Origin of the sequence: Paenibacillus sp. FSL R5-0701 (assembly GCF_037973995.1) — a bacterium.
Classification (GTDB): domain Bacteria; phylum Bacillota; class Bacilli; order Paenibacillales; family Paenibacillaceae; genus Paenibacillus.
The window spans coordinates 6110949-6168619 of record NZ_CP150230.1; the positions used below are offsets into that span (position 1 = coordinate 6110949).

33 protein-coding genes and 1 riboswitch (2 of these 34 cut by a window edge) are annotated in these 57671 nt (G+C 49.6%); of the genes, 12 read left to right on the forward strand and 21 right to left on the reverse strand.

Going from position 1 to position 57671, the window contains the following annotated elements; translation table 11 throughout:
- The 4 genes from loaP to MKZ13_RS27020 all read right to left on the reverse strand — a co-directional run.
- Positions 1 to 356: the 5' portion of an antiterminator LoaP gene (gene loaP / locus MKZ13_RS27005; RefSeq protein ID WP_221820635.1), read on the reverse strand. Its footprint begins 163 nt before the window's first position; only the first 356 of its 519 coding nucleotides appear in the window; the start codon lies at positions 354 to 356; the stop codon falls past the left edge of the window.
- 300 nt (positions 357 to 656) lie between these two features.
- A complete protein-coding gene (locus MKZ13_RS27010) occupies positions 657 to 1106 on the reverse strand; it encodes a nuclear transport factor 2 family protein (RefSeq protein WP_074096526.1) in 450 nt (149 codons plus the stop codon).
- Between the two features lie 213 nt (positions 1107 to 1319).
- Entirely contained in the window at positions 1320 to 1727 is a 408-nt protein-coding gene (locus MKZ13_RS27015) for an Rrf2 family transcriptional regulator (RefSeq protein WP_339179612.1), read from the reverse strand.
- Between the two features lie 106 nt (positions 1728 to 1833).
- Positions 1834 to 2673 (reverse strand): helix-turn-helix domain-containing protein, encoded by an 840-nt coding sequence (locus MKZ13_RS27020; RefSeq protein ID WP_339179614.1) that lies wholly within the window; start codon positions 2671 to 2673, stop codon positions 1834 to 1836.
- A 118-nt stretch (positions 2674 to 2791) separates the two neighbouring features.
- On the opposite strand from MKZ13_RS27020, the gene MKZ13_RS27025 reads away from it, so the two are divergent.
- Positions 2792 to 3796, forward strand: a complete 1005-nt coding sequence (locus tag MKZ13_RS27025; protein ID WP_339179616.1) for a Gfo/Idh/MocA family oxidoreductase — start codon at positions 2792 to 2794, stop codon at positions 3794 to 3796.
- Positions 3797 to 3816: 20 nt separating this feature from the next.
- The gene (locus tag MKZ13_RS27030; RefSeq protein ID WP_339179618.1) at positions 3817 to 4764 is read left to right on the forward strand and encodes an aldo/keto reductase; all 948 of its coding nucleotides are present in this window, start codon (positions 3817 to 3819) and stop codon (positions 4762 to 4764) included.
- A gap of 126 nt (positions 4765 to 4890) precedes the next feature.
- Here MKZ13_RS27030 and MKZ13_RS27035 read toward each other — a convergent pair whose 3' ends face one another.
- Positions 4891 to 5910 carry a Gfo/Idh/MocA family oxidoreductase gene (locus tag MKZ13_RS27035; RefSeq protein ID WP_062836369.1) on the reverse strand — a complete coding sequence of 340 codons (1020 nt, stop codon included), beginning with the start codon at positions 5908 to 5910 and terminating at the stop codon, positions 4891 to 4893.
- A gap of 55 nt (positions 5911 to 5965) precedes the next feature.
- Positions 5966 to 6742 carry a sugar phosphate isomerase/epimerase gene (locus MKZ13_RS27040; RefSeq protein ID WP_036606781.1) on the reverse strand — a complete coding sequence of 259 codons (777 nt, stop codon included), beginning with the start codon at positions 6740 to 6742 and terminating at the stop codon, positions 5966 to 5968.
- Positions 6743 to 6940: 198 nt separating this feature from the next.
- On the opposite strand from MKZ13_RS27040, the gene MKZ13_RS27045 reads away from it, so the two are divergent.
- The 5 genes from MKZ13_RS27045 (at position 6941) to MKZ13_RS27065 (ending at position 13439) form a co-directional block, all read left to right on the forward strand.
- The gene (locus MKZ13_RS27045) at positions 6941 to 7771 is read left to right on the forward strand and encodes an AraC family transcriptional regulator (protein ID WP_221820625.1); all 831 of its coding nucleotides are present in this window, start codon (positions 6941 to 6943) and stop codon (positions 7769 to 7771) included.
- Positions 7772 to 8007: 236 nt separating this feature from the next.
- Positions 8008 to 8709 (forward strand): response regulator transcription factor, encoded by a 702-nt coding sequence (locus MKZ13_RS27050; RefSeq protein ID WP_339179622.1) that lies wholly within the window; start codon positions 8008 to 8010, stop codon positions 8707 to 8709.
- A gap of 20 nt (positions 8710 to 8729) precedes the next feature.
- Positions 8730 to 10172: an ATP-binding protein gene (locus tag MKZ13_RS27055; protein WP_339179625.1), complete on the forward strand. Its 1443-nt coding sequence runs from the start codon at positions 8730 to 8732 to the stop codon at positions 10170 to 10172.
- Positions 10173 to 10275: 103 nt separating this feature from the next.
- Positions 10276 to 11034: an ABC transporter ATP-binding protein gene (locus tag MKZ13_RS27060; RefSeq protein WP_339179627.1), complete on the forward strand. Its 759-nt coding sequence runs from the start codon at positions 10276 to 10278 to the stop codon at positions 11032 to 11034.
- A 2-nt stretch (positions 11035 to 11036) separates the two neighbouring features.
- Positions 11037 to 13439 carry an FtsX-like permease family protein gene (locus MKZ13_RS27065; protein ID WP_339179630.1) on the forward strand — a complete coding sequence of 801 codons (2403 nt, stop codon included), beginning with the start codon at positions 11037 to 11039 and terminating at the stop codon, positions 13437 to 13439.
- An 83-nt stretch (positions 13440 to 13522) separates the two neighbouring features.
- Here MKZ13_RS27065 and mmuM read toward each other — a convergent pair whose 3' ends face one another.
- From mmuM to MKZ13_RS27105, 8 genes are all read right to left on the reverse strand, one after another.
- The gene (mmuM, locus tag MKZ13_RS27070; protein ID WP_221820616.1) at positions 13523 to 14590 is read right to left on the reverse strand and encodes a homocysteine S-methyltransferase; all 1068 of its coding nucleotides are present in this window, start codon (positions 14588 to 14590) and stop codon (positions 13523 to 13525) included.
- Entirely contained in the window at positions 14568 to 15980 is a 1413-nt protein-coding gene (gene mmuP, locus MKZ13_RS27075; protein ID WP_339179634.1) for an S-methylmethionine permease, read from the reverse strand. Before mmuP ends, mmuM begins: the two co-directional genes overlap by 23 nt.
- A 92-nt stretch (positions 15981 to 16072) precedes the next feature.
- A riboswitch (SAM riboswitch) is annotated at positions 16073 to 16174 on the reverse strand.
- A gap of 70 nt (positions 16175 to 16244) precedes the next feature.
- On the reverse strand, positions 16245 to 17453 hold the full coding sequence (locus MKZ13_RS27080) for a Ger(x)C family spore germination protein (RefSeq protein WP_221820611.1): 1209 nt from the start codon (positions 17451 to 17453) through the stop codon (positions 16245 to 16247).
- The gene (locus MKZ13_RS27085) at positions 17450 to 18550 is read right to left on the reverse strand and encodes a GerAB/ArcD/ProY family transporter (RefSeq protein ID WP_339179636.1); all 1101 of its coding nucleotides are present in this window, start codon (positions 18548 to 18550) and stop codon (positions 17450 to 17452) included. Before MKZ13_RS27085 ends, MKZ13_RS27080 begins: the two co-directional genes overlap by 4 nt.
- Positions 18551 to 18584: 34 nt before the next feature.
- Entirely contained in the window at positions 18585 to 20297 is a 1713-nt protein-coding gene (locus tag MKZ13_RS27090; protein WP_221820608.1) for a spore germination protein, read from the reverse strand.
- 149 nt (positions 20298 to 20446) lie between these two features.
- Complete coding sequence (locus MKZ13_RS27095; protein ID WP_339179638.1) at positions 20447 to 21352, reverse strand: PAS domain-containing methyl-accepting chemotaxis protein; 906 nt, start codon at positions 21350 to 21352, stop codon at positions 20447 to 20449.
- A gap of 92 nt (positions 21353 to 21444) precedes the next feature.
- The gene (locus MKZ13_RS27100; RefSeq protein ID WP_221820602.1) at positions 21445 to 21669 is read right to left on the reverse strand and encodes a hypothetical protein; all 225 of its coding nucleotides are present in this window, start codon (positions 21667 to 21669) and stop codon (positions 21445 to 21447) included.
- A gap of 403 nt (positions 21670 to 22072) precedes the next feature.
- The gene (locus MKZ13_RS27105; RefSeq protein ID WP_339179641.1) at positions 22073 to 22516 is read right to left on the reverse strand and encodes a VOC family protein; all 444 of its coding nucleotides are present in this window, start codon (positions 22514 to 22516) and stop codon (positions 22073 to 22075) included.
- Between the two features lie 86 nt (positions 22517 to 22602).
- Between MKZ13_RS27105 and MKZ13_RS27110 the strand changes: the two genes are divergently transcribed.
- The gene (locus tag MKZ13_RS27110; protein WP_339179642.1) at positions 22603 to 23571 is read left to right on the forward strand and encodes a YafY family protein; all 969 of its coding nucleotides are present in this window, start codon (positions 22603 to 22605) and stop codon (positions 23569 to 23571) included.
- A 37-nt stretch (positions 23572 to 23608) separates the two neighbouring features.
- Here the strand turns inward: MKZ13_RS27110 and MKZ13_RS27115 are convergent, their stop codons facing one another.
- Positions 23609 to 24790 carry an MFS transporter gene (locus tag MKZ13_RS27115; RefSeq protein ID WP_339179644.1) on the reverse strand — a complete coding sequence of 394 codons (1182 nt, stop codon included), beginning with the start codon at positions 24788 to 24790 and terminating at the stop codon, positions 23609 to 23611.
- 169 nt (positions 24791 to 24959) lie between these two features.
- On the opposite strand from MKZ13_RS27115, the gene MKZ13_RS27120 reads away from it, so the two are divergent.
- The 3 genes from MKZ13_RS27120 to MKZ13_RS27130 all read left to right on the forward strand — a co-directional run bounded on the left by MKZ13_RS27120 (position 24960) and on the right by MKZ13_RS27130 (position 26536).
- On the forward strand, positions 24960 to 25841 hold the full coding sequence (locus MKZ13_RS27120; RefSeq protein WP_083684888.1) for a LysR family transcriptional regulator: 882 nt from the start codon (positions 24960 to 24962) through the stop codon (positions 25839 to 25841).
- A 21-nt stretch (positions 25842 to 25862) separates the two neighbouring features.
- Positions 25863 to 26042, forward strand: coding sequence for a hypothetical protein (locus MKZ13_RS27125; RefSeq protein WP_339179648.1), 180 nt, complete (start codon positions 25863 to 25865; stop codon positions 26040 to 26042).
- A gap of 65 nt (positions 26043 to 26107) precedes the next feature.
- Positions 26108 to 26536 (forward strand): hypothetical protein, encoded by a 429-nt coding sequence (locus MKZ13_RS27130; RefSeq protein WP_339179651.1) that lies wholly within the window; start codon positions 26108 to 26110, stop codon positions 26534 to 26536.
- A 43-nt stretch (positions 26537 to 26579) separates the two neighbouring features.
- Here the strand turns inward: MKZ13_RS27130 and MKZ13_RS27135 are convergent, their stop codons facing one another.
- Positions 26580 to 26945, reverse strand: a complete 366-nt coding sequence (locus MKZ13_RS27135; RefSeq protein WP_221820591.1) for a MerR family transcriptional regulator — start codon at positions 26943 to 26945, stop codon at positions 26580 to 26582.
- A gap of 129 nt (positions 26946 to 27074) precedes the next feature.
- On the opposite strand from MKZ13_RS27135, the gene MKZ13_RS27140 reads away from it, so the two are divergent.
- On the forward strand, positions 27075 to 27725 hold the full coding sequence (locus MKZ13_RS27140) for a nitroreductase family protein (protein WP_221820590.1): 651 nt from the start codon (positions 27075 to 27077) through the stop codon (positions 27723 to 27725).
- Positions 27726 to 28122: 397 nt separating this feature from the next.
- On the opposite strand, the gene MKZ13_RS27145 is transcribed toward MKZ13_RS27140, so the two are convergent.
- The 5 genes from MKZ13_RS27145 to MKZ13_RS27165 all read right to left on the reverse strand — a co-directional run.
- Positions 28123 to 47103 (reverse strand): non-ribosomal peptide synthase/polyketide synthase, encoded by an 18981-nt coding sequence (locus MKZ13_RS27145; RefSeq protein ID WP_339179658.1) that lies wholly within the window; start codon positions 47101 to 47103, stop codon positions 28123 to 28125.
- Positions 47104 to 47188: 85 nt separating this feature from the next.
- Positions 47189 to 48922 (reverse strand): ABC transporter ATP-binding protein, encoded by a 1734-nt coding sequence (locus tag MKZ13_RS27150; RefSeq protein ID WP_339179661.1) that lies wholly within the window; start codon positions 48920 to 48922, stop codon positions 47189 to 47191.
- Entirely contained in the window at positions 48919 to 50745 is a 1827-nt protein-coding gene (locus MKZ13_RS27155; RefSeq protein ID WP_339179663.1) for an ABC transporter ATP-binding protein, read from the reverse strand. The genes MKZ13_RS27150 and MKZ13_RS27155 overlap by 4 nt, the downstream gene beginning before the upstream one ends.
- Entirely contained in the window at positions 50735 to 54043 is a 3309-nt protein-coding gene (locus MKZ13_RS27160) for an amino acid adenylation domain-containing protein (RefSeq protein ID WP_339179665.1), read from the reverse strand. The genes MKZ13_RS27155 and MKZ13_RS27160 overlap by 11 nt, the downstream gene beginning before the upstream one ends.
- Positions 54044 to 54209: 166 nt before the next feature.
- Positions 54210 to 57671 carry the 3' portion of an amino acid adenylation domain-containing protein gene (locus MKZ13_RS27165; protein ID WP_339179668.1) on the reverse strand. The gene runs 11598 nt beyond the window's last position, so the window shows 3462 of its 15060 coding nt (coding positions 11599–15060); the start codon falls outside the window, past its right edge; the stop codon is at positions 54210 to 54212.

Genomic DNA, 57671 nt, shown 5'->3' on the forward strand with positions numbered 1-57671 from the left:
TTGGTATTTTCCATATATACGGTTGAATAATCGATAATATCTTCCGGATTGATGAGGTTAAGCAATGTGGTCATTTCATGATCCGGGATTGGCGTGCAGCTTGCATTAGTTCCCAGCATTTTAATGATATGAGGAATAGAACAGATTAAGTGGTATGTTTCGGCGGACATGTTGACTTGAATTAATACATAACCAGGAAAGAGTTTTTTGGTACAGGCTTCAAAAATACCTGATTTCTTCTCCGGAACTTTTCTCTTGGGGATTAAAACTCGGATGGAGGTTCCTAGATACATATGTAGGTATTTCCTAATGACTTCTTCGCTTCCTGTATGTACAAACAATGCGTACCAGTTCATGGCATCATCCTCTGATTAACAAATTAGCCAAGCGGAAATATACATAAAATATGAGAGAATTAAATCCCTAAGTTTCAATTTGTGTAATAAAATGTAATTGTTTTGTTGTGAATATCTTAACCCATGACTTTTGGAACGTCAATGCTATTAATTCAATTTTATGTAAAATAATCTTACAATTCACATAAAGCACTCACATTTTGTCTGATATCGAATTTCGGAACAATACTCGTTTCCATGGTAACCAAAAAATCACTTACAGCACCGAACCTCTGTAAGTGATCTTTATCCATCCTTATCCTATTCAAACAGGTCCAAACGAAGACGTTTCAGACTTGTATGTTTGATGTACCACTGGCCGTCGATTTTGACAAAAGTTTCGTGGTAATGCCCAAATCCGTGGAAGGATTTGTTCTCATTGCCCTCCGGGAAAGTGACCCAATCTTCCATTGGGGAGATGACCTTTGCTTCGTTCTCGGATACAAATTCAACCTCAGCGCTATGTACATGATGCACGGTTACGGCAACATCCACCAGATCACGGAAGACTTGTACGATCGTATCTCGGCCTGTTAATACCGGAATTGGATTGCCTTCTGTGCTGAAATCGGCCACAGCATCCGGAGCGAATACGTCACCCAAGGTATCCCACTGCTTCGTATCAATATAGCGGCAATAACGCGCCTTGGTATTCCGAATGTTTTCAAGCGCGAGCAATTGTTCCAGTCCTGTGATCGTTGATTGGCTCATGTGTTGTCCCTCCAGAGATGTAAAATGTGATGTAAGATTTGGATCATGTATGTATGCATACTATACCTTCCTTATTGTACCATTCGGCTTCTAATAGGTACAACGATACAAAAAAATCTTTCCTTACCTCTCGCGAGGTTGGGGAAAGACCTGGATATACCTATGTGCCACAAGAGTTAACCGCGTCCATCGAAATTTCACTTCTAGTGCAAGTTACAGGGAATGTGCACCCTGCATCTGGGAAGCCAGTTCTGACATTTTTTTATTGTTCAAAAAACTTTCCATCTCTTCTTCCGCCTGCACCATCACCTGCTGGATCAAACAGCCTGCGTTATGATTCTGGGAACATTCGAACAGGGACGCCTGACCTTCAATCGCATGAATGATCTCCAGAAAAGAAGGATCAGGATTTTTACGACTAAGCCGGTAGCCACCATTAGCGCCAGAAGTCGATTCGATCATGCCCGCCTTAACCAATTTGGTCAAAATTTTGGACAGATACGTTGGTGATACCTTCTGCAATTCTGCAAGTTGGTGTACACTAACCAGCTGCTCAGGAGCAGTACTTACAAGATGCAGCATCGTATGCAAAGCATAATTTGTCGCTTTTGAATATTTCATGAGGGCACCTCATTATATACGGATTTAATTTATCCATAATAGACTTGATTGAGCTCTCTGTCAAACCACTATGCCTCAAGCGCTGGCAACAACGAAAGGATACGGGTTAATTGTGATACAATCCGCGGTAATCCGTAGGTGTCATCCCCTCATGGGCCATGAACTGGCGGTTAAAATAACTGGCATTGGGATACCCCGCTTCCTCCGCGATTTGTCCAATGTTGGCCGTAGGCCGTTCGAGTAACCATTGCTTCGCCATCTGTAGCCGTGAACGAGTGATAAACTCCATGGGTGTCATCTCCACAGCACTCTTGAACATTTTGCAAAAGTAATACGAACTCACACCTGCGAGATCCGCCCAGTCCTGTAACAGGAAAGGTTGGCAGGCCTCCTGCTGCATCTGTGGAAGCAGCGCAAGAACCCGACTCTCCGTCTTGCTGGTAGTGCGTGTGCTCTTTAAAGGTACCGCATGCTGCACGAACTCGGCGAGTACGGCATAAGTCAGTGTGGATAGCTGAGCCGGACGCAGCATCGTGTTCTGTTCCGCCTCAGTGAGCAAGGCCAGATGAGCCTCTTCCCAAGAGCTGCGTTGCCGCAGTGTCCACAATAGATTGCGATGTAACCCCCGCTCGATCATATAATCATGCAGACGTTCACCGTAAAAATGAAGCCATCGTACATCCCAGGGATCATCTTCACTACTATAATAATGCTGCCGCTGCTGCGGGAAATAGAGAACCGCCTGACCTGCACGAAGCTCATGCACCACCCCGTCCACTTCAACATATCCCTTGCCCGAAGCAACGTAGTGAATATTAAAGTTGTTCAGTGCGCCAGCCTCACGCAACACGGAATGCTGGACGTGGTCCATATAATGTCCAACGGACTCGGGATAACAAAAATATGGAATATCCTGTAGGGTAAGCAATACGGATTGTCTCATCATAGCCGGTTCTCCTTAATCAACAATATTGTGTTAACTAACTTCAATATATTATCATTTTAATTCATTGGTCTATTCTTTATAATCACAATATACATTCATACACAGGAGGATACAACAAATGAATTCAGTTCAAAAATTGCGTTGGGGCATTCTTGGTAGCGCTAGCATTGCTGTGGAATCCGTCATTCCAGGCCTGCAGCAATCCGAGTTGAATGAAGTAACCGCGATTGCCAGTCGGGACGAAGATAAAGCCAAACAGACTGCCGAACAACTTGGGATCGACAAGGCTTATGGCAGTTATGAAGCTTTGCTCGCGGATGATTCCATTGATGCCGTATATATCCCATTGCCGAATCATCTGCATCGCGATTGGACGATCCGTGCTGCTGAAGCAGGCAAACATATTTTGTGCGAAAAACCACTGGCTCTGACAGAACAGGAAGCTCAGGAGATGGTTCAAGCTTGTGCAGATGCAGGTGTGCAGCTGGCTGAAGCATTCATGTACCGCCATCATCCAAGATATGAGCAGATCCGGGATATCATTGCCAGCGGTGAGATTGGTGAGATTCGTGGTATGCACAGCACATTTTCATTTAATAACTCCAATGCATCCGGCAATGTCCGCTTTCGGCGGGATTGGGGCGGAGGTGCACTGTATGATATCGGATGTTATTCCATCAGCGTAGCACGTCTGTTGCTTGGTCAAGAACCAAGCGCAGTTACCGTTATTGGCATGTTCTCTCCACAGCATGATCAAGTCGATATGATGGCTTCCGGACTGCTGGAATTCGATAATCACGTTGGCGTGACGTTTGACAGCAGCATGTGGGCAGCCTTCCGCAACACGCTGGAGGTATTGGGATCCGACGGGATTATTGAAGTACCTTCCGCATTTATCAGCGGACAGGACCGCAGTTCCAACTTCTATGTAACGACTGGTGGTGAACGCAGAGAGATTGAAGTTCCGCAAGTGAACCACTACTCTCTGCAGGGAGATGATATGGCACGTGCTGTACTTCAGAGCAAGGATCTGCGCTTCGCCCCTTCCGATGCAGTAGCTAATATGAAAGTACTGGAAGCTTGCCTTCGTTCAGCGGAAGAACGTACACGAATTACACTATAATTGAGAGGATGAACTGACTTATGGAATATATCGAAATTGCTGGTGCAGGTAAACGTGTCTCCAGATTGATTAAAGGAACCGATTATTTCGTGCATGATGCCTACGATAAAGCAGCTACGAACATGGATGCTTTTCTGTCGATTGGTGGTAACACTGTAGATACAGCACATATCTATTGTGGTGGACAGAGTGAAGAAGTCCTTGGTCGTTACATGAAGGAACGTGGTAACCGCGACCAGATCGTCATTCTCACCAAAGGCGCGCATCATGACCAGAATGGACCACGTGTGAACGCTGATGCCATCCGCAGTGACTTGATGGAAAGTCTGGAGCGTCTGCAGACAGATCACGTAGAGATGTATGCCTTGCACCGGGATGATCCCAATACCCCTGTCAGTGTTATTCTTGAAGCACTGAACGAACATATTGAATCCGGTAAAGTCGGCGCAATTGGCGCCTCCAACTGGACCTGGCAGCGGCTCGAGGAAGCCAATGCATACGCTGCGGCAAATGGCCTGAAGGGCTTCACATTCAGCAGCCCAAATCTCAGTCTCGCCAAAGCAAACGAACCTTTCTGGGAAGGCTGTGTGTCAGCAGATGCAGAGACACTGGCATGGCATGAGCAATCCAAGTTGCCCTTGCTATCCTGGTCCTCCCAAGCACGTGGTTTCTTCACTGGAAGATTCACACCTGAAGTTCGGGATAACGAAGATCTGGTGCGTGTATTTTACAGTGATGGCAACTGGGAACGGTTGCGCCGGGCTGAACAATTGGCGAATTCGAAGAAAACAACACCGATCCAGATTGCACTCGCTTATGTATTGAATCAGACGTTCCCAACTTGTGCCCTGATCGGAGCCCAGAATCAGGCGGAGCTGCTGTCCTGTGACGAAGGTTCCCGCATCACGCTGACTCCTGCTGAAATAACATGGCTGGACCTAGGCAGTGAAGTGCCGGCCGGCATCTAAAGAAAGTTAATTATTCATCAACAAATACAGAAGGACTTACCCCAGAGCACATCTCTGAAGGTAAGTCCTTTATGTCATAGATTAAGCCATATAGAATGTTAGAAATTGCACTGTTATTCAGTTGAATTACAGCTTAATGATCTGACCTGTTTTCTCGGATTCGAATGCTGCCAGGATCACTTGCAGGGAACGTAATCCCTCTTCTCCGGAAATCGCTGGAGGTGTTTGGGTTACAATCGACTCTACAAATGCGTCAATTACACCACTCGGCACTTGTTTCTCATTGGTAGCCATGGCACCAACTTTGTACGTCTCAACTGTACCATTGGTCAGTTCAACGATAACTTCATCGCCTTCCACTGTTCCGATCTTCATAACGCCATTCTCGCACCACAGCACTGTACTGTTGTCTCCAGCTCTGTATTGTGTCCAGCTTGCTACGAGCGTTCCGATCGCTCCGCTCTTCATACGCAGCAAACAAGTTGCGTTATCGTCAACTTTAGTGCCTTCCTTGTGCAGTGTGCTGATGAAACCAGCCACTTCAGATACTTCATCATTTAGCAAATAACGGATGAAGTCTGATTTGTGTACGCCCAGGTCGCCCATCGCGCCCATAATCGCTTCTTCTTTACGGAAGAACCAGCTTTCCGCTCCGTCCACACTCCATGCTTCCGGACCCGGGTGACCGAAGGATGTACGGAAATTCAGGACTTTACCGAGTTTGCCGGAGTCGAGAATTTCTTTTGCTTTTACGTGAGGAGGCATCAAACGCTGGTTGTGTCCAACCATCAAGTACACGCCATTTTTCTTGGCAGCTTCGATCATTTGCTCGCCTTCCTCAGTGGATACTGCCATTGGTTTCTCAACCAATACATGCTTGCCCGCATTTGCAGCAGCAATCGCCATTGGCGCATGCAGATAGTTTGGTGTACACACACTAACGGCATCCACCGTTTCGTTTGCAAGCAATTCTTCGTAACTGGAATACGCTTTACCGCCGTAAGTCTCGGCCATCTTCTCCGCACGCTCCACAATCGGATCGGCAAAAGCGACAAGTTCTACGTTCTCATTGGCAGCGTACTCTGGAATATGTCTGCGCTCGGCAATGGCTCCACAGCCGAATACAGCAACTTTAATTTTACTCATGTACATAAGTCTCCTTTGACAAATAGATTCACATTTTTCATGGTTCGATGGTCCATTAGAATTGATTCAGGTAGTTTTCTTTCAACCAGTTGTAGCTGTTGGATACGCTCTCAAGCGGAGGGTTCTGACATACGTCTTGTTCCACGATCAGCCATTCCACACCTGCATTCGTAGCGCCTTCAATAACAGCCGGCAGGTCAACTGAACCTTGTCCCAATTCCAGTGTTTTCATCTGGCCCTGTTCGTCTTTGCTGAAGTCCTTCAGATGAAGCAGCGGCAAGCGACCCGCATATTTATTAATATACTCGATCGGATTTTGTCCCGCAAATTGTACCCAACATACATCCATTTCCACTTTTACCGCTTCCGGTGATGTTTGAGCAAACATGGCATCAAAGGCATTGGCATCGCCAACCTGACCGTGGAATTCAAAGTCATGATTATGGTATCCGAAGATCAATCCTTGTTTCGCTGCTTCAGCTCCATATTGTTGTAACTCAGCGAATAGCTTGGTCCAACCTTCTGCATTCTCAGGACGATCTTCTGGCATCAGGTAAGGGCAAATGATATATTGTGCACCAATTGTTTTCAAGTAATCGATTTGTTTCTGCAAGTCTTCGCGCATCGCATGTAATGAAACGTGGCTGCTGAATCCTTTCAGTCCAAGTTCATCTAGTAGCGCTTTCATTTCCTCAGCTGGAATATCGCCATATCCGGCAAACTCCACACCTTCATATCCAAGGGCCGCTACCTTACGCAACGTACCACGAAAATCTGCTGCAGTTTCATCACGGAGTGTAAACAATTGCAAACCAATATTAAGTTTTTTCATGTAGGATACACCTCTGTTCTCAAATTTGCTTTCATTGCTCTATCTGGTATCATCCTAACGCAAAACAGGCTAGAATGAACATATACAATATAGTCAGAACATGAACTATCTGATCAAATTTTATTTCCATCATTTTGCATCTATTAAATGGAGCACATTTGAATGCATGCAGGATGTACATATTGGGGGATTTTATCTTTGGATACGTTAGAGACATCTGTACTGATCTGTGACTACTCATACCACTATAAGGCGTTCACTCATAATATGAAGGGCGAGCTGCAAACCTACCTGTTCCGTCTGCAGACCGAAGGCTCATGCAAAGTATATGTACAGGATGAGGAATTCAGGATGACGAGCGGGGACTTGCTGCTCTTAAAGCCTGGTGACGACTATCATCTCGTTGTAGATGAACCGCATAAGGAAGGACGTTTGTCCAGCGGAGATTATTATCTGTTCTGCGAGGGCAGCTGGATCGAGAACTGGTGGAAACGGCAGCATCGATCTACCGTGAGCCGAATTGGACTTGATGACAAGCTCATCAGCCTTTGGAGAAATATGTTACTTGAGAAACGTCGCGGACCTCTTGAGGAGAATGCGGAGCTAAAGGATGCGTTACTGCGCGGATTATGTCTGTATATTGACCGGGCAATTAAAGAGAATATTCAGACTGATCGGGCAGTGTCCTCTGCGCTGAAGTTAAAACGTTTTATTGAGGAGCATGCCACGGTTACGTTCAAGCTTGAGGAAGCGGCTCGTTATGCGGGGCTCAGTCTGTCACGTGCAGTCCGTTTATTCAAGGAGCACTACAATCAGACCATGATTCAATATGCGATTGAGATCCGTCTGAATGCAGCGCTGGAACGAATGAAATACAGTGAAATGACACTGGAGCATATTGCGGAATCCTGCGGTTTTGCAAGCTACTCCTATTTCCACCGGGTATTCCGGGCGCACTTCGGTGTGTCTCCGGCGGAGTATCTCAAATCCAAGCAGCATGAGCCTATCGATGATCTGGAGCATGTATGATGTTAAGTATCAGAAACCCATGACCTTAAAGAGGTTCATGGGTTATTTTAATACATTGAACTATGATCAACTCTCAGTACGACTGGAAGTCAGAACGTTTTATATAAGAATGAAGTACACTTCAATATTTTTTCATGTGACTCCAAGAGAACAAGACTGTACAATTATAAAGACTGTCACCTTACCTAATTCATATATCTCATTGAATTCCCATCTATCATACTGGAGCGATACATATGCTAACCCACCAGCGCAAAGTCCTCATCATCGAGGATGAATCAGATATTTCGCGCATTCTGCGAGATTATTTAACCAAAAATCAATATGAAGCCGCCGTGGCAGCCACTGGACAAGACGGGCTTCAGATCATGGATCTTATTCAACCAGACTACATCATTCTGGATATTATGCTTCCGGACATGGACGGGATCGAGGTCTGTCGAGAGATCAGAAGGCGCAACAATATCCCCATCCTCATTCTAAGTGCCAGAGGCAGTGATACCGATAAGGTACTTGGTCTTGGCTTTGGAGCAGACGACTATATGACCAAGCCCTTCTCGCTGAGCGAACTGTTAGCACGGATTAATGCCCACTTCAGGCGTTATGACAGCATGACATCCGTTGGAGACAGAACAGATCTGCTGCATCTTGGAAACCTGGTGATTGATAAAAAAGCCTATAAAGTTACATTAAACGGATCGGAAGTTTCTCTGTCTGCCAAGGAATTCGAATTACTTCATTATCTGGCAAGCCATAAGAATCAGGTATTCTCCAAAGCCCAGTTGCTCGATGCCATCTGGGGATATGCAACCTACGGCGATGAAAATACCGTAACCGTATACATTCGCAGACTGCGTGAAAAAATTGAGGCAGATGCCTCGCATCCGACCGTTCTGAAGACTGTATGGGGTGTCGGTTACAAATTCAATTACGAATAAGTGAGATTGGAGGCTCCCACATGTCATTGAACAGCTGGTCCAAACGCTGGTTGTTAACAACACTTGGGCTTCTCATGATTATCGTTTTAAGTATTCTTGCACTGTCGATGATGCTGTTACAAGATCAAAATTCAGGCGAATCCAATCTGTCCCTGAATCAGGTTCGACTCAAGGTCAATCCGATCTTACTCGCTTTGGAGCAAAATCATCAGTATCTTAATGAACAAAATATTCGTAAAGACATACGTTCCACCGCCAGAGAGACCAGAGTTCTGCTTACCTATCTAAACTTGGATGGAAAAGTCATTCTGTCCTCCGACCCCACCTCTGAAGGAACGCAAGTTAATCTGCGTACAACTCTTCATTATGATCTGCATCATGCCACGCAGGCGGCGGGCGGTAACGATTTGCTTGATATTGCTTTTCCCGTGATGGATGGACCGATGGGAAGTCAGATCGGCAATGCCATCTTTTCCATCCCCCAAGCTATGGTTACGGTTCAGCAACCGATGACTTTTCCGGTTATATTGATTAGCGCACTCATGCTCCTGTCCCTGATTCTGAGCTTATTTCTATTTTGGATGAAACGAAAACTGGACAAACATCTGCTCTCTCCCATCCATCAATTGAAGCAACATGCGGAATCCATGCTTAAAGGCAATTATGAAGAAAAAATCCAGTACAACCGGAACGATGAATTGCTCGAAGTATATGCCATGTTTGATCTAATGCGCACGGAGATTAAACATATGAGCGAGCAGCGTATTCAGCAGGAACAAGCACAAAAAGAACTCATCACCAATATATCTCATGACATTAAAACACCAATTACCACGATAAAAGCATACATAGAAGCTATTGAGGAAGGACTATGCAACGATCAGGAGACGCTGATGGAATATATGGGAGTCATGCGGACCCATACGGATAAGACAGCCCGCCTTGTGGAGGATCTGCTGGTTCATGCACTTCAGGAATTGGGGCAAATTTCGGTGGAAACCCGTGAAATGTACAGTGGGCCTATACTGGAGACGATGTTGAAACCTATTGAACATGTTGTCCTAACAAAGGGGCTTATCTATAAAGGGCCCAACTACATCCCCAATGTGTTAATCGCTATCGATCCCACTCGAATTGAACAGGTGATCTCCAATCTTGCCGCCAATGCCCTCAAGCATACAGCTCCAGGAGACACGATCCGTATTGATATGGAACTGGAATCCGGGCACTTGAAAGTGACGATTGCCGATTCGGGTCAGGGAATACGTGTACAGGACATGCCGTTTGTTTTTCAGCGTTACTTCAGAGGCCAGGCGAGTCATGCAGAACAACGTGTTCAGGAAGGTACAGGGCTGGGCCTTTCCATCTGCCAAAGCATTATTGAAGCACATGGAGGCCATATTTCCTTTACTAGTAAAGAAGGACAAGGCACAACTTTCCGGTTCTATCTGCCGATCTGCTGAGCCTACACTCAACAGCTGTAATACTTTATTCATAATTTGATAAGGCTTCCTCAACATCCCTCCTCTAGAATGAATCCTATACTGCACTCGGGAGTGATTCGACTTGTCCAAAAAAGTGATTATCCGTGCACAGAATCTGTGCAAAACGTACAACAGCGGAAGTGAACAATATCATGCCATCCGTAATGTTGATCTCGACATCTATGAAGGAGAATTCACGGTCATCATGGGTAACTCTGGCTCTGGCAAATCAACTCTCCTATATATGCTAAGCGGACTAGATCAGATCACAGCAGGTGAGGTCTATTTTCGCAACCAACGGATTGACGTTTATAGTGAACGGGAAATGTCCGACTTCCGCACCCGCCGGATTGGTTATATCTATCAGAGCATCAATCTGGTCCCAGACCTTTCCATCAAAGAGAACATTGCTTTACCGGGATATATCGCTGGAAACAAAACGAAGGACATCCAATCCCGCGCTGCTGAGCTGATGAATGCCATGGATATTGATGGACAGCGTGACCGCCTCCCCTCCCAGACATCTGGAGGACAACAGCAGCGAGCTGCCATTGCACGGGCTTTGATCAATTCACCGGATATCATTTTTGCGGATGAACCGACCGGAAGCCTGAATATGGAACACGGCACAGCTGTTCTCAATATCCTTACAGACCTCAACCGAAAAGGACAGTCTGTTGTTATGGTGACGCATGATATCAAGGCCGCCTGTCGGGCAGATCGCCTGATCTACATTTTGGACGGCAAGATTGGCGGAATCCTTGAGTTTGACACCTATGACGAACATCAAATTCAGGATCGTGAAGCGATTATCTTCGCTTTGGTTACGGGGAAGGAATAACGATGGCTGTCATGTTTAAACTTAGCTTGTCGTATCTGAACAGGAACAAAATACAAAATGCGCTGATTGCGCTGCTCCTGCTACTCTCGACACTTCTTGTATCTACAGCTATTGTCATTCTGGCGAACACAGGCAATCAGTTTTATGAAATGCATACCCGAACCCATGGATCTCATCAGATCCTGACGTTTGAAAAAGGGCTCAATGACCCTGACGCTGTGCACAACTGGTGGGCTTCTCAGGATGGAGCTCAGGTGTCCCCTTTGCTAACGTATCGTACATTGTCAGGCATCATTTTGAATGAAACTCACATCCCTAACATCTACCTGTACATGTTTAATACGCCTCCACCGCCCTGGGGTGTGGATGAACTAATTTTCTCAAGTGGAACGCCCGACACAGTGCCCGAACAAGGCTCCGTCTGGATTCCAACGTCCATGGCAAATACCTATCATATTTCGGTAGGTGATACCATTGGCTTCAAAACCGGCTCAAGCACACTCGAATTGAATGTATCGGGTATTGTGATCGATGTACCATACGGGGCACCCTTCTCCAATACAGCACGGGTCTGGATGAATCCTACCGATTATCAACATGATCTCGCTACACTTACTGGCAACGAGAATCGTATGATGGGCATCCATTTTAACGATTACAGCATGAATTCGGTGTATTGGGAACGATACAATCGTGAGACAGGTATTCCGTTTCTGGAATCCAAAATGGAGTTCGAGGCGATTGCCTCTTTCTATCTGATCATCAATCAGGTTATTGGATTCATCATGATATTCATGGGTGTTGTCATGCTCTCCATCGCTTTGATGACCATCGGGTTTACGATTGCAGATGCCATCCTGGCCAATTACAGAACGATAGGAATCCTCAAATCACTAGGTCTGACTTCCCGAAAAACGATAGGCACCTATGTTATTCAATATGCAATGTTATCCATCGTAGCCATTATCCCAGGACTTGCACTCAGTATATGGATATCCAAATGGATCATTAATATTTCTGTATCCTCTCTTCGAGTGGGGAATCAGAACATTCCAGTCCATGGATTGGATGCGGCCATACTGTCCGGCGCACTACTATTTGCTCTAGTGATTCTGTTCACTGTGTTATATGCCAAAAAGGCACGCAGCATACAGCCCGTGCAAGCTATTCGTTATGGTATGTCGGAGATAGATCACGGCCGGATGGCTGGCAAAATGAATTCGCCATTGGCCCACTGGATCGGCTTCACACGACTGCCTGTGACCGCCGTGCTTGGATTCCGACATGTGTTCAAAAACACCAAAAGCTCTGTTCTAACACTCCTGCTAACCACCATGGCTTCTTCCGTACTTGTTCTGGGTTATGTTCTGCTGACCAGTATAACCGGAATTGAACAGACCGCAGCTAAATGGGGGTATGACAATGCCAATATCGCAGCAGTGGTCGTGAACAAAAGTAACGTTCCAAAGACTGAATTAAAACAAACGTTAGAAGAGGATTCAAGGATTAGCAATGCAGGCTGGCAAGGGAACACAACGGGTGTAATTAGCCCGGAGTCTTCGGCAACAGTCAAGGGCCAATCCATCAGCATCAACTTGAATGTACTGGACGGGAGTTATCAAGAACTTGGATTCGAAACGTTAAAAGGGGTTAACCCACAACATGCGAATGAAATTGCCCTTGGTGTAAGTGTAGCCAACACATCAAATAAAGATCTCGGTGATCTTATCGATATCTATATTGAAGGAGAAAAGCGTACATTCCTCATTACAGGAATCTATCAGGCAATCGCCAACATGTCTGTTTCAGGCAGAATCACCATTGATGCTATGAGAAGTGTGAACCCCAGTTATAGTGAATTTGATGTTATCTTCATCAATGTGAACGATATGGCACAAGCGGATAAGGTTGCCTCGGAATTAAATGAGCAATTTAAAGATTTCGCTTCGGTAGTTACTCAGAAGACATTGCTTGATTCCGTTTACGTGGAAGCTGCTAACATCCTGATCTATCCGATGAGCCTCATTGGATTGTTGTTTATTACTGTGACGTTCATCATTATTTTCAGTACCTGTAGAATCAATATTCGTAAAGAAAGCAGAACGTACGGGATATACAAATCGCTGGGAATGACATCCCGCCAAATCAGGTTATCGCTCACCATGGGAATGTTCATACTGTCCTCCGTGGGAGCCATACTGGGTATTTTCGTCGGCGTATATCTGCTACCTCTTCTACTCGAAATGGTCCTTTCCGGTTATGGTATCGTACAACTTCCACTGATCCTGCATTGGGGTGGCATGGTACTGTTCACCTGTCTAACCATCATTGCAGCCAGTCTTGGCTCATGGTTCTCTTCAAGAATCATTCGGGAAGCATCGCCACGTATGCTGGTTATCGAATAATGTAATAAGGATGCCTTAACACAATAAAACAAGCCCTTCCATACCTCTATAGGATGTGGAAGGGCTTGTTATTATGATAAGAACTATTTCCGCCACTTCTTCGCAAGTTCACCAATCTGATGTGGGGTAGTGCGGCAACAACCACCAATAATTTGCGCGCCCGCCGCAACCCACTGCTCAGAAGCATCACTCATACTGCCACATGTACCCTGTCCGCTCCACGTCTTCGTTGCCGCATCGTATACTTCTCCTGAGTTCGGATACACAATAACAGGTTTATCGCTGGTACGGCTCAAAATACCCACTGCTTCCCTCACCACTTCCATCGGAGCACAGTTCAGGCCAATCGCCGCAATCTGCGGCTCAGAGCCAAACTTCTGTGCACATACCTCAAGCGGTGTGCCCTCGCTGATGCTTGTCCCGTCTTTTAAAGAAAAAGATAACCAGGCATACGCATGAGGAAACTCCTTCAGTACATCAACCAGCACCTGTGCTTCCTGCAAGGAAGGAATCGTCTCAAAAGCCAGAATATCTGCACCTGCTTCAAGCAACGCTGCCATACGTGGTCGATGGAAAGCAGCCAACGTCACATCCGACACGCCGTAATGTCCCACATACTCTGAACCATCCGCCAGATAGGCGCCGTACGGCCCAACGGACCCGGCAATAATTGGACGTGGACGAGCACAATCTCCTTCATGATCTACTGTACGATCTGTTATTTGCTCCTCATTCTCCACCGTCTCGGCACGTACCGGAGGAGCTTCTACAAGCTGACCTGTTGAGCTTTCTCTCCCTACTAAATCACTCTGCACTTCCACCCATACGGCATCTCTCGCTTTTGCAGCCAACTCCACCGTCTTGCGGATCAGCTCCAGTGCTGCCTGTTCATCGATTCCTCTCTTGCTGAAGCCATCCACCGTCGCCTGATAACTGGATGTAATTGCACAGTCGGCTCCTGCGCGGAAATAATCCGCATGGACCTGAACGATAACATCCGGATTCTCAAGCAACACACGAGCCGACCAGAGCGGATCATCCAGATTACATCCATGCTGTTCAAGTTCCGTTGCCAACGCTCCATCCAGAATCATGACTGGATGTTCACGCAGGATCTGTTCTATCGGGTTAGTCTGTTGTGCTTGCGTCATGTACTTGTCCTCTTTTCTTATTCACACGTTCTGTCAGATAATAAGCAGCGTAACATAATGCGATAAACGGAACCCCACAATACAGCGCAATTCGCTGTGTCGGGTCAAAGGCAATACCTATGCATGAAGCCAGGCATAATATAAATGAAACAATCGGTACCACCGGATAGAGTGGTGTGCGGTACACCAGATCTTTGACCGCATGGCCTTCACGGATATATTGTCTGCGGAACATGTATTGGGAGGCACTGATGCTCATCCATACTGCAACAACAGCCAGACCTGAAATGGAAACCAGTGTTATATATACGGTACCTGGCGCAATGATGCTGGACAGCAAGGCCAGCGCACCACCTACCATGCTGATCAGAAGTGCATTCAGTGGTACCCCACTTTTGGTCAATTTGGCAAACCACGGAGAGATCGTTCTTTTGTCAGCCAAAGACCAGAGCATCCGTGAAGATGCATACAAGCCCGAATTGGCAGCAGAGAGAATCGCCGTCAGAATAACAAAGTTCATAATGTCTGCTGCATAGGGTACACCCACCCGTTCCATTACCGCTACAAACGGACTTTCCAGTACACTGGCATCCGACATGGGCAGTAAGGCCGACAAGATAATGATCGTTCCGATGAAGAAAATAACTAAACGCCACAGCGTTGTATGAATAGCCTTCGGTATCGTCTTTTCCGGGTTCTCCGTCTCACCGGCAGCAATGCCGATTAATTCGGTGCCTGAGAAGGCAAAGTTTACAGCAAGCATGGTCATCAATATCGCTGTAGCCCCATGAGGGAACCACCCGGATGCGGTAATGTTCGATAGAAACGGCGCTGGTTCAGCATCCGCCATCGGAATGAACCCAAACATGGCTGCGCCACCGATAATAATGAAGATTACGATAGTCACTACTTTTACAGATGAGAACCAGAACTCGGATTCCGCAAATAATTTCACCGTTAAAGCGTTAAACAGAAAGATCATCAGGGCAAAGAGCGCGCTCCATATCCATACGTTCACCGATGGGAACCAGCGCTGCATCAGCAATCCGGCGGCTGTGAATTCGGAGCCAAGCGCAACAGTCCAGGTTAACCAGTATAACCAAGCCACCGTGTAGCCTGTTGCTGGTCCGATATATTTGGCTGCATAACTATGAAATGCTCCCGTCTCTGGCATATGAACAGACAGTTCACCAAGACAGAGCATCACCAGATATACAACGATGGCTCCGATCAGATAGGACAGAATGGTACCCAGTGGTCCCGCTTGCTGAATGGTGTAACCTGAGCTGAGGAATAATCCCGTTCCAATAACTCCTCCGAGAGAGAGCATGACCACATGCCGTGCCTGCATTTTCCGCTGAAAATGCCCTTTGTCGTTGTTGTTCTCCATACCTGCTGCTCCCCTACTTCTTCATCCAGAAAAAACAAAAAAGACCCACTCTGCCTAAAGAGTGCGCCGTTACTGACAAATAAAAACAAACGCTCCTATCTATCAGGCTTTCACCCGCTGGAATTAGCACAGTATCCTTCAGATCTGTTGCTGAGGTTTCTAAGGGCCAGTCCCTCCACCTCTCTGGATAAGAAAATGATTTTTTATAAATATAGCGATCTATCATGAATGTGTCAACATTTAAATCATAAATGAAACACATCGCTATTCGGTGGATGATCCCGGATTGGTAATGCTAATCTTCACATCGTACGTAATTGGCACGGTACTAAAAATGTTATCCCAATCATCTTTGACTTTCTTCCATGTTTTGGGCTCTTTAATACGTAAGCTATCCCGAAAATCCGCAACATCCACTTTGTAGGTATGCTGCAGCTTGTATAACACCTGACGAATCTGTTGTTCCGCCAGTTCAGCAAATTCTTTTTCCAGTTCCCCGCGATAAGCCCCTTTTTCCTCTCTTTCGGGAGCACGCCAATCCTCCATTAACCAGCCTTCGGATTCGGTCTTTACATGGAATGAAATATCATTGCCAACAACCTTGGGAATTACTTTTGTTTTCTTCTTTTTCATTTCATATACAACAGTGAATCCCTCTTTGTTGTAAGTCTTCAAGACGCCTCCTCTTTCCTTAGGCCTGAGCCACGATAAACCTTCCAGATCCGTTTGACTTAGTTCTCCAATAAACTTGGTTGTTTTCCCATCGAATATGCTGCCACCTGAGAACTTGCCCTCTCCATTGGAGTACAGTACATTCTGGAGCAAGAAACTGGAACCAGATTGCATTTGGGCATCTAATTTGGAGAGCAAAACAGGGTCAAGGATTTTGTTGGACAAGTATGAATTACCGGTAATTCCTGTTAGATAAAATGCTGGAATCCGAGAGGGATCATCCGAAGTCAGGACATCCACGGCGCGATGATGACTTATCAGCACCAGACAATTTGGACGAATATCGTTATCCCGAAGTACAAAATCCAGCAGCTGGTCCAGACCATACTTTTTGGCAATATCCTTGGAGACAACGATGACCTTTAGATGATGTCCGATAAGTGGACGGTCTCGCCTTAGTGCAAACTGACGAAAGATTTGCAGCAACGAATCTCCAGTAAGCTGTTCATTGGAATAGGAAGTCTTTCCCGAAGCAGGTGAACCGGATTGTCCGCCCTGTTTACTGTTCGAACCGCCCGTCCCGGGAGCAATCTGCACGGTAGCCGTTATATAATTATTCTTTGGATACTTTCCTCCCTGGGCAGCGATGTCCTTCTCAAATTCTGTTTCTTTCGCGATATCGATCCCGAGACCAACATAGACACTTAGTTCCTCGATCTCCCTACTGCTCCAGCATCCGGATATTACCAGAAGAACGGACAAAGCAAAGGCTACACGTAAAAGCATAAAAATACGAATCATGCTTGCTTGCCTCCCTTTTTGCGAATCAGACTTATTAACAGCAGCAACAGAGGTAAAATGGCAAAAAGAAGCACGGATAGATTGCCCAACATATCACCCAGTGCAAAAGTTTCATCCACGGTTTTCGGCATTAATGCTGTTAGATATATTACTGGCAGAAAGGCGTACATAATGACCTTGATCTTCTTCGTACGAAATAAATCCCGAATGCCCACCGAAGCGCAATAGTGTGTGATCGTGAAACTCGAGAAGATCTGCATAATCCAGATGACCAGTAGCAGGGATTCGAACCGTTCAAAGATCAAACCTTGAATCTCGAAGCTTCTAACCAGATCGAGCGTGGGCCAAGTACGTGTTTTGATGCCGTCGAGTGACAGACTGCCTACAACCATCACAACAGTAATCAGATAAATCATAGTCGATATGATGATGCCCCAGCTCATGGCTACATTGCTCTTTTTGGGATTTTTCATATAAGCAGTCATGACAAACATGACTTCGTACCCCGTGTAAGCCAGCAACGAAGGTTTCAAACCTTTGAGGACTGGCATGATACCCTCTCCGAGTACGGGTCTCAGATTGCCGATCTCAAATAACTGATTACTAAGCAAAATTTCAATCACAAATATAATCAGTGTAATCGGCAAAATAATCTCAAATACACGCACAATAACAGCAAGTCCGCCGGAGATCAAATATATGCCAATCCACATAAACACCATCACAATGGCCCATGTCGGAGTACGCTCTAGCAAATACATGCCTGTCACTTCAGCCATGACCCTGATTTCGAATGCGGCAATCACCATAAAGTACATAATCATGGCGAATCCCAATATGTAAGCAATCCAGCTCCCCGTAATCTCACGGGTGAACTGGAACACTGTTTTCTCCGGAAATCTGCGACACAGGGTAACCAGAATAATTCCGACACCCGTGATAATCAGTCCCGACAGAATGATGGAGATCCAGACATCCGGTGTTCCGACAGCTTTACTCGTCGTTCGGGGGAGGGTCAGGATCCCAGCGCCAAGCATGTAATTAACAATAACTACGACGGCCTGCCTTGTGCTAATATTTCCTTCAGAACCGTTCACTTCATCCCACCTCATACCTCGTGATTTGCTTGATTTATTTTTTGCGGTCTTTATCTATTGGATTAGACATCTCGGGACGCTTCCTCATCATATTTAGCGGAGCACGGATAAAGAAATCCTTCCATTCCCCAAAGTGATAAGGAACGGCCGGTGCAACATAAGGTAGGCCAAAGCTCGAGAGTCTCGCAAGATGGGTACATATAAGGAGAAAGAACATAACCACGCCAAACAATCCGAGTACAGCTGCGCTAAACATGGCAGCAAATCGCAGAATTCGCAGTGTGATGCCGGCACTATAGACAGGGATCGTAAAGGAGGATATGGCGGTAACCGCAACAACGATGACCAGGAATTGGCTTATAATTCCTGCCTGTACGGCTGCCTGGCCGATAATCAGACCTCCAACGATACCTAGCGAGGGTGCAATCGGCTTAGGTAAACGAATGCCAGCCTCCCTCAATATCTCGATCGAAAGTTCCATGATCAGTACTTCGATGATTGAAGGAAACGGCACTCCCGTCCGCGTTTCAATGATCGTCAATACCAGCTTGGTTGGGATAAGTCCCGGATGGAACGAGATAAAAGAGATATAGAGCGCAGGAGCGAGCAAGGCCAGCATGGCGGACATAAAGCGCAGCATTCGCAGGAATGTTCCAGGAATCCATCGTTCATAATAATCCTCGGGAGATTGGAGCAACATGCTAAACGACACTGGCACAATTAAGACAAATGGCGTCCCATCCAATAAAATAGCCACTCGCCCTTCCAGTAAAGCACCCATCACCCGGTCTGGTCTTTCTGTATTCAACACTTGTTGAAACGGACTGAGCGTATTGTCTTCGATGAGCTGTTCAACATACCCAGATTCCAACATGGAATCCATATCCATCTCTTCAATTCGCTTTTGGACTTCCGCCACGAGATTAGGATCAGCAATATCCTGAATATAGGCAACAGCCAAATCTTTCTTGATCCGTGAACCTACTTCATACTTCTGAATAAAGAGGCTCTGATCACTACCATACCGACGTAAAATACCTGTGTTATCACTTAATTGTTCAGTAAAACCAATTCGGGGGCCACGGAGCAACCCCTCTGACACCGGTTCATTCACACCACGTGTTTTGATCTTATGAGCTCCAATTAACAGAGCCCCCGGCAATCCATCGACCAACAGTGCATTTTTGCCAAAAAGCACGCCAACTGCGACCTCTTGGAGGGACTTGGTCTCCTCAACCAGACTGACAGGTAGTAATTGCTCTTGCAGGTAGGCCGACAGTAAATGCGCATTATCCGGATGCAGGAACCCCTCCCGCTTAAGCTCTGGAACGCCTTCCAACATTAACGGTGTAATCAGGTGATCATCGATTAAGTCTTGATCTACCAGGCCTTCGGTATATATGACAGCTGCCCTTGTATTGGTACCTCTAATGGTAAATTCCCGAATGTGAACATCAGCATTTTGACCAAAGCTTTCTCTTACACTGGTCAGATCCGTATTGTACTTGCCGGTTAATTTAATATTGGCATATTGGCCTGTTTCGGTTCCCTGACCCTGACCCGCGGTAGCAGGAGAAATATCTTTCGAGGATATGGAGGGTTTCTCGGAACGAGAGAAGGTTCCACGCTTAATGGCGGCATTGATCCACCGCATGGTTACTGTAATGCCGATCGGTATGATAAGGACCAAGAATGCCTGAATCCATATGGTCCAATCCGGCACGTAGGATACAATTGTTGACCACATGTTCCCACCCCAACATTTCTCTGCATGATGAAGCTGCAGGTATTCCCAAGTATTGTGTCCCCGTTTGATCACAATAATTCCCGTTTTTTTGTGTACTGAACGACAAAAAAAACGGTTCCTGTGTAAGGAACCGCTATTACTATATATTCTTATACGATTCTGGTCACATGCTCCGCTTTGGCATCCAACAAGTGAGCCGATGCAGCAATTGCTGTAAAATCATTCAGAGCGATCTCAATCTGCTTCTGGCTCTGCTCGACATATTCTTCTACTTTTTTGGTACCGCCTGTGATATTACCTATCTCCTTTGTTATTCCGGTAACGCTATCACGAATCTCGTTAATCGAACTCTCCACCATTGCGGATAGTTTCTTAACTTCTTTAGCCACGATATCGAATCCTCGTCCAAATTCTCCTGCATGTGCAGCCTCAATGGCAGCATTCAACGCGAGCAATTGCGTCTGAGACGAAATCTCGCGTATCGTTCGTACCACGCCCTGAATCGATCCGGCCTGTTCCTGCAAATGAGTCAGCGTTGCACGGTTAGTAGCGGACACCTCTGAGATATAGGAGATACTGGACATTAATTCCTGGCTCCGTTCAATGCCTACATCTGCCTGCCCATTTAGTTCATGAGACATCGCTTTTAGCTCATTCACTACGACCGAAATGTTGTTCTGACGGTTGGTAATGTTGGTGGCGATTTTGGAGACACCCAATATCTTCTGATTTGTCTCATCGTACACCGGCATATATGTCGCCTCAAGCCATACGGAATTTCCCTCTGCATCCTTGCGTTCAACCTTGTCCTGGAAGCTGACACCATTAAATATGCTATTCCAAAAAGCATCATAGTCCGGGGTATTTGCAAATTGACCGAAGCATAGTTGCTGATGCTTCATGCCGTACATCTCATCTACCGTATATCCCATCGTCTGGGCAAAGACTTCATTCACGTAGGTTACCCGGCGATCCAGATCGAATCGAATGATAGCAAGACTTTTCTCCATCGCCTTGATGACCATTGCATCGGTGACAACATCTTTCTTTTCCATATCTAATACAGACACTTGATAACCCCCACAGTTCATTCCATAATAGACAGCCTTTAACTAGCAAAAAACGATCATAACAACATATGTATCCATCAGGTTCTAGATGACTCTACTATTGATACCCGATTTGCAGCATTTTGGATCACCTGTTGTCGTTTATTTTTTCTAAAGAAAATCTGCTCCACCTCATCCGCTGGCAATGGCTTGCTGTAGTAGTATCCCTGCACTTTATTGCAACCTTGTTCAGTCAAAATATATAGTTGTTTCTGCGTTTCAATGCTTCTGCAATATCCTGGATAAAAGGCTTCCATCATCATATTTTTGGAGCATATTCATCGTCCAGAAAAGAGATGTTATAACTTATATTATCCGTAAAATATCTCGGTATCTACTTGTACGTATCGTAACATAAGGCAAAAAAGGATACACTTCTGCACTTGTAACGTATTTGTAACATAATTTCTGTTTTGTAGTAACTGTTTAGCGCCTTTATACAAGAAAAACAGGACGATTTGTCGTACATCATTCTGTTTCTTATCCAGTCTCATCTTTATTTTTTCGTGGTGTCCAGCGCTTCGTTTCACTGCACAAACTGAACGACCTTGCATAGAAACCGAAAAAAGAAGAGCGCATGATATCCATGGCTCTTCTTTTTTTGATGTTTTTAAGTTAGTTACAGGTTTTACATACCGAGTGCTTAACCGGGGGCATGAACTCATTTTAAAAATTGTGCACAGTGACACACAGCTGAATCGCAATGCCAAATGGGTCCCGTACAATGCCATAACCTGGGCTGAATTCATTTTGTTCGTACGGCACCAGTTCCTTCACACCCTCATGTTGCATCAGAGAATGATACAGTTGATCGATTGTATCTTTGTCCTTGGATTGAATACATAGTGACGTGCTGTTCCCCAGCTGCCAAGCTCTCTCCGTGTCCATTGCTTCTTCTGCAATCATGACTTTGTTAACCCCAATCTCCAGCACCGAATGTGTAATATACTCATCCTGACCGGCAGGGTACTCGAAGCCCGGGTTCATCTCCTTCATCTCTTTATAACTTTTCTTGAATATCACCTTGGCGCCCAGAAACTCCTCATAAAAGGCAATGGCTGCCGCCGCATCCCCGTTCATCGACAAAAATGGTATCACTTCAAAATTCATTATATTGCCTCCTTGTTCCTATTGGATTACACTTATCACTATAACAACGAAAGGTGCCAATCCATGGCACCATTAAGAGGTTTGATATGAAAAAATCAGAACGTATGAACCAGATGCTGCGCTTCATTAATCAAAAACAACAGTTCACCCTGCAAGATCTCATGCAGGAGTTCCAGATCTCCAAACGAACCGTGTTAAGAGATATCACTTCATTGGAAGAGTTAGGTGCGCCCATCTATGTCGAATATGGACGCTACGGCGGATATCGACTGCTGCAACAGATGCAGCTGCCTCCCATTTCGTTTAATACGGGTGAGCTTCATGCCCTTTATTTTGCAATGCAGGCTCTCCGCAGCTTCTCCAGCTTACCCTTTCAAGTCTCTTTCCGGACCATTCATGAGAAATTTATGAGCGCGTTATCCGACAAGCAACGACAGGATATTGAGAATATCCAACACCGGGTTTACTTCCAACATACCGAGCAGATCCGCGATAGTGCACATTTGGAGTTTCTGTTGATGGCTGCTGTGCAGAATATAGTGATTCAGATTACGTACGTTAGTCAGCGTAGATCCTCTGATCAAAGGTTATCTTCTGCAAACACCAATATCCGCACCATTCAACCCATCGCGCTTTATGCCAAGAAAGGCTATTGGTATTGCCAGGCGTATGATCTGCATAAACAGGCCTACCGTGTATTCCGCTGCGACCGCATCACTTCAACCGAAACAACGGAGATTGAACCTCTAACTCATGTAAATGAACGCTATTCACAGGATGCCCAGTCTCTATGGAAACCATCGGAACAAGCAACTCCGTTCAAGTGCCTGATTGACGAAGCCGGGGTTGAGCTATTCCAGCAAGAACATTTCCCATCTATGCAGATCATCGAGAAGAGGGGACACATGTATCTTGTCGGTTCGTATGAACCTCACGAGCTTGATTTCATAGTGAGATATCTTGCAGGCTATGGTAAATCGATTAAGATTATGGAGCCCATCACCTTACAGAAAGCATTAAGGCAGTACTACCTGGACTTGTTGGATCATGTATAAAGATCATATTTCTATTTCCAGTTTACTTCACGTGCCTTTAGCTCTGCTCCTGGATAACTTTTAAACTTTTTTTATTGCCAATAGCCAATTGAACGATAATCTGCAACACAATGATGATAGCCAAGCCATAAAATGCTTGCACAAAGCTGCCTGTTAGATCACGGAGCCAACCAATCGCCAGCGGCCCAAGTGCTCCAAGAATGTAACCACCAGATTGAGTCATAGCGGACCAGCTACTAGCTTCCTGAGCATTGTTTGTCTCATCAATCGGCAACATGAGTGCAATCGGGAACAGTCCACCTGCACCAATACCGAGCGGGATCGCCGCGAGCCACGGACTGACAGAGAGATTCAGCATCAGGACACCTATTAACTCCAACATCGCACATCCAACAAGCCAGAAGACACGCCTTTGGTATCGGTGTACAAGCATGGGAATGAATAACGTTGAGGGCAGTGATATCAATGTAAATAACGTTTGGATGTTGCCAGCAGTCTCTTGGCTATATCCATGGCTTTGAATGGCTGGCGCAAGCCACGCGGTTAATGAATAGAAGATCGCGGCCATCAGTCCGAAGAACAGTGTCAGCACCCATGCACGCCTGTTCTTCACCGGAAGTGGGGCATGAATGACAGCCGAAGTTTGTCCGGATTGTCTCTCTGTACGCGCAGACCAAGCTAATTTTAACCAGATCGGCAATGCAATGGCTGCGAGTAATGCCCATGTAGCCAAAGAACCTCTCCAAGATCCACCCAACGTCTGCTGAAGCGGAACCGATAATCCCACACTAATGCTGGCCCCCATCACCATTGCTGTAGAGTAGATGCCGACCATGGCTGCCACTCGGTTAGGGAAATACTGCTTAATGAAGCTTGACAACAGTGGCCCTGCCAATGCAATCCCTACACCTGACAGAAAAGAAGTGAACATCATCAACGGAGTTGCGCCTACGAACAATCGTAATCCCGTACCTATCCCAATAAGGATTAAAGCCAGCACAATGGCACCTTCGTTCCCCCACCTTCTACTTAGTCTTACAGAGAATGGAGCGAATATGCCCATACATAATACCGGTAGTGTAGTTAACAGACTGGCGGTCATGCCGCTCAAACCCAGATCATTCTGTATGGTACTCATCAGAGGAGAAATGGAAGTAATCGGTGGTCTTAAGTTCAGTGAAGCCAGAATAAGCGCCAATACAATATAAAAAAGTTTCATTATGGATCACCTCATGGTAGTAGTATCGTTGCCTTCACCAAAGATCCCATTTGTTAATGACAAGATCTTCGGGTGGTGCACGAATTAAGTATAGGATCATTATAATGATTGAACAATACTATTGTTTCTATTAAAATGATTACTAAAACCAATGATTAGAGGAGAATTCATGGAGATTCGTCAGATGGAAAACTTTATTACAGTGTGTGAGGAGCTTCATTTTACACGGGCAGCGGAGAAACTTGGCATATCTCAACCTACGTTGAGTCAACAGATACGTGGATTGGAGGATGAACTTGGTGTTCCTTTGTTTGACCGTGTCGGCAAAAAGATTGTGATGACCCAGGCAGGCACTCTGTTTCTGGAGCACTGTGTACAGATGATCCGGCATTTACAGAATACCCAAGATGCGTTGGCTGAATTTCGGAATGATCAGCGGGGACGATTGGTGATTGGTGTTCTTCCATCCGATTTGGATTACCGCATCACTCCGCTGCTCGTAGATTTTCATGCCCGATTCCCCAAAGTGCAATTGAAAGTTATCTCTTCGATCTATGTCGTAAATCAAGTGTTGGAAAATGAAGTCGACATCGGCATCGAGATCACGTCTGCCCCTGATAGACGGCTTGTACGCATTCCTTTGTGCAGTGAAGAATATGTACTCGTCGTTTCCGAGAATCATGATTGGGCTGAACGAAGCACAATTGAAATTCAGGAGCTGCGTGATATCCAAACGGTGATGTTTCCCGAAGGATTTACGGGCAGAGAATTGGTCGATGGCTATTGCCGTAAATATGGATTCACCCTAAATACCATCATGGAGACCAGTTCTGCAACCTCCATCATTAGCTTGGTCAAAGCCAACGTCGGAGGAACACTGCTGCCTTATCCTCTGATCAAAGCCATGAATGAGCCCACGCTACGTTGCATCCGAATTACAGACGATCCCCCCTACCGGCACTTTGAGATCATCCATCGGTCCGACCGTTACCTGACGCAATCGGCCAAGGCATTTATTGAGAAAACAATCGAGTATTTCAATCAAAGGTGAGATTAAAAGGAGGATAATGAAATGATAATAAGAGAAGTTGGTTTGTTGACACATCAGGTCGAGGCCATAAAAGAGTTTTACGGCACACTACTGGAACTGGATCTTGTGGAGGATAATGCAACACGCGTTTCATTCCGTGCGGGGAACTCGGTCCTATCTTTCAAGAAGCGCCGGAACAAGAGAAGCCCTACTATCATGTAGCATTTACGATTCCAACAAATAAACTTGCTGATGCAAAAAGGTGGGCTCAAGACCGTAACATTCCATTGCTCTCGAAAGATGGACAGGATGAATTTTATTTCCCTTACTGGGATGCAACAGCCTTCTATTTCTATGATCCAAGCGGCAACTTGATGGAATTTATCGCTCACCATTCACTCGATAACGCAGTTGATGAAGCTTTCGAAGCGAAGCATCTGTTATGTATTAGTGAAATCGGTCTGCCTGTCGATGACGTTCCTGAGACGATGAGCACATTGAATAGGCATTATCAACTTGAACCATTTGCCGGAGACGGAAAACAATTCTCCCCCACGGGTGATGCAGAAGGCTTGTTTATTGTCTTTGATAAACAAATGCCCTGGTTCCCAGACGGGCGTATGCCTGGTGTATTTGCCACGGAGGTAAAAGTTGAAACTGGGCAGCCAGGTAGTCTGCGTATACAGGACGATATGTACTCGATTGAATCGATATGATGTAAGAACGTACTGAATGAAAACCTATAGAGGGACTTCCGGCTTAATACTTACCAAAACCATCCTCACACGTGATATCCGATTTAAGAATTTCGTACAGATTTTGTTTGGAATTCTCTAATTTATTTTGTGTTTCTTCAATTTCTGATATTTTCGCTTGGATAATGATTGCTTGATCATTACTTGAAAACCCATGTTTAGAGATCATAGATTGGATCTCATGGATCGTAAAACCAACAGCTAAACATTGTTTGACCACTTCCAGATGCTGAATAATGCTCTGCGCATATATTCGATAGTTATTATGATCTCTCAGCATATGTTCATCCGGGATAATACCTATTTTCTCGTAGTAACGAATCGTGGATATCGGAAGGTTTACATGGTTCGCTACTTCACTAATCTTCATATGGATTTCCCCCGTTTCTTCTTCTTGCTATAAAGTATACTTCATAGTTTACAATCCTCATAGTGAGACAGATGGAGATATAATTTATACCCTACTCTCACCAATATAGATATGAGGAGAGATTTCAATATGAACACAATTACCGGTCAATTCAACAAAACAAATGATTTTGATACCATCGTCTTGGAGCGCCATTCCGTTAAAGCCTACGACCCTGAAGTGAAGATCAGCCGCGAGGAGATGACCGAAATACTGGCGAAAGCTTCACGTGCCCCTTCGGCCATTAACATGCAACCTTGGCGTTTTCTTGTTATCGACAGTGCTGAAGGCAAAGAGAAGCTTGCACCACTGGCCTCTTTTAACCAGACACAGGCACTAACGTCTTCCGCTGTCATTGCCGTGTTTTACGATGCCAACAACGTTGAATACATGGAAGAGATTTTCAGCAAATCAGTGGAACTTGGGTACATGCCCCAAGACATCATGGATATGCAGATGCAGCAGGTGAAACCTTATTATGCGAACATAAACGCATCCGAATTGCGTGATATGAACCTCATTGACTCAGGCCTCATATCCATGCAACTCATGCTCGTTGCCCGTGCTCATGGTTATGATACCAACCCTATGGCCGGTTATGACAAAGGTCAGATCGCCGAAGCGTTCGGCCTGGATAAAGAACGGTTCCAGCCCGTCATGTTGATCTCCATAGGGAAAGCAGCCAAAGAAGGCTATCCTTCCTATCGTCTCCCGGTTGAAACGATTACAACTTGGGCATAATCAACAGCTACTCTCAATGAAGTAATATCTCTTGTATTAAATAGTTAAGTGAATATAACAACTATAAGTAAATACTAAGTCTGAAAAATAGATAAAAATTACTGTGCATTCCATAATACCAGAGTACTCATCCTATATCAGTTAAAGGCTTTCATTATAATAGCCTCATACTGATTTGGACATAGGAACATTAATTATACGTTCATAAACAAAGGGTCCTGATGACAACTGTCATCAGGACCCTTTGTTACATAACTTAAATACTTTTGTCAGGTGATAAAAAAGTCGTGAAACCACCACAGATTACCACAAAAAGAAAACTACCACTTCCTCAATATACCGAATGTCGCATATAACGTGCTTAAATGATCCATTTTCACCCAAGCCGGGTAAGGGATTAGAAAATAATATCAATAACCTCTAGCTCATCTTGCTCCTGTTCAGTTTGGCCATTCAGGGAAATATCCTTTAACATTACCGAAGGCTGTTCGGCAATTTGGTTGATGATCACGAGCAGGTCCTGAGCGAAATTGTCGATCAGATTGCGCGTAAACAACTTGGTCGCATATTCAAACTGCCCGTTCATTCCCTCATCCAAGAGCGAAATGACCAAGGTAAGGTCAAATTGGGAAACCGCATGCGTTTCCGGATAAGATTCGATCTGGATATCCCCGAAGCTTTGAACGTTATCTTCCTTCGTTTCCAGTGTAAACATGACATCAAATACAGGATTGCGACTTTGATCGCGCGGTACCTGCAGCTTTTTCACAAGTTTTTCAAACGGATAATCCTGGTGGTCGTAGGCCCCCAGCATCGTTTCTTTGACTTCGTTCAAGTAAGCGAGGAACGTCTTCTCCCCGGATGGATAATGGCGAATCGCCAACGTGTTGACAAACATTCCGATGAGCGGCTCCAGGTCGGCATGTGTGCGGCCCGAAACCGGTGTGCCTACAATGAAATCTTCTTGTCCCGAGTACTTGCTGAGCAGGATGGAATAGGCCGCCGATAACAGCATATATAGGGTAGCACCATTCTCATCGGCAATGCGCTGCAAGCTGTCGGTCATCTGCTTGTCGATACTGAAAGGCAGCACATCTCCCTCAAAGCTGCGAGCGGCAGGTCTGACAAAGTCCGTAGGCAACTCAAGCGTTGGCAGTTCACCTTCCAGCATGTCCAGCCAGTAGGCTTCCTGGTGTTTCAGCCGTTCTTTTACAGGTTCGGACTGCTGCCAAGCGGCGAATTCCTTGTATTGAATCCGAAGCGGTTTCAGCGTTTCACCGTTATACAGGCGCAGCAGTTCTTCGATGAAGATACCCATCGACATGCCATCCGTGACGATATGATGGATGTCCAGCATAAGCAGATGACGCTCCGCTTCCCATTCAACTAAGCCCACACGCAGCAGCGGCGGCCGCTCCAAATCAAAGACACGTACAAAGGCATCCGCAATGCTTTTCGTTTCACTTTCCGTCGCTTTTGTATACTCGATGGCAAACTCCAAGTCCGAATAAACCCGTTGTACCGGTTCGCCGTCAACCATTTCGAAGCCAGTTCGCAAAACTTCATGACGAGCGATTAATCCTTGGAGCGCCGCCTCGAATTGATTCCGCTCCAAGCGCCCGACAAGAACCGTCATGCCGGACATATTGTAGCTAAGCTCGGCGCCTTCCATCTGCTGCTGGATGTACAGCCGTTTTTGCACGGAGGAAAGAGGATAATACTCCCTTTTATCCAGAACCGGAATGGAGAGGAATTCCTGCTGCTCCAATCGGCTAATCACTTCAGCCATCGCTTCAATAGTCGAGTACCGGAATACATCGCGCAGCGGCAGGTCCACGTGCAGCTCTTTGTGCACCTTGCTGACCAGCGTTGTCGCCCGCAGCGAGTGACCACCGAGGTCGAAGAAGTTGTCCGTCACACCAATCGTAACTGACCCGAGCACGTCCTGCCAGATGGAGACCAGTTTCGCCTCCAGATCGGTGCGCGGCGCCACGTATTCGCGCCCTGCACTTACTCCCTCTTCCGGTGCTGGCAGAGCTTTCCGGTCGATTTTCCCGTTTGGTGTCAGAGGTAAATGCTCCAGCTCCACGAAGTACGACGGGATCATGTAACCCGGCAGCTCGCTGGAGATTGCTCGTTTCAGGTCGGCCGCCGTCAGTTCGATATCCATTGTGTAGTAGGCGCACAGCGCCTTTTGCCCATTCTCATCACTTCGAACCAGCACCACCGCTTCGCGTATACCTACCACCCGCAACAGCTGTGACTCGATCTCACCCGTCTCGATCCGGTACCCCCGGATTTTCGCCTGATTGTCGATCCGGCCGATGAAGTCCACGTTGCCGTCCTCCATCCATCGCGCCAAATCTCCCGTGCGATACAACCGCTCACCCGCAGTGAAAGGACTGTCTACAAACTTCTCCTTCGTCAGCTCTGGACGGTTCAAGTACCCACGTGCTACCCCAACGCCGCCGATAACCAATTCGCCCAGCACCCCGACTGGAACAGGATTCAGATGTGCATCCACGATGTAAAATTTCGCATTCAACCACGCTTTGCCAATCGGCACATGGCCTGTCTGCGGCAGTTTCTCCAACTGCTCGTCATAGAAACTGGAGTCAATTGCCGCTTCCGTCACACCGTAGGCGTTAATAATGCGGAATGACGGGCCGAACCGTTCCTGCAAGGTACGGTAATCTGCCACACTGCAGCTGTCCGAGCTAGTGATCAACAGCTCCATACCGCTCAACTCCAACCCCTGCTCATGCACGTACTCCATAAACGGCACGATCAGTGCTGGTGTTGATTCAAAGATTGACACTTGCTCCCGCTCTATCCAGTAATGCAGACGAGACGGATCGATCCGGTCGTCCTTCGGTACAATGACCATGGTACCGCCGTTGTACAGTGTCCGCGCAATGTCACCCACGAACACGTCAAACGAGAAGCTTGCGAGCTGCAACAGACGCACCGGGAACTGATCCAACCGGTATTCCCGTCGGTAGCCTGCTGCCGTGTTCACCAGGCTGCGGTGCTCGATCATTACACCCTTTGGCTTACCCGTCGTTCCCGACGTGTAGATCACATACGCCAAATCCTCCGGGCAAGCTTCATGGAAGCTGTCTATACCGACAATATCAACATCATTTGGATGACTCTCGCCACCACCGTTCACAGCACCCGTCAGCTTGCTGGAGACAGGATTCGGAGCATTCCTGGAGCCTTGGCCGAAGTCCATTGGTACATTCGCTCGGTCTTCGCTGTACGACGCTTCATCGTCGAGATACAGCACCGTCGCCAGTGCCAGTTCCTCTTCGCTGAGCCAGGATTCGGCACGCTCTCGCAGCGGCGTTTGCGCCAGCAGCACCTTCGCTCCGCTGTCTTCCAGCATGAACCGCACACGGTCCGCCGGATAATCCGGGTCAAGCGGTATATACGCCCCTCCCGCTTTCCAGACGGCCATCACAGCCACCAGCAGGTCCACCGAACGCTCGGCGAGAATGCCAACGATGGTCTCCCGACCAATGCCGCTTCCACGCAGCGTAGTCGCCAAGCGATTCGCCCGCTCGTTCAGCTCCGCATATGTAAGCCGATCGTTCTCGTAGACGACGGCTACCGCTTCCGGCGTGTGTTCCGCCTGTTCCTCGAACAGTCGATGGAACGCTGCCACAGGAGCCACTTCCGGCTGCGCCGGGTTAAACGCGCGTACAAGTTCTTCTTTTTCCGCCGCCGTCAAAATATCCAACTCGGAAATCGTCGCTGACGGGTTGCAGAGAATGGATTCAAGCAACTGCAAGTAGTGGGCAGCCAACTTCTCCACCGTTTCGGTTTTATATAGAGCCGTGGCGTATTCAAACAGATATTCCAAGCCGTCCTCAATCTCCGTAACGTCCAAGCTGAGATCGAATTTGGACACAATTTCTTCGCTGGCATACGTCGACAAATGCAGTCCCGGAAGCTGGATTTCCACATTTTCTGTATTCTGCAAAGCAAACATCGTATCAAACAGCGGATTACGGCTTAAATCACGAGTCACGTTTACCTTATCCACCAGTTCCTCAAACGGATAATTCTGATGTTCAAAAGCCCCCAGCGTTGTCTCCTTGATTTCCTTCAAGTAGTCAAGGAACGTCTTACCAGCAGCCGGGTAACTGCGGATGGCCAATGTATTAACGAACATCCCGATCAGCGGTTGAACGTCGCTGTGATTTCTGCCCGCAATCGGCGTACCAACCACCACGTCTTCCTGACCTGAATATTTATGCAGAAGCACGTTATACGCCGCAAGCAGAACCATGTAAAGCGTTGCGCCGTTTTCAGCTGCAAGCCGTTTCAGACCTTCGCTTTTCTCAATATTCATAAACAATTGCAGCGTACGGCCCTCGTAGCTCTGCATAGCCGGGCGCGGATAGTCCGTTGGCATTTCCAGAACTGGCAGTTCTCCGCTGAACATGTCAATCCAGTAGGCTTCCTGCTTGGCAAGTTGCGTTTTCTGCTCGTCCGATTGCTGCCATACTGCATAATCTTTGTACTGAATGCGGAGTGGCTTGAGCGGCTCCCCGCTGTACAAGTGCACGAACTCTTCGATCAGTACGTCCATTGAAACGCCGTCCGATACGATATGATGTGTATCGAACATCAGTATATGCCGGTCTGGCGCCAGCTCGGCAATGCCCACCCGCAGAATTGGCGGCTTCGCCAGATCAAACGCACGAACGAATTGGCGCACCGTTTCTTCCGCCTGCTCCCCGCTGATCTGCACATATTCCACCTGGAAGGCGACTTCTTCGTAAATCCGCTGAACCGCTTCGCCTTCAACCATCTCAAAGCCGGTACGCAGCGTTTCATGACGAGCTACGAGCCCGCGGAACGCTTCTTCAAACCGGTGCCGGTCGAGCTGCCCTTCGAGCAGCATAGCTCCCGGTATGTTGTAGCTCAGCTCGCCTCCTTCCAGCTGGTTCAAGATATAGAGACGTTTCTGAGCAGAAGAGAGTGGATAGTACTCGCTAGGTTCCGCAGCCGGAATAGCCATAAACGAGCCGATCTCCAAACGCTCCATAGCCACAGCCATTTCCTCAACTGTCGAGTAGCGGAATACGTCGCGAAGCGGGAATTGGGCGCCCAGCTCCTTATGCATTTTGCTGACAAGTGTTGTCGCCCGCAGGGAGTGTCCTCCGAGGTCGAAGAAGTTGTCCATTACGCCTACCGCCTTATCCCGAACAAGTACCTCCTGCCAAATGGCGGCCAGCTTCGCCTCCATTTCGGTGCGCGGCGCCACGTATTCGCGGCCTCCCCCTTCCGGCGCTGGCAGCGCCTTCCGGTCAATTTTCCCATTCGGCGTTAGAGGCAATTGCTTCAATTCGACGAAATACGACGGAATCATGTATCCCGGTAGCTCACTGGAGATCGCCCGTTTCAAATCTGCCGCCGTCAAGCCTTCTTCCACTGTATAATAAGCGCACAACGCTTTCTGCCCCTCTTGATCTTCCCTGACAACAACGACCGCTTCCTTCACGCCACCTACACTCAGCAGCTCTGCTTCGACTTCGCCCGTCTCGATCCGGTACCCCCGGATTTTAGCCTGATTGTCGATCCGGCCGATGAAGTCCACGTTGCCATCCTCCATCCACCGCGCCAAATCTCCCGTGCGATACAACCGCTCACCAGCGGTGAAAGGACTGTCTACGAACTTCTCTTCCGTCAGCTCTGGACGGTTCAAGTAACCGCGCGCCACACCGACTCCGCCGATAACCAATTCGCCCAGCACCCCGACTGGAACAGGATTCAGATGTGCATCCACGATGTAGAACTTCGCATTCAACCACGCTTTGCCAATCGGCACATGCCCTGTCTGAGGAAGTCTCGACAACTCCTCGTCATAGAAACTGGAGTCAATTGCCGCTTCCGTCACACCGTAGGCGTTAATAATGCGGAACGACGAGCCAAACCGTTCCTGTAAGGTCCGGTAATCTGCCACACTGCAGCTGTCCGAGCTAGTGATCAACAGCTCCATACCACTTAACTCCAACCCCTGCTCATGCACGTACTCCATAAACGGCACGATCAGCGCGGGCGTCGATTCAAAAGTCGTCACTTGCTCCCGCTCTATCCAGTAGTGCAGACGAGACGGATCAATCCGATCGTCCTTCGGTACAATGACCATGGTCCCTCCGTTGTACAGCGTTCGCGCAATGTCGCCCACGAACACGTCAAACGAGAAGCTTGCGAGTTGCAGCAGTCGCACCGGGAACTGATCCAACCGGTATTCCCGTCGGTAGCCTGCTGCCGTGTTCACCAGGCTGCGGTGCTCGATCATCACACCCTTGGGCTTGCCCGTCGTTCCGGACGTGTAGATGACATACGCTAAATCCTCCGGACGAGCTTCATGGAAGCTGTCCATGCCCACAACATTTGGATGACTCTCGTCACCACCGTTCACAGCCCCCGTTAGCTTGCCGGGGTCTATACCGGAAACCGTACCAGTGCCCATCGGGGCATTTGCCCGAACTTCGCTGTATGACGTTTCGTCGTCGAGGTACAGCACCTTCGCCAGTACCAGCTCCTCTTCGCCAAGCCAGGCTTCGGCACGCTCTCGCAGCGGCGTTTGCGTCAGCAGCACCTTCGCTCCGCTGTCTTCCAGCATGAACCGCACACGGTCCGCCGGATAATCCGGGTCAAGCGGTACATAAGCCCCTCCCGCTTTCCAGATGGCCAGCACAGCCACCAGCAGGTCCACCGAACGCTCGGCGAGAATGCCAACGATTGTCTCCCGACCGATGCCGCTTGCACGCAGCGTTGCTGACAGGCGGTTCGCCCGCTCATTCAACTCCGCATACGTCAGCCGATCGTTCTCGTAGACAACGGCTTCCTCTTCCGGTGTGCGTTCCGCCTGTTGCTCGAACAGGCGATGGAAGGCGGCTACAGGAGCCACTTCCTGCTGCACCGGATTAAACACGCCGACAATTTCTTCTTTTTCCGCCGCCGTCAGAAGCTCTAACTCATTTACACGAACATTCGGGTTAGCCGTAACCTGCTCCAATGCACGGGCAAAATGACCGTGGATCTGCCTGATGTCTTGCTCTCTGAACGTCAGTGCATTGTACGTAAACCGCAGCAAAATATGTTCTTCCGGAATGACGGTAATGTCCAGATCATAGTTCGTTTGTTCCGGCGATTGGATATTAGCGATTTTCAGCGCATCTTGGCCTCCGCCGACAACTTGCTCAATCTGTTCTTCCATCGGATAATTTTCAAAGACCATAATATGGTTGATCAAGTCACGCTTTTGCTCGCTCAGCGACTGAATTTCGAACAGCGGGAACGTTTCGTAAGCTCCCGATGCCAGCGCTTGATCCTGGGTTTTTCTCAAAATATCGGCTACCGTCTCCTCGGCTTTACCTTGAATACGGACCGGAATCGTATTAATAAACAGGCCAATCATGCTTTCGATGCCCGGAATCTCCGCCGGACGCCCGGATACAACGGAGCCGAACACAACATCCTCGCTGTTGTTGTATATCTGTAAGACCAGTCCCCATACAGTCTGCATAATCGTGTTGAGTGTCACCTGTTGCTGGCGCGCCACACGCTCAATTTGCTCAGTCAGTCCCTTGCTGAGTTCCACATCGATTTCAGCCATTTCAAAAGCATGCTGTTTCAGCTGCGTTCTCTCCTGCGGCAGCCTGGTCTGCTGATCGTAACCCGCCAAATACTCCGACCAGTAACCCGAAGCTTTTGCTACATCTTGAGCTTCCAGCCATTCGATATACCGGGAGTATGAGGTAACCGGAGGAAGCTCTAGCGCTCGCTTCTCCTGAAAGGCAAAGTAAGTGTCGAACACTTCCTTGATCATGAAGGACATACACCAGCCATCCATCAAAATGTGATGATGACTCCAGATCACATGGTAGGCCTCGTCGCCTGTGCGCAAAACGGTCACACGCATAAGAGAGTCTTGAGCCAAATCAAACTTGTTCGCTTTATCCGTGCTGACAAAATCGGCTATCGTTTTCTCCAGGTGTTCATCTCTTGCCGAGCGAAGATCATCAAAGTACACTTCACATTTCCGCTCGCGGAATACCACTTGAATCGGCTCGTCTCTCCAGCCGGTAATAAAGTTGGTCCGCAGCGCCTCATTTCGCTGTACCAGCGTATCCAATCCCCGGGTGAAGGCTTCCACATTCAGGCTTCCATACAGATCGAAGGTCACCTGTTCAAAGTAAGCTTCCGAATCGGCATCCAGCAGGCTGTGGAACAACATCCCTTTTTGCAGTGGAGTCAGGGTGTATACATTCTCCAGTTCGCCGAGTGCCGCCGTATGTTCGGACAGCTGCTCCAGTTCCTCCACCGTCACATCTTGAAGCAGTACATCACTAGGCGTAAGCTCCGGCCGCTCTTTCGATACGCAATGGCTGATGACCTCACGCAAACTCGATTGAAGCAGGGAGCCCAAGCGCTCAACCGTCTCCCGTTGATACTGGGTTTCCCCATAACGGATCGTGAGTTCCAACACGCCTTCCGACACCATACCGTTGATATCGAGGACATAATCCATCACAGCATTTTGGCTTGAATCGGAGCCCGGACTGAACCGAGACGGCTGCGAGCCACTGCTTTCGTAATCCTGGTCGAACTGGCCCAGATAGTTAAAACTGATCTCCGGCTCCAAAACGAAGCTCTCTCCGGCACGCGGCGCCGACAAATAACGCAGGATGCCATAGCCGATCCCTTTGTTCGGAATGCAACGCAAGTTTTCTTTCACCTGTTTCACCTGATGACCGAGTGCCTGAACGTTACCTGGCTCCAGAACAACAGGGAATTGGCTTGTAAACCAGCCTACCGTGCGCGTAATGTCCACATCTGGCAAAAGTTCTTCCCGGCCGTGGCCTTCGAGATTCACCAGCACGCGTTCCTGACCGCTCCAAGCTTGTACTGAGAGGCCCAGCGCGGCAAGCAGCAAATCGTTCATTTCCGTATGGTAAGCACGGTGAGCCTGCTTAAGTAATTGTTCGGTTTCGTCCACTGTCCATCGAACGGTTACGAGCCCGCTGTCCTTCAGCTTGGATCTGCCTTGTTCATAATCTTTTGGAAGCGGCTCATAGGCCAATTGCTCGATACACTGCCAATACGCTCTCTCGCTTTCCATCGCGGACCCGTTCGCATAATCAGCGAGCTGTTTCGCCCACGTTTGGAATGAATCCGTTTTGAGCGGCAGACGGATCAGCTGCCCTTGCAGCGCCTGCTCATAGGCGGCAGCAAAATCCTCAAGCAGAATCCGCCAGGATACGCCGTCTACAACCAAGTGATGGATCGCGATGAGCAGATGGTCGCCATCATCACAGCGGAACAAACCAAGCTTCACCAGCGGACCGTTTTCCAGATCGATGCTTGCTTGAATGTCATTTGCCTTAACCTCTACCGCTTCTTTCACGTCACGGACTGCCTTGAAATCGACAACTTCCAGATCGAACAGCACTTCATTCTCCCCAGCGCCACGATTCCAAGCGTTATAACCATTCTCGGTTTGACGATAAACCGTACGAAGAGCATCGTGATGCACGATAAGCTGACGCACTGCTTGACGTAAAGCTTTTTCATCAAAGCCTTGCTTGGAGAACTGCATGAACGCCTGATTACTGTGATGCACATCGGCCGGATTTTGTTCAAAGAACCAGCGCTGAATCGGGGTCAGGATAACCTCTCCCGTCACTTCGGCCTGACTTGCCGTTCTCTCCGCTGTTTGCAACCGCAAACTAAGGGCGGAGATCGTCGGGTAATGGAACAAATCTTTCATGACCAGCTTGTACCCCGTTTGCAAAAGACGAGAAGATACCTGTAAAGCTTTAATTGAATCTCCACCAAGCGCAAAGAAATTATCCATGGTGCCAACCTGATCCACGCCTAACACTGACTGCCAGACCAACGCGAGTGCTTTCTCGGCAGGAGTACGCGGCGCCGTGTATGCAGCCTCGGCACGAATGCTTCCTTCCGGCACAGGCAACGCTTTACGATCGATCTTGCCGTTCGGTGTAAGCGGTAGTTGATCCAGACGCATGATTCGTGAAGGCACCATATGAGAAGGCAGTACGGCGTCCAGATGGGCCACAAGCCCTTCCAGATCGAAGCTGGAATCCACTACGACATACCCGCACAAATATTTCTGCCCCCGCTCGTCCGTCCGGTCGATGACAAGCGCTTGACGTACCTCGGCAACATTTTTCATGGCCGCTTCAATCTCACCAAGCTCGATCCGATAACCGCGAATTTTCACCTGATTGTCGATTCGGCCGATGAAATCTACGTTGCCATCAGGCATCCAGCGTGCCAGATCACCCGTCCGGTACAACCGCTCCCCAGCGATGAACGGGCTATCTACGAATTTCTCCGCCGTTAAATCCGGGCGGTTCAAGTAACCGCGAGCCACACCTGCTCCGCCGATAACCAGCTCGCCTTGCACTCCGATCGGCACCGGCTTCAGATTTGCATCCACGATGTAGAATCTGGCGTTAAGCCACGCTTTGCCGATTGGCACGCTGCCAGTCTTCGGCAGCTTCTCCAGCGGCTCATCATAGAAGCTGGAGTCAATCGCCGCTTCTGTTACGCCGTAGCTGTTAATAATACGGAACTGCGAACCAAAGCGCTCCTGCAAGGTGCGGTAATCCGCTACGCTGCAAGCGTCCGAGCTTGTGATCAGCAGCTGCATCGAGCTGAGGTCCAGACCCTCGGCATACACATGCTCCATGAACGGCACGACCAGCGCAGGAGTTGATTCGAACACCGTCACGGCGTAGTCGCGAATCCAGCCATAGAGGCGGGTTGGATCAATCCGGTCTTCCTTCGGCACGATGACCATAGTTCCACCGTTGTACAGCGTCCGTGCAATGTCACCGACGAACACATCAAACGAGAAACTGGCCAGTTGCAGCAGCCGGATCGGGAACTGATCCAGACGGTAGTCCCGCCGGTAGCCCGCAGCCGTGTTCACCAAGCTGCGGTGTTCCACTGCCACGCCCTTCGGACGGCCCGTTGTACCGGAGGTGTAGATGACGTAAGCCAGATCGCCCGACTTGTTCACATTGGCCGGATTGGATGCGAGATCCGCCGCTTGTGTGCTCTGCTCAGCTTCTGCCGTGGCAGATGTTTCGGCAGCAGCCTTTGCTACTTGCGCCAAAGCCTCCGTCGCTGCGTCCGCTTCTCCCAAAGCTTGTACGCCTACAGCCGTTTCCGCCGCTCCGAGGATGTACGCCGAGGCGTCATCAAGTGCAAGCACCGTTTGCAGCGTTAAAGCTCCGTCGCTGCGCCAAGCTTCCGCCTGCTCCAACAGGCAGGCCTGCGTAAGCAACACCGATGCCCCGCTGTCCGCGAGCATATATTCGATCCGCTCCGCTGGATAATCGGGGTCAAGCGGTACATAAGCGCCGCCAGCTTTCCATACGGCGAGTACCCCGATCAACAGCTCGGCCGAACGGCCGGCCAGAATGCCGACCACCTGTTCCGGCTTCACCCCGCGTGCCCGCAGTACATACGCCAGACGATTCGCTTTGGCGTTCAGCTCCGCATATGTCAGCTTGCTGTCTTCATATACAACCGCCAGCGCTCCCGGAGTGCGTTCCGCCTGCTCCTCGAACAGCTCGTGGAACGTTCTCTCTCTCCACGACTCATCCGCTTCCAAACCTGTACCCTCTGTAACGGATTGCTTTGCAAGAGCCGAAGAAGACACGTCAAACCCGACCATTAAATTATCCTTTTCGCTGTCCGTCAATATATCCAAATCCGAAATCCGCGCACCCGGTTGAGCCAGGATCGACGCCAAAAGCTGCTCGTAATGACCCGCCAGCCGTACCATTGTTTCCTGTCTAAACAACGAGGTAGCGTACTCGATCTTGCAAACCAACTCGTTACCCTCTTCCACGATATCCAAGCTAAGATCAAACTTTGCCGTCTTTTCCTCGATGTCAAACAGTGACCATTGCAAGCCATCAAGAGTTAAATCCAGGCTTTCGTGCTTTTGCAATGAAAACATGGTGTCAAACAGCGGATTTCGGCTTAAATCCCGGCTCACCTGAAGAGCTTCTACCAGCTCCTCAAACGGATAGTCCTGGTGCTCGTAGGCTCCAAGCGTCCTTTCCTTCACTTCCTGCAAGTAATCCATGAACGTCCGCTCTGCCGTCGGACCCAAGCGAAGGGCCAGCGTATTGACAAACATACCGATAATCGGCTGCACGTCGGCGTGAGAACGAGCGGCAATCGGAGTACCAACTACTATATCTTCCTGTCCCGCGTATTTATGAAGCAATACGGAGTACGCAGCCAGCAGAAGCATGTACAACGTTGCCCCCGAATCGCTGGCAAGCTGTTTGAGAGCTTCGCCTTTCTCCGCATCAAGCGTAAACGTGAGCGTTTGACCGTCAAACTGCTGAACGGCTGGACGGGAGTAGTCAAGAGGCAGCTCAAGAACCGGAAGCTCGGAGCTGAACACCCCGTGCCAGTATTCCTCCTGTCGTTTGATGCGTTGACGCTGTTCCTCGGATTGCTGCCAAACGGCGTAATCCTTGTATTGAATCCGCAGCTCCGGCAATTCTTCACCATTGTACAGGCGCACGAATTCGCGCAGCAGCACATCCATGGAAAGGCCGTCGGAAGCAATGTGATGCATATCCAGCGCGAGCAGGAATTTTTCTTTCTCCAATTCGATCAGCAGGGCGCGCAGTAAAGGCGGCTGGGTCAAGTCAAAAGGCTGGATGAAGCCTTCAAGAATGCCTGCAACCTGATCTTCGCTTGCTTGAATCTTCTCGACCTTGAAAGCGACGAGCGGGTGAATACGCTGAACCGGCTCCCCATTCATGATTTCAAAACCGGTGCGCAACATATCGTGCCGGGCCATCAAAGTAGCCAGCACATCTTCTACTTTGGCCTCGTTCAAATCCCCTTCCAATTGCAAGGCACTTGGGAGGTTATAATTCAGCTCCAAGCTATCCAGCTGGTGCAGGACATACAGCCTTTTTTGTGCAGAGGAAACCGGATAGTACGCTCTCTCTTCCGCTTTTGGAATCAAGCTATGCTCTGATTCATCCAAGCTGGCAATAGCCCCAGCCATCGATTCTATCGTCATATAGCGGAACACATCGCGCAGCGGAAGTTCAACGTTCATTTCCTTCCGAATCTTGCTGACAAGGTTTGTCGCCCGCAAGGAATGCCCTCCGAGCTCGAAGAAATTGTCCAGGACCCCAATTCCGGAGTAACCCAGCACTTCCTCCCAGATCTTCACAAGCTGGGACTCCGTAAGGTTACGCGGCGCTACGTATTCAACGCCCGTTTGCAAGCCGCCTTGCGGCTCCGGCAGTGCTTTGCGGTCCACTTTGCCGTTGGACGTCAGCGGCATGCGTTCCAGCTGCACGAAGTACGACGGGATCATGTATCCCGGCATTCCCTGGGCCAGCGAGGTTCTCATTTCGCTAACCGTCAGCGTCCGGTCCGCCACAAAGTAGGCAACAAGCGCCTTCTCGCCCCCGCTGTCCTGACGGGCGAGCACCACCGCTTCTTCCACGCCCTCCACGTTCAGAAGCTGCGTCTCAATTTCGTCCAGCTCGATCCGGTACCCGCGGATTTTGACCTGATGGTCGATCCGACCCAGATATTCAATGTTGCCGTCCGGCAGCCAAGCTGCCAAGTCTCCCGAACGGTACAGTTTCTCCCCATCTGCAAACGGAGAATCAATGAACTTTTCCGCCGTCAAATCCGGGCGATTCAGGTATCCTCTTGCCAATCCTTCCCCGGCTACGTACATTTCGCCTGCTACGCCAATCGGAACAGGACGACGATTTTCATCCAGAACGTACACGCTCAGCGTTGGGATCGGCTTGCCGATATTACTTTTCGCCGCCTCCATCTCCATCCATGTGATTTCCTTATACGTCACGTGAACCGTCGTTTCGGTAATACCGTACATATTGATCAGCTTTGTCTCCGGGTACTTCGTCTTAAAACCCTTGAGCAACAGCGGGCTGAGCGCTTCGCCGCCGAAGATGACGTTACGAATCTGCAGATCGTACGGATGGTCCGCTAAAACCTCACGCAGCAGTTGGTAGAAATATGTTGGCGTCTGGTTCAAAATCGTGACCTGTTCGCGGCTCAACAGTGCCAGGAACTCAGCCGGATTTTTCGCCGTAAGCGGCGGTACGATAACCAGCTTGCCTCCGTACAGCAACGCTCCGTACATTTCCCAGACGGAGAAATCGAAGCAGAACGAGTGGAACAACGTCCACGTGTCGGACGGCCCAAAGTCGAACAGGTTCTTGTCGTTGAACAAAAGGCGCACGACGTTTTTATGCTCAATCAACGTGCCTTTGGGTTTGCCGGTCGTTCCCGATGTGTAGATGACATAAGCCAAGTTACCCGGGCCAGAAATTGGCTCCAGATTCGAAGCGTCCAGCGCACCAGCGGAGTCCGCCCCTTTGTCGCCCCAAACGAAATCGTCCAATTCAAGGCGCGTTCCTGCGAAGTCGGTCTTCTCATGCAAATGCTTTTGAATCAGCAATAACGGTGCGCCCGAGTCCTCAATCATGAAGCGGATGCGTTCCTCCGGGTAGTCGGGATCAACAGGTACGTAGGCTCCGCCCGCTTTGAGAATCGCCAGAATGCCGACGACCATATCAAGCGAACGTTCGGCCAGAATCGCTACCAGCTGGTCCGCTTCGACTCCCGTCTCCCGCAGCTTGCGCGCAAGCCGGTTGGACCGCTCATTCAATTCGTGGTAGGTCAACTGCCGCTCATTCATGACGGCGGCCACGTTATCCGGATAAAGCTTCGCCTGCTCTTCGAACAAGCCATAAATCGTCTGCTGACGCGGGTAGTCTGCCTCCGAATCATTAAAACCGCGCACCAGTTCACGGATTTCCTGCTCCGTTAGCATTTCCAGCGAAGCGATATCCCCTTCCGGCGCTGTTGCGATAGTTTCGAGTAGCTTGTCGTAATGTCTGGCAAACCGCTCTGCGGTCTCCTGTTTATACAAAGCCGTAGCGTACTCCAACCGGCATTCGAGCTGACCATCCAGCTCCGAAATGTCCAGAAGCAACTCGAACTTGGACGTTCGGTTTTCCAACGGATAAAACGATTGCTCCAGCCCCTCGATGACAATTTGCTCATTCTCCGTATTTTGCAGGGAAAAGAACGTATCAAAGAGCGGATTCCGGCCGGTCGCGCGTGGAATGTGAAGACTTTCCACCAAATCTTCGAACAAATAGTTTTGGTGTTCAAAAGCCCCGAGTGTGATTTCCTTCATTTCTTCCAGATACTTAAGGTACGGCTTGGAACGCTCCGGATGGCTGCGAATGGCAAGCGTGTTGATAAACATACCTACGATTGGCTGTACTTCTTCCTGCGTTCTTCCGGCAATCGGCGTTCCCACGATCAGATCTTCCTGACCCGAATATTTATGCATAAGGATCGAGTAAGCAGACAACAGCACCATGTACAGGGTTGTGCCCGTCCGTGCGGCCAGTTCTTTCAGCTTCTCCGTCCGTTCTTTCCCAATATCAAACTTCACGGTCCGGCCGTCAAAACTTTGCACCGCAGGCCGCGGAAAGTCCGTCGGCAGTTCCAATACAGGCAGCTCGCCCGACAGCTGTTCCAGCCAGTACTCCTTCTGTGGCTGGATCAACTGCCCGTAGGCTTCGGAATGCTGCCAAACGGCATAATCTTTGTATTGAATACGCAACGGAGCCAGCTCCTCACCCCGATACAGGCGGCTGAACTCGTCGAAAAGCAGCGCTGTCGAGATGCCATCCGAGACGATATGGTGCATATCGAACAGCAGAATGTGGCGATCCTCGCCGACTTCGATCAGGCCGATGCGCAGAAGTGGCGGCTTGGTCAGATCAAACGGGTGATAGTATGCTTCCACCAATTGGTCCACTTCTTGCTCGCTCACCTGGAAATAATCTACAGCAAACTCCACCTCGTCATAGATGCGCTGCACAAGCTCGCCTTGAACCTGCTCGATCCCGGTACGCAGCGTCTCATGGCGCTGAATCAGCGCCCGGAACGCGTACTCTACGCGCGTGCGGTCCAGCTTGCCTTCGAGAAGAAGCGCCGCCGACATATTGTAGCTACGCTCGGCCGCGTCAAGCTGGCGCAGGACGTACAGACGCTTTTGCTCGGATGAAACCGGATAGTACTCGGCCTCTGCCGCCTTTGTAATCTCATACGTCTCCTGCTGCTTTAAACCGCTAATTCTTTGAGCAAGTTGTTCGATCGTGGTGTAGCGGAAAACGTCCCGCAGCGGAACCTCGACTTGCAGCTCTTTTCGAATCTTGGAAACAAGCGCGGAGGCTCGCAAGGAATGACCACCAAGGTCAAAGAAATCGTCATGGACTCCAACTCGCGCAATACCCAGCACCTGCTGCCAAATAAGTGCAAGTCTTGTTTCCAGCGTTGTACGAGGAGCCACATACTCACGGCCCACTTCTACCTCTTCGGTCGGTTCAGGCAACGCTTTACGGTCAACTTTTCCATTCGGTGTGAGCGGAAGCTGATCAAGAGACACCAGCCGTGCCGGAACCATATGCGCAGGTAGCTCTTGTTTCAATTGGGACAACAGATCGCTCAGCTGCACGGAAGCATCCCCCGCCACGTAACCGCACAAATACTTTTGCCCCTGCTCATCCGTACGGTCAGTCACCACAGCCTGCTTGACACCCGGGAAACTGAGCAGGGCCGATTCAATTTCGCCGAGTTCGATCCGGAACCCGCGAATTTTCACTTGATAGTCGATTCGGCCGATGAAGTCAACGTTACCGTCTTCCAGCCAGCGGGCCAAATCTCCTGTCCGATACAGACGTTCGCCAGGCACAAACGGGCTGTCTGCAAACTTCTCGGTGGTTAGGTCCGGACGGTTCCAATACCCGCGCGCCACCCCGGCGCCGCCGATGACAAGTTCACCCGGAATCCCTACAGGAACCGGCTTTAACCCGGCATCGACAATGTAAAACCGGGCGTTCAACCAGGCTTTGCCAATCGGCACATGACCCAACGATGGCAGCTTGTCCAGCGGCTCATCGTAAAAGCTGCTGTCAATGGCCGCTTCGGTAACGCCGTAGCTGTTGATGATGCGGAATTGTCCGCCGAATCTTTCCTGCAGCAATCGATAATCGGTGACACTGCAAGCATCCGAGCTGGTAATCAGCAACTGCATGGAGCTGACGTCCAGCCCTTCTTCATAAATATGCTGCATGAACGGCAGGATGAGCGCAGGTGTCGATTCAAATACCGTAATGTTTTGCTCCCGAATCCAGCCGTATAAACGGTTCGGATCAATCCGGTCATCCTTTGGCACAATTACCATTGTTCCTCCGTTATACAGCGTCCGCGCGATGTCTCCAACGAACACGTCAAACGAAAAGCTTGCCAGTTGCAGCAACCGCACCGGGAACTGATCCAACCGGTACTCGCGGCGGTACGCATCTGCCGTATTCATGAGACTACCATGCTCGATCATGACGCCTTTTGGGCGTCCCGTCGTACCCGAGGTGTAAATCACATAAGCCAAGTCTTGCGGGGCAATGTCAGCAGATTCATATTCCACTGCTGAGGTATCCCCGTTATACATCTGTTCATCATCCATGGCATAGACAGCTTGAAGCTTCAGCCGGTCATCGTCCAACCAACCTCCGGCCCCCTCCAACAGATGACGCTGCGTAAGCAGCACCGATGCTTCGCTATCGCTGAGCATGAACTCAATCCGCTCCGCCGGATAATCGGGGTCCAGCGGTACATAAGCTCCGCCGGCTTTCCATACGGCGAGCACACCGACCAGCAGTTCCACCGAGCGCTCCGCCCAGATCCCCGTAATTGTCTCCCTTCCCACGCCCTGTTCACGAAGGAGCGAAGCTAGCCGCTCGGCGCGTTCGTTCAATTCGCCGTAGGTCAACTTTTTGTCCATGTAAACAACTGCCGGGTGATCCGGAATGTCTCGGGCAAACTTTTCAACATACCGATGAAACGCTATTCCCTCGCTCAGTGCTGCCACCGGCGGGTTAAACACGTCCAGAATACGGTGTCTCTCCTCATCGCTCAGTAGAGAAATCTCGCGTACCCGCAGTTCGGGAGTCTCAAGAAACTGGTCCAAAACAGTTACATACTGTTCCATAATGCGATCAATTTCGGCCGTCTCGAACAGGCCCGTACGATAGGAAGCATGGAGAATGACATGGCCTTCATTCAGCATATGGTCAAAGCGAAGCAGTAGATCGTCCATCTCGTGCCTGGCAAAGTGAGCCTCCAGACGTACCTTGATTTCTTCGTACTCCACGATTTTCAAAGGCAGATATTCCAGAGACGTGCGGAACAACTCCGAAAGATCGTTGCGACCGTGTTGTTCACGTAAATCCTGGATCAATTGGTTATAAGGATATTTCTGATGCCGCAGATCCGCCGTATTTTCCTTGGAAACCGTTTGGATCAAGGAGAGCACGGACCCATCTGGATTCAGACTAATCCGCGTAGCCACGGTGCTGACGAACATACCGATCGTTTCTTTTTCCTTCTTGCTGGTGCGATTGGCAAATACCGTGCCGACCGGCACATCGGTGCTGTCGGTCAGCTTATACAATAAGGCGTACATGGCGGACAAAAATAACGTATATAAACTGACCTGATATTGTTCGCTAAAAGCCAAAATGCGGTCATACCGGGAACCATCCAACGTGATGGAACGTTTATTCGATTCGCTGCCAATCGAGAATGGCGGAGCCGATTTAATGCCGCTCGTTTCAGGCAAAGTATTGTACTTGGTCAGCCAATATTCCTTGCCTTTTTGATAACGCTGCGATTGCTCATATTCGTGCTCAGTTGAAATATAATCCAGATAGGAAGGAGCTTGGTAACTGCTGAGGATGCCTTTGCGCAGTTCCAGGTATTTTTCCATCACCGCATGCAGCAAAGCAGTGACGGACAAGCCATCGGCAATGATATGATTTACAGTCAAATTAAGCCATACTTGGCCGTTCGCAAAATGGATCATCGTAAATTGATAGAGGTGTTCGTCGAACACACTGGCCGGTTTTTCGGTTACTTCTTTCACCCAGGCATAGAATTGTTCGGTTGTACCTATTTCAAGGTGGCTTATCTGGGCTTGGACATTCTCCGGCTCTTCGAACCACTGCGTTGGATTTTGCAAATCCCCGTTAATACGGATTCGGAAAGCGTCATAGGTTTTGACAATCTCTGCGGCCGCTTGCTCCAGCAGCTTGGTGTCGATCTCGCCCGTAATTTGGTAGGTCGCGGAAAGCATCGTGATGGATGTGCCCGGATTCATAATTTCCATGAACCATATCCGGCGCTGGGCTTGCGTTAATCCATATTGCTTGTTCGTATTCTCTCTCACATCGACACACTCCCGTATTAGAGATTGTTTGTAGATAGGCTTTGTATTTAGATATCAGCAGGAAGCCGCCCGCCGTAAAACGGGTCTAGCCGTACAGCCGCGCGTAATACCCTCCGAGCGCCAGCAGGTCCTGATGGCGGCCCCGTTCGACGACCGTTCCTTGGTTCATGACCGTAATCAAATCCGCATGTTCCACCGTGCTGAGACGATGCGCAATCAGAATGGTGGTGCGCCCCTTCATCAATACGTTCAGAGCTTGCTGTACCCAATGCTGGGATTCGTTATCCAATGCAGAAGTCGCTTCGTCCAGCAGCAGAATCGGGGCGTTTTTGAGAATCGCCCGGGCGATCGCAATTCGCTGCCTTTGTCCGCCTGACAACGATGCTCCTCTCTCCCCCACCGACGTTTTATACTGTTCAGGAAGTTCCTGAATGAAATGGTGAGCGTATGCCGCTTTGGCCGCTTCAACCACTTCTTCATCCGTTGCATCCGGGTTTCCATAGCGGATGTTTTCCTCAATCGTGCCGGTAAACAAAAACGGCTCCTGCGGAACGTATGCAATCTGCCTGCGGATTTCGTCCAGTGTGTAATGGCCAAACGGTTTGCCTTGGAGCAGGATATCTCCGCTGTCCACAGGATAAAAGCCGAGCAACAGCTTGATCAACGTACTTTTGCCGCTGCCGCTGGCTCCCACGATCGCAGCGACCTGACCAGGAAACACCTGCATGGACATGTCGACAAGTACCTTTTTATCCGCCTGATAGGAAAATTCCACATCGCGAAACTCCACCGCAGCCTCCGATACAAGCTCGCTGTGAGAAGATCCCAGACGCTCCGGTTCCTCTTCCTCACTTAGTACCTCTTGAATCCGGTGAGCGCCCGCGAGCGAATTCTGGGTCATCGACAGAACCATCCCCAAGTTCAACAAGGCGTGCGTCAGATTCACTTGCAAAACAGCCAGAGCGGCGACACTTCCCATTCCCATCAATCCGTAGGCATAAAGAAGACTGCCGATGACGATGATGCCGCAAAACGTGACGTAACTGATAAAATGGTTTACCGCAGCCTGCATACCGTTCTTCTTCGCCGTTTGCCGAAGCGTTTGCGTCATTTGTTCGTTCAACGCCTCGTACTGGCCGTAAATCGTGCGGATGCGGAACAGCTTCACAATTTGAATGCCGCCCATAAAATCTTTGAATTTTTCGGTCATTTTACCGAGCGTTTGCAAGCCTTGTTCGGACAAAACGCGGATATCCCGTGCAAATTTCAGGCTGACCAGAGAGGACAGCAGCAGAATGACGAAGGATACGCCAGCAAACCGCCAATCGATCACCACCATGGAGACAATGGAGCCGATGCAGAAGACAACTTGAAGCAGCAGAACGAAGTAAACCTGCGAGAATGTAAATTCAACGGTCGTTACGTCGTTGTTCACCCTCGACAGCAAGTCCCCATGGTGCGTCTGCTCCAGGAATTTCGGCCGCACCCGGCACAGCTTGTCATAAAGACGTTTGCGGATATTCAGCACGGTCAGCTCTACACTGCGCTGGTATAAGTAAATGAACCAGGGAGAAATTATATTTTCCAGGAACAGGGCCGCGCCCAAAATAATAAAAGCTTCCACCATCAGGGACGTATCTCGGGACACGGCGAAATCAACCAAGTTATGTACGACCAAGCTGAAGGCGATTAGAAACAATGTCTGGGTGAGCGCCGTTACAGCAAGGCCAATCGCGTACTGGATTTTGCGCTTGCGGTTCATAAACGTCAGCAAGTAGCCGAGTTCTTTTACTTGCGAGAGCCTTCCGCCCTTTTTCATGTGTACGACACCTCCCTGCGTTCGGCAGACTCGGTAAATTCCTGGTAGTACGACTGGGCGTACAGTCCCTTCCTCTCGAGCAATTGTTCATGAGTGCCTTTTTCGACAATATTTCCTTCTTCCATAACCCAGATTTCATCGGCGTTTTGCACCGTAGAAAGCCGGTGGGCAATAACCATGGTCGTTCTCTGCTTCATTAATACGTCCAGCGCTTCCTGAACCGCGCTTTCCGACTCCGGATCAAGAGCCGATGTGGGCTCATCCAGCAGCAGAACGGGAGCATCTTTCAGAAAAGCCCGGGCCATTGCAATGCGCTGGCGTTGCCCACCGGACAAAAAGCCGCCGCGCTCTCCGATATACGTCTGGTAGCCGCCCTCAAGCTCCATAATGAAAGAATGAGCCTGAGCGGCTTTGGCAGCTTCGATAATGTCGTCCATCGACGCTTCTTCCCGCCCATAGCCGATATTTTCGGCGATCGTACCGCTAAACAAATATGAATCTTGGGTTACCACGGAAAAATGAGACCGAAGCTGCTCTGGATCAGCGCCGCGGATCAGGCTTCCGAACACACGGATCTCGCCCTGATCCTCCGGAAGCGGATAAAAGCCGCATACCAGCTTAAACACCGTACTCTTCCCTCCGCCGCTCGCTCCAACAAGTGCAATCGTCTTGCCTTCCGGCACCGAGAAGTTAATATTCCGCAGAATCAGGGAATTCTCTTCATACCCGAAGGTTACGTTCTGAAACTGGATGGGGGCGGCGCTCGCTTTTGGAAGCAAACGGCCATTTTCCGTTTCAGTCGGTTGCTCGACGATTTCGGAGACCCTTCTCAGAGCACCGCTCATTTCGAACGTGCGCGTGATGAGCTCAGGAATATGCTCCAGCGGCTCCAGACACAGATTAAGCAAGTACAGGAAGGCGATCAGTTCTCCCGCGCCTAGCTGCCCGTTGTAGATCAAATAGCTTCCGTAACTGACGGCGAAAATGATCGGGCTGATCATCAGCGTAGAAAGCAGCGGGTTGACCCAGGCTTCCCGCTTTTTCACGGCCAGCTTTTTTTGAGCCGTCAATTGCAGCAGCACTTGGTAGGATCGAGATAACATACCCGATAGCAGATAGCTTTTTACAATAGGTATCCCTCCAAGCGTATCCTGGAGGTTGACGTTCATTCGGCCCATGTTCGCTTGGGCTTCCTCCGTCAACTGTTCCAACTGCTTGCCGATCCATTGGGAAACCAGCAGTGCTACGGGAAATAACAGCAGGCTGTACAGCATCAGCTCCCATTGGAGATACATCAAATAAGCGAAACAGCCGATAAATAATAGCGGATGATAAAACCACTGGGCGAGGTCCCGAATCATAAATTGCTGGATGAGCTGCAGATCGTTGTTGATCCGCGACAACACGTCGCCGGAGTGCTGTTTTTCCAAATAGGGGACCGGGAGTTTGCCGATATGACGCATGACATGGTTGCGGATATCTTGCACCGCAGAGGCACTGCTTCGCTCCACACCGAAGCTCATGAAAAACTTCGCCGGCACACCGATCAAGATGACCGCAAAGACCGTGTACACGATCTGCAGAACGATGGGTCCCCCCCCATTCTCGGCCTGTGTGGTCAGCTGCTCGACCAAACTTCCCGTCCATATCTCAATAACCGCGGCGGCTATTGCAGACAAGATACCGACGATCATCCAGCCTTTGTGAGGGCTCACATAGGACATCAGCCAGCGGAACGCTTTCCAGGTATCATAAGCGGTTCGGCGCTTGGAAGGCTCCGCTATGCGTTGTTCTTGAACAGACGTCTGCCGATCAGCTCCCATGCAGAACCCCGACCTCTGTTTCGATCTGCCGCTGGATCTGCACTAAGATGTCACAGATGACAACGGCCGTTTCGTCCACGCGCGCGAGTTCCAGTAATTCCTCGTGTGCACCCTCCAGCCGGTAATCGGCGTAAGCTTGCATCGTTGCCCTCTGCCAGGACGGCAACTGGTGCTTCAGGCGGAATGCTTCGCTGTCCTTCGCAATCAGTTCGTAAATCCGGGCAGTTATCGTGCCTGAATTAATAAGCTGCGCTTCGTACGTCAAGGTGGCTTTGATCTTCCGATGAACACGCTCCCGCACGAGCGGATTGCTCATTAATTCCTTCTCTTCTTCGTCGAAATCCGCAAGCATTTCTTCAAGCTCTTTCTCAGACGTTTCATAAGGCGTGAGTGTGTCCTTAATCCACGAGTCCACCATGAGCACGTCCGTTACGACATACCCTCTTCTTTCCATCGTTTTGGCTACCTCGAACGTCAGGTTGCCTCCGAAGCAGTAACCGAGCAGCACGTAAGGTCCTTCCGGCTGGATGCGAATAATCTCATCCACATAACGGTTCAGCATGGCCTCGTAATCGATGACATCGTCGATAAAATCAATGCCGTAAAGCACGAACCGGCCATCTAGCCTACTTGCCAGCTCTCGGTAACCGATGCCGAAGCCGCTGCCTGGAGGGAAGCAGAACACGTTCAGATCCCCTGTTTTATTCAGCTTAATGAAGGAGTCTCCCCCTTTATCCAGACCCAGATCCTCCTCTCCAAAAGCCATGGCTTCAACGGTTACACTATGGAATTGGCGATTAAGCGGTATCTCGATGCCCGTTTCATCGTAAACGGCTTGAACGAGCCTCATCAGACTTAACGAATTGCCGCCCAGCTCAAAAAAGTTATCCTTTACGCCGACCTGAGGAATGCCAAGTGTATCCTGCCAGACACGGGCGATCTTCATCTCGAGCAGCGTTCTCGGCGCAACATATTCCGCTCCTCTGGCCGCAGCTTCCTCCGGCACTGGCAGCGCTTTGCGGTCGATTTTTCCGTTCGCGGTCAGCGGCATCTGCGAAAGCTGCACAAGATTCGCAGGAATCATATACCCCGGAAGTTGCTTGGCGAGCTGCTCCTTGAGTTCATTCGCCGCCAGCTTTGTTTCCGCGACGTAATAAGCAACAAGTTGCTTATGGCCGTTCGCGTCGTCCCGGGCGAGTACCACCGCTTCTTCCACGCCCCGGACGTTCAGAAGCTGCGTCTCAATTTCGTCCAGCTCGATCCGGTACCCGCGGACTTTGACCTGGTGGTCGATTCGGCCGAGGTATTCAATGTTGCCGTCCGGTAGCCAGGTCGCCAAGTCACCCGAACGGTACAGTTTCTCCCCCTCCGCAAACGGGGAATCAACGAACTTCTCCGCCGTCAGATCCGGACGGTTCAGGTATCCTCTCGCGAGCCCTTCCCCGGCCACATACATTTCGCCCGCAACGCCGATCGGCACTGGGCGGCGGTTTTCATCCAGGACATACACCCTCAGTGTTGGGATTGGCTTGCCAATATTGCTCTTCGCCGCCTCCATTTCGACCCACGTAATTTCCTTATACGTCACGTGAACCGTCGTTTCGGTAATGCCGTACATATTGATCAGCTTTGTCTCCGGGTACTTCGTCTTGAAGCCCTTGAGCAAAAGCGGACTGAGCGCTTCGCCGCCGAAAATGACGTTGCGAATCCGCAAATCGTACGGATGATCCGCCAAGAGCTTACGCAGCAGCTGATAGAAGTACGTTGGCGTCTGGTTCAAAATCGTGACCTGTTCGCGGCCCAGCAGCGCCAGGAAATCGGCCGGATTTTTCGCCGTGAGCGGCGGTACGATGACCAGCTTGCCTCCATACAGCAGCGCTCCGTACATTTCCCAGACGGAGAAATCGAAGCAGAACGAGTGGAACAGCGTCCACGTGTCGAACCGCCCGAAATCGAACAAGTTCTTGTCGTTGAACAGGAGGCGCACAACGTTTTTATGCTCAATCAACGTGCCTTTGGGTCTGCCGGTCGTTCCCGACGTGTAGATGACATATGCCAGGTTCCCCGGCCCGGAAATTGGCTCCAGATTCGAAGCATCCAGCGCACCCTCCAAGTCCGCCCCGCTGTCGCTCCAAACGAAATCATCTATTTCAAGGCGTATTCCTGCGAAGTCGGTCTTCTCATGCAGATGCTTTTGAATCAGCAATAACGGTGCACCCGAATCCTCGATCATGAAGCGGATGCGCTCCTCTGGATAGTCGGGATCGACAGGCACGTAGGCTCCACCCGCTTTGAGAATCGCCAGTATGCCGACAACCATATCGAGCGAGCGTTCGGCCAGAATCGCTACCAGCTGGTCCGCTTCAACTCCCGTGTTCCTCAGCTTGCGCGCAAGCCGGTTGGATCGCTCGTTCAGCTCGCGGTAGGTCAGCTGCCGTTCGTTCATGACAACGGCCACGTTGTCCGGGTATAACTCCGCCTGTTCTTCAAACAAACCGTGAATCGTTTTCCCCCGCTCGAACCCGGTTTCGGTGTCATTAAATCGTTTCAGCAATGTCTCCCTCTCGTCCGGGGAAAGCACATCGGCTTGTCCAAGCTCCAGATCCGGCTGAAATACAAGCACAGACAGGAGCCCAACAAGGTGGTCGGCCGCCTGTTCCACAAATGCGCGTTCGTATCGATTCCGGTCAAAGCTTATTTCCAGCTGAATAGAGTCGTTTTGGTGGTCGAATCGAAAAACCGTATCTGCCGCCACTCGGTTACCCAGCGGTTCAGGATGAATCGGGACGAAGGATGCAACGGTGTTGACGACCGGAAAACCCTCCCCTGTATAGTCCAGATGGAGCGGCTCCACCATTTTCCGAAAAGGCAGATGCTGATGCTCCAGCGCCTCGCCGATGGAGGTTTTGATGCCCCCGAGCAGCGTTATCAGTGTAGTCTGGCTGCTTACGGACGTTTTGATCACCAGGATGTCATGCGGCGGCTGAGTCACGTCTGGGTCCCCGCTATAAGAAGGCATGCCGACCAGTACTTGATCCTGCCCGGTATATTTGAACAGCAAACTTTTTACTCCTGCCAAAACAATCATGTACAAAGCCAGATCCGAACCATTAGCGAGGCGAATAATTCTCTCCGAGAGCTCACTCGGCAGGGTACGGTGAAGCAAAACCGGCTCTGCCGCAGCTTCGCCGCCCGCAGATAATTTGGAGGATTGACTGTAGGGAAGGAAGCTCAGACTGTCATCGTCGTCAAACTTGCTGCTCCAGTACCGTTCTTCCTTTTCAAATAATGATTTCATTCGTACCTCCCCTAAAAATGAAGTGACCGCATGCCCCGGCGCAGATCCGAAAAAACCTGCTTTCGGCCTGCGCGTTTACGGGCTTGATTTACGGAGTTGCAAGTTGTTCGCCGTCTTCCTTGGGATGCGCACCACTTTTGCTTGACGGCGGAGCACGCTTGTAATATTAGAACGCGAATTCGATCGTATCCACGGCACTCTTTGCGCCTGCCGCCGGTTTATGACATTCAATCCGACATAGCTCAAGTTGTGGATTTTCCGCAATTTGAGAAAGTACCCGCAGGTAATCCTCGGTTAAGGTGTGGATCATCGTTTCTTTGAACAGTTTGGTGGCGTAGAAAAAGCCCCCGCTCAGTGCCCCTTCGTTTTCATACATAAACAGCGTCAGATCAAACTTCGCTTCTTCCAAATGGTCAAGCTCGTAATTCTTCAGGCTGACCCCTTCCAGTTCGGCGTCTCGTTCTTCGATATTTTGCAAGTCGAAAACGGCATCAAACAGTGGGAAGCGGCCCGGCTCGCGCTTCACATTCAAACGCTCCACGAGCTCCTCGAATGGGTAATCCTGATTCTCAAAAGCTCCCAAAGCCGTTTCCTTCACTTCATCAAGGAAGGACAGGAACGTTTTTTCGCCTGACGGACGATTGCGGAGCGCCAGTGTATTAACAAACATGCCGATGACCGACTCCAAATCGGCGTTAGTTCTTCCCGCCACCGGGGTGCCTACGATTACGTCTTCCTGCCCGCTGTACTTGGACAGCAGCACGTTATATGCGGCAAGCAGTACCATGTACAGCGTGCTTTCACGCTCGGCCGCCAATTCACGCAGCCGCGCAGAGAGAGAAGCATCGACATCGAACTCCAGATGCGCACCTTCGTAGTTGCGAACTGTAGAACGTTCGTAGTCCATCGGCAGATCCCCCGTCGGCAGATCGCCTTCAAAGGTTTGCAGCCAGTACGCTTCCTGTCGCCCGATCCGCTCTCGGTGAACCTCTGACTGCTGCCAAACGGCATAATCCTTATATTGAATGCGTAGTGGCAGCAGTTCTTCCCCGGCGTATAAACTCGAAAACTCATCCATCACAATCGCCATCGATATGCCGTCCGACACAATATGGTGCATATCGAAAAGGAGAATATACCGGTTCGGCTCCAGTTCGACGACTCCGGCGCGCAGCAGCGGTGGCTTGTCGAGATCAAACGGACGTACGAAGTTGCGGACGATCTGCTCAACTTGAGCCGTATCCTCTGTGTCCGCTTGATGATGCTCGATAGCAAAATCGACCTGCGTATAAATCCGCTGGACCGCTTCGCCCTTCACCATTTCAAAACCGGTGCGCAGCGATTCATGCCGTGTTATCAGTTTCCGCAATGCGGCTTCCAACCGGTCTAAATCAAACTTACCTTCCACTTGCACCAGTTCCGGCATGTTGTAAAGTTGATCCGCTCCATCCAGTGTGTGTTGAATAAACAGCCGTTTCTGCGCAGAAGACAGAGGGTAGTACTCTCTCTCTTCCGCTTGAGGAATGGCCTCATGCTCCCGCCGTTCCATCCGGGCAATCGCATCGGCCATCGCCGCAATCGTGGAGTGACGGAATACGTCTCGCAGCGGCAGATTGACGTTTAATTCCTTAAATACCTTGCCCGCTAATGTCGTCGCTCGCAGGGAGTGCCCGCCGATGTCGAAGAAGTTATCGTAAACGCCAATCTCCTTCGTAAGCCCCAGCACCTCCTGCCAAATTACCGCCAGCTTTGTTTCCAGTTCATTGCGTGGTGCGACGTACTCCGTTCCACTTCCAGCTTCCCCTTCCGGCGCCGGCAGCGCCTTCCGGTCAAGCTTTCCGTTCGGCGTCAGAGGCAGGCGCTCCAGCTCCACGAAGTACGACGGGATCATGTAACCTGGCAGCTCCTGTGCCAACACACTGCGCAGATCGTTCACTAACAGCTTCGCACCAGTATCCGGCGTGTAATACGCACACAGCGCCTTCTGCCCGTTCGCATCACTTCGAACCAGCACCACCACTTCGCGCACACCTTCCACCCGCAGCAGCTGTGACTCAATCTCACCCGTCTCGATCCGGTAACCACGGATTTTCGCTTGATTGTCGATCCGGCCGATGAAATCCACGTTTCCGTCCTCCATCCATCGCGCCAAATCTCCCGTGCGATACAATCGCTCACCCGCAGTGAAAGGACTGTCTACAAACTTCTCTTCCGTCAGCTCTGGACGGTTCAAGTACCCACGTGCTACCCCAACGCCGCCGATAACCAACTCGCCCAGCACCCCGACCGGTACGGGATTCAGATGTGCATCTACGATGTAAAATTTCGCATTAAGCCAAGCTTTGCCAATCGGCACATGGCCTGTCTGCGGCAGTTTCTCCAACTGCTCGTCATAGAAACTGGAGTCAATTGCCGCTTCCGTCACACCGTAGGCGTTAATAATGCGGAACGACGAGCCAAACCGTTCCTGTAAGGTCCGGTAATCTGCCACACTGCAGCTGTCCGAGCTAGTGATCAACAGCTCCATACCACTTAACTCCAACCCCTGCTCATGCACGTACTCCATAAACGGTACGATCAGCGCCGGCGTTGATTCAAAGATCGTCACTTGCTCCCGCTCTATCCAGTAGTACAGACGAGACGGATCAATCCGGTCGTCCTTCGGTACAATGACCATGCTGCCTCCGTTGTACAACGTCCGCGCGATATCACCCACAAACACGTCAAACGAGAAGCTTGCGAGCTGCAACAGCCTTACCGGGAACTGATCCAACCGATATTCCCGTCGGTAACCCGCTGCCGTGTTCACCAGGCTGCGGTGCTCAATCATCACACCCTTGGGCTTGCCCGTCGTTCCGGACGTGTAGATGACGTACGCCAAGTCCTCCGGACGGGCTTCATGGAAGCTGCCTATACCGACAACATCAACATCATTTGGATGACTCTCATTACGGTCGTTCACAGCACCCGTCAGCTCGCCGGAGACCAGACCTGAAACCATGCTGGAGCCATGGCCGAAGTCCATTGGAGCATTCGCTCGGTCTTCGCTGTATGACGTTTCGTCATCGAGATATAGCACCGTCGCCAGTGCCAGCTCCTCTTCGCTGAGCCAGGCTTCGGCACGCTCTCGCAGCGGCGTTTGCGTCAGCAGTACCTTCGCTCCGCTGTCTTCCAGCATGAACCGCACACGGTCCGCCGGATAATCCGGGTCAAGCGGTACATATGCCCCTCCCGCTTTCCAGACGGCCATCACAGCCACCAGAAGGTCCACCGAACGCTCGGCGAGAATGCCAACGATGGTCTCCCGACCGATGCCGCTTGCACGCAGCGTTGCCGACAGGCGGTTCGCTCGTTCGTTCAGCTCCACATACGTTAGTCGGTTATTTTCATACACGACGGCTTCCGCTTTCGGCGTGCGTTCCGCCTGTTCCTCGAACAGTCGGTGGAACGCCGCCACAGGAGCCTCTTCCGGCTGTGCCGGGTTAAACGCGCAGACAATTTCTTCTTTTTCCGCTGCCGTCAGCAAATTCAGCTCGGCAATCTTCGCATCTGGACGGTTCACAATTGTCACGAGCAACTGCTCGTAATGTTTTGCCAGCCGTTCAATCGTCTCCCTTTTATAAAGAGC

Bases quoted from the DNA above. Each gene is read 5' to 3' on its own strand.
- MKZ13_RS27010 (WP_074096526.1), bottom strand. From the start codon at position 1,106: ATGAGCCAATCAACGATCACAGGACTGGAACAATTGCTCGCGCTTGAA.
- MKZ13_RS27015 (WP_339179612.1), bottom strand. From the start codon at position 1,727: ATGAAATATTCAAAAGCGACAAATTATGCTTTGCATACGATGCTGCAT.
- MKZ13_RS27020 (WP_339179614.1), bottom strand. From the start codon at position 2,673: ATGATGAGACAATCCGTATTGCTTACCCTACAGGATATTCCATATTTT.
- MKZ13_RS27025 (WP_339179616.1), top strand. From the start codon at position 2,792: ATGAATTCAGTTCAAAAATTGCGTTGGGGCATTCTTGGTAGCGCTAGC.
- MKZ13_RS27030 (WP_339179618.1), top strand. From the start codon at position 3,817: ATGGAATATATCGAAATTGCTGGTGCAGGTAAACGTGTCTCCAGATTG.
- MKZ13_RS27035 (WP_062836369.1), bottom strand. From the start codon at position 5,910: ATGAGTAAAATTAAAGTTGCTGTATTCGGCTGTGGAGCCATTGCCGAG.
- MKZ13_RS27040 (WP_036606781.1), bottom strand. From the start codon at position 6,742: ATGAAAAAACTTAATATTGGTTTGCAATTGTTTACACTCCGTGATGAA.
- MKZ13_RS27050 (WP_339179622.1), top strand. From the start codon at position 8,008: ATGCTAACCCACCAGCGCAAAGTCCTCATCATCGAGGATGAATCAGAT.
- MKZ13_RS27055 (WP_339179625.1), top strand. From the start codon at position 8,730: ATGTCATTGAACAGCTGGTCCAAACGCTGGTTGTTAACAACACTTGGG.
- MKZ13_RS27065 (WP_339179630.1), top strand. From the start codon at position 11,037: ATGGCTGTCATGTTTAAACTTAGCTTGTCGTATCTGAACAGGAACAAA.
- mmuM (WP_221820616.1), bottom strand. From the start codon at position 14,590: ATGACGCAAGCACAACAGACTAACCCGATAGAACAGATCCTGCGTGAA.
- mmuP (WP_339179634.1), bottom strand. From the start codon at position 15,980: ATGGAGAACAACAACGACAAAGGGCATTTTCAGCGGAAAATGCAGGCA.
- MKZ13_RS27080 (WP_221820611.1), bottom strand. From the start codon at position 17,453: ATGATTCGTATTTTTATGCTTTTACGTGTAGCCTTTGCTTTGTCCGTT.
- MKZ13_RS27090 (WP_221820608.1), bottom strand. From the start codon at position 20,297: ATGTGGTCAACAATTGTATCCTACGTGCCGGATTGGACCATATGGATT.
- MKZ13_RS27095 (WP_339179638.1), bottom strand. From the start codon at position 21,352: ATGGAAAAGAAAGATGTTGTCACCGATGCAATGGTCATCAAGGCGATG.
- MKZ13_RS27100 (WP_221820602.1), bottom strand. From the start codon at position 21,669: ATGATGATGGAAGCCTTTTATCCAGGATATTGCAGAAGCATTGAAACG.
- MKZ13_RS27105 (WP_339179641.1), bottom strand. From the start codon at position 22,516: ATGAATTTTGAAGTGATACCATTTTTGTCGATGAACGGGGATGCGGCG.
- MKZ13_RS27110 (WP_339179642.1), top strand. From the start codon at position 22,603: ATGAAAAAATCAGAACGTATGAACCAGATGCTGCGCTTCATTAATCAA.
- MKZ13_RS27115 (WP_339179644.1), bottom strand. From the start codon at position 24,790: ATGAAACTTTTTTATATTGTATTGGCGCTTATTCTGGCTTCACTGAAC.
- MKZ13_RS27120 (WP_083684888.1), top strand. From the start codon at position 24,960: ATGGAGATTCGTCAGATGGAAAACTTTATTACAGTGTGTGAGGAGCTT.
- MKZ13_RS27125 (WP_339179648.1), top strand. From the start codon at position 25,863: ATGATAATAAGAGAAGTTGGTTTGTTGACACATCAGGTCGAGGCCATA.
- MKZ13_RS27135 (WP_221820591.1), bottom strand. From the start codon at position 26,945: ATGAAGATTAGTGAAGTAGCGAACCATGTAAACCTTCCGATATCCACG.
- MKZ13_RS27140 (WP_221820590.1), top strand. From the start codon at position 27,075: ATGAACACAATTACCGGTCAATTCAACAAAACAAATGATTTTGATACC.
- MKZ13_RS27150 (WP_339179661.1), bottom strand. From the start codon at position 48,922: ATGAAAAAGGGCGGAAGGCTCTCGCAAGTAAAAGAACTCGGCTACTTG.
- MKZ13_RS27155 (WP_339179663.1), bottom strand. From the start codon at position 50,745: ATGGGAGCTGATCGGCAGACGTCTGTTCAAGAACAACGCATAGCGGAG.
- MKZ13_RS27160 (WP_339179665.1), bottom strand. From the start codon at position 54,043: ATGAAATCATTATTTGAAAAGGAAGAACGGTACTGGAGCAGCAAGTTT.